Here is a 55,575-nt window from a genome sequence, read left to right on the forward strand (position 1 = left end):
CGGCATGGATCCCGCGGACAAGCCGCGGGATGACGGCGTGGGGTGATGGCGGCTGCACGCCTGACCTGTGCAAGTCCCGCCGCTCCCCCTCTCGCTCCGCGAGCTCCCCCACAGGGGGAGCACCCGCCCCCCCAAAATCCACCCCCCCTTGGGGGCGGTCCGGCGGCGCATCGCGCCGGCGGGGAGGGGGCGGCCGGCAGGGCCTTCGCCCCCCAGCCCCCTCTCGCTCCGCGAGCTCCCCCCGAGGGGAAGCATCGTCACCCCCAAGATCCTCCCCCCTTGGGGGAGGTCCGGCGGCGCAGCGCGCCGGCGGGGAGGGGGCAGCCGGCAAGGCCTTCGCCCCAAGACCCCCTCTCGCTTCGCGAGCTCCCCCAGAGGGGGAGCATCCTCCCCAAGGCCCCGCCAGGCCTACGGCCTGGACGCCCCCGTCATCGCGGTGAGCTTCTCGGCGAAGCTGATGAGGCACACCTCGGACTCCGCCAGCGGACCGGTGTCGTAGCCCGAGCTTTCCATGCCCTCCTGGACGCGGCGGATCAGGACCGTGTCCTCGGCGTTCACCTGCCGGTTGATGCGCCAGTTGAGGTAGCGGGCAGCCCGCACCTCCCGCCGCGCGTCGGGCCGGACGTAGGCGATCTCGCGGATGACCGTCTGCGTCGGCGAGACCGGGATCCACTGCATGAAGTCGATCTGGTCCGGGTAGACGTCGAAGGCCATGTTCGGCCACAGCTTGTAGTAGTTCCAGCGCCGCTGGTCCCGGCCCTCCAGGTGGCCGAAGTGCGGCAGCAGCGCCTGGTAGCCCCGCTCGACCCAGTTCGGGGACGGCGTCTCGACGATGTCGCCCCACATCTTGTCGACCCAGGGCCGGGCCTCGATGCCGTAGCTCGCTCCGAACAGCCGGGTGAGCCCCGGGTGCGCCACCGGGATGTGCAGGCTGTCGGAGTAGTTGTCGCCGACGTTCTTCCAGTTGACCGGGCGCGGCCGCAGCGTGACCCGGCCCTGGGGCAGCAGGTCGGGCGGGCAGTGCGGCGCCAGTTCGTCGGTGTAGGGCGCCATCATCTCGGCCACGCTGGGCAGCCCCGGCGCGAAGCGCACGAAGACGAAACCCAGGTAGATCTCCTGGTCCAGCGGCTTCAGGCCGTGCTCGGCCGGGTCGAGGCCGTCGAAGCCCTGCCACGCCGGCACGTTCGCGAGGCGGCCGTCCAGCCGGTAGCTCCAGGCGTGGTAGGGGCAGACGAGGCGGCGCCCGCAGTTGCCGTGGCTGCCGTCGGCCAGCCGCGAGGCCCGGTGGCGGCAGACGTTGTGGAACGAGCGCACCTGCCCGTCGTCGCCGCGCACCGTCAGCACGCGCTCGCCCAGGATGTCGAAGGCCTGGTAGTCGCCGGCCTCGGGGATGTCGTTCAGGTGGCAGACCACCTGCCAGGCGGTGCGGAACACCGTCCGGCGCTCGCGCTCGAAGAACGCGGGGTCGGTGTACATCCAGGCGGGCAGGCTCTCGATGGTCACGCGAAAGCCTCCCGCCCGGCGCCCGGATTCAGCCGACGGCCGCGGGCTGGCGGCCGGCGAACCGCGCGAGGCGGACCGCGATGATCTCCTCGGCCTCGCTCATGATGCGGTCGACCAGCTCCTTCACGGTCGGCACGTCGTGGATCAGGCCCGCGACCATGCCGCAGCTCCAGCCGCCGGCGTCCATGTTCCCGTCCTTCATGATCGCCGGATAGACGCCGGCCACCTCGGGGGCGATGTCGGCGAAGGTGATCTTGTCGCCCAGGGTCCGCTCCTTCTCGAGCAGGCGCTCCACGCCGGCGTTGTTCAGCACGCGTTCGGTGTTGCGCAGCGGGCGCATGATCAGGCGGGTGTCGAGCTCGGTGGCCTTCACCAGGGCGTCCTTCACGTTCTGGTGGATCGGCGCTTCCTTCGTGGCCATGAAGCGGGTGCCCATGTTGATGCCCTCGGCGCCCAGCGCCAGCGCGGCCACCAGCTGGCTGCCGGTCGCGCAGCCGCCCGAGGCGACGAACGGGATCTTCAGCTCCTCGGCGGCGCGGGGCAGCAGCACCCAGTTGCCGACGTCGTCCTCGCCCGGGTGGCCGCCGCACTCGAAGCCGTCGACGCTGACCGCGTCGCAGCCGATCGCCTCGGCCTTCAGCGAGTGGCGGACCGAGGTGCACTTGTGGATCACCTTGATCCCGGCCTCCTTCAGCGCCGGCATCCACTTCTGCGGGTTGTTGCCGGCGGTCTCCACGGCCTTCACGCCGCTCTTGATGATCGCCTCGACGAAGCCCGGATAGTCCGGCGGCGTCACGGCCGGCAGGAAGGTGAGGTTCACGCCGAACGGCTTGTCGGTCATCTCCCGGCAGCGGGCGATTTCCTTGGCGAGGTTCTCGGGCGTGCCCTGGGTCAGGCCGGTGATGATGCCGAGCCCGCCGGCGTTGGACACCGCCGCCGCCATCTCGGCGTAGCCCACCATGTGCATGCCGCCCTGGATGATCGGGTGCTCGATGCCGAACAGTTCGGTGATGCGGGTCTTCATGGCGACGTCCTCCGGCTCATGGCTTTACGTCGTATTGGCCTGCCCGCGCCGCCGCCGCAAGAAGCCGCTGCGTCATCCCTGCTGCTGACACGCCGCTGGCAGCAGCGGTGTCGCAGTCTGTGGCGGTCCGCCGCCGGAGCGCCTAACTTGGACCTCATGCCCAGCCCCGCAAGTCCGGGCGTCTCCGACATGTCCGGAGCGTTCGACTACGACGAGAACACCATGCCCATGCTCTGGAAGCCGCACCGCCCGGTGCGCCCGGAGAAGAGCGAGGGCGGGCGGAAGTTCAAGCTGGTGAGCGACTACGCCCCCGCGGGCGACCAGCCCCAGGCGATCGCCGAGCTGGCGGGCGGCCTCGGGAACGGCGAACGGGACCAGGTGCTGCTGGGCGTCACCGGCTCGGGCAAGACCTTCACCATGGCCAAGATCATCGAGGAGACGCAGCGCCCGGCGCTGATCCTCGCGCCGAACAAGACGCTCGCCGCGCAGCTCTACAGCGAGTTCAGGAGCTTCTTCCCCGAGAACGCGGTCGAGTTCTTCGTCAGCTACTACGACTACTACCAGCCCGAGGCCTACGTCCCGCGGACCGACACCTACATCGAGAAGGACAGCTCGATTAACGAGCAGATCGACCGGATGCGCCACTCGGCCACCCGGGCGATCCTGGAGCGCGACGACGTCATCGTCGTGGCCTCGGTCAGCTGCATCTACGGCATCGGCTCGGTCGAGACCTACTCGGCCATGACCTTCGACCTGAAGCCCGGCGACCGCATCGACGAGAAGCGGCTGATGGGCGACCTCGTGGCGCTGCAGTACAAGCGCAACGACCAGGCCTTCGAGCGCGGCAGCTTCCGCCGGCGCGGCGACACCATCGAGATCTTCCCGGCCCACTACGAGGATCGCGCCTGGCGGCTCAGCCTGTTCGGCGACGAGCTGGAGTCCATCACCGAGTTCGACCCGCTCACCGGCAAGAAGACCTCGGAACTGGCCGGCGTGCGCGTCTACGCCAACAGCCACTACGTGACGCCCCGGCCGACGCTCCGGCAGGCGATCAACCAGATCAAGGCCGAGCTGAAGGAACGCCTCGACTGGCTGGTGGCCAACGGCAAGCTGCTGGAGGCCCAGCGGCTGGAGCAGCGCACCACCTTCGACATCGAGATGATCGAGGCCACCGGCTCCTGCGCCGGCATCGAGAACTACAGCCGCTACCTCACCGGCCGCCGGCCGGGCGAGCCGCCGCCCACCTTCTTCGAGTACATCCCCGACAACGCGCTGCTGTTCGTGGACGAAAGCCACCAGACGGTGCCGCAGATCGGCGGCATGTACCGCGGCGACTACCGCCGGAAGTTCACGCTGGCCGAGTACGGCTTCCGCCTCCCCTCCTGCATCGACAACCGCCCGCTCAAGTTCGAGGAGTGGGACGCCATGCGCCCGGACTCGGTGTTCGTCTCCGCGACGCCCGGCCCCTGGGAGATGGAGCGCTCGGGCGGCGTCTTCGCCGAGCAGGTGATCCGCCCCACCGGCCTCATCGACCCGCCCGTGGAGGTGAAGCCCGTCTCGAAGGACGGCTTCAGCCAGGTGGACGACGTCATCGACCAGGTCCGGCAGGTGACGAAGCAGGGCTACCGGGCGCTGATCACGGTCCTCACCAAGAAGATGGCCGAGGACCTGACCGAGTACATGCACGAGCAGGGCCTGCGCGTGCGCTACATGCACTCCGACGTCGACACCCTGGAGCGGATCGAGATCATCCGCGACCTGCGCCTGGGCGCCTTCGACGTGCTGGTGGGCATCAACCTGCTGCGGGAAGGCCTCGACATCCCCGAGTGCGGCCTGGTGGCGATCCTCGACGCCGACAAGGAGGGCTTCCTGCGCTCGGAGACCTCGCTGATCCAGACCATCGGCCGCGCCGCCCGGAACGTGGACGGCCGCGTGATCCTCTACGCCGACACCGTCACCGGCTCGATGGAGCGGGCGATGGCCGAGACCCAGCGCCGCCGCGAGAAGCAGCAGCAGTACAACATCGAGCACGGCATCACGCCCGAGAGCGTGCGCAGCCAGATCAAGGACATCCTGGCCAGCCCCTACGAGCGGGACCACGTCACGGTGAAGGCCGGCGTGGCCGAGGGCGCGACCCCGTTCCTGGGCGACAACTTCAAGACCACGCTGAAGGACCTCGAATCCCGGATGCGCGAGGCCGCCGCCAACCTGGAGTTCGAGGAGGCCGCCCGCCTGCGCGACGAGATCAAGCGCCTGAAGCTGCTCGACCTGGAATTCGCCGCCGACGCCCTGTCCTCCGGCGGCGAGGCCGGCGACAGCCGCGAGACGGTGAAGCAGCTCCGCTCGGAAGCCCGCGCCGAAAAGGCCGAGGAATACCGCAAGATGCGCGGCCGGCGGCGGAAGGGGCCGTAGGGCCCTCCCCCACCCGCTGGACTTCCCGTAGGTCCGGGTTCCACACTCGCCTCCAGACCCTGCGTCCGGAGGATGCCGCCATGCCGTTCAGACCGATTGTCCTGATCGCGGCCGCGGCGCTGGCGCTGCCCGCCGCCGCCTCGGCGCAGGGCTATCGCGCGCCGCGCGCCGTCGGGAACCAGCCCAGTCTCGAGGGGACCTGGACGAACGCCACCCTCACGCCGCTGGAGCGGCCGCGGACCCTCGGGGAGCGCCGCGCGATGACGGCCGCCGAGGTCGACGCCGCGGAGGGCCGCCGTGCGCAGGTCATCGCCAAGAGCCTCGAGCCCACCCGGACCGACGCCGACTTCGAGAAGGAGCCCTGCTACGCCGGCAACACGCTGTCGGGCGGCGCCACCCACGACTGCGGCTACAACGCCTTCTGGACCGACCACGGCGACACCGTGATGCGGGTGAACGGGGAGCCGCGCACCTCGCTGATCACCTTCCCCGCCGACGGCCGCATGCCGAAGCGCCTGCCGCCCCGGCCCGGCGCGGGGCCGCCGGTGCGCGGGGTCTACGGCGTGGCCGGCGACAACCCGGAGAACCAGACGCTGGGCGAACGCTGCATCACTTCGTTCGGCTACCACGCGGGGCCCGTGATGCTGCCGTCGTTCTACAACTCGAACTACCAGATCGTGCAGGGCACGGACGCCGTGGTCATCGTGGTCGAGATGATCCACGACGCCCGCGTGGTCCGCCTGAACGGCCGCCACGGTCCCAACAAGGTCTGGTACGGCGACAGCATCGGCCGCTGGGAGGGCGAGACGCTGGTGGTGGAGACCACCAACTACCACCCGCACCAGAACATGTTCGGCGGCACCAGCGACATGAAGGTCACCGAGCGCTTCACGCGCGTGGGCGACCAGCGGCTGCACTACGCCTTCCGCGTCGAGGACCCCGCGGTCTGGGCCGAGCCCTGGGGCGGCGAGTACGAATTCAGCCCCGCCAAGGGCGCGGTCTACGAATACGCCTGCCACGAGGGGAACTACGCGCTTCCGGGGATCCTGCGCGGCGCGCGGGCGGCAGAGGCCGAGGCGGCGAAGGCCGCGGGCGCGGCGCCCGGCGCGCGGTGACGCCGGCGGTCAGGCCGCCGCGGGCCGGCGCCGCCGAAGCGCCGCGCCGGCGGCGCCGAAGCCCAGGATCATGAGCGCCCAGGCCCCTGGCTCGGGCACGCCGCCACCGCCGCCGCCGATCTGCTCCGTGATGCTGTAGCCGAACTCGCCGTTCATGACGGCGGTGTAGTCGAAGCCGGTCCCGAACACGTCGGCCACGGTGGAGATCGTCACGAGATAGACCTCGCCGGCCGTGATCTGGCGCTCGAACACGCCGTTCGACTGGGAGAGGAGAAGGCTCTCGCCGCCGCCGGCGCCGGTCCAGCCGATGTTGAAGCCGCCGAAGCCGGTCGGCAGTCCCGTGACGCCGAACTCGTAGGTCAGCCGCAGCACCCCGTCGCCCTGCGCCTGGAAGGTGTAGCTCCAGTCCGGGAACCCGCCGACCTCCGCCTCGGTGACGAGCGGACCGGGCGGCGCGTCGAAATCCCATCCCGCCGCGATCGACACCTGACCGGCGTTGGCCCCGAAGTCGGCGGCCACGCCATGGTAGGCGTAGACCTGGCCCCCCGGCCCGGCCGAGACGGCCCGCGATACGCCCAGCGCGGTCGGCGCGGAGAGCCACTGCGCGCCCGTCGAGTCCATGGCGTCGAAGCCGGCGTAGTTGGCGAACACGCGCGAGCTCACGAACCCCTTGATGGGCGTCGCCGCCAACGCGGCCGCGGGGACGAGCGCCATCGCCAGCGTCATCGCCGCGGTCATGGCTCGGGTGATCGTCACGGGGCTGCTCCGGTCTTGCGCCCGTCGGGGGCGACCGTCGGAGGCTACCGCCGCCCTGCGCCCTGGGGGATCGCCGATTGGGGGGTCTTCACGTCCTCGGCGGCCTGCATCGCGGGCCGCGGCAGCCTGCTCTGCATTTTCGCATCAGACCTATGCGTCGGGTTAACTACATACTGTGCCCCGGAATCCCCACTTGCAGGGTGCGGCAGAGTTAACTGGCGCCGTTCATGCGACTGACAGGGAACCTGTGCTGTCTCAGGACGTAAGTTGATACGGCCAGGGTGTTCCGGCTGAGGGCGAAATCGCTCCGCAGCCGCATCGGAACCTTGGGGATCGAATTGAGGTACTTGAAGATGTCACCGTCTCTCAGTGTGGTCGCCGACAACGACCTGAAGGTCGTCACCCCGAAGACCGAGACCGTCGCCGAGCGCGTGCGTCGCCTGCAGGCCGAAGCCAGGCAACTGGCCAAGGATCACGTCAAGGCGCTCACCACCGCCATGGTCGACCTGGAGCAGCTGGCCGCCGAGATCGCGGACGGCGGCGACGCCTACGCCCCCGGCGTGCGCGACGTGGCCCGCCGCCTGGTGGAAGACCTGGACAGCCGCGTTCAGACGCTCGAGGCCATCGTCGCCCGCACCTGACGCCGGGCGACGGACAGGCTTAACGCCCCGCGTCGGCCGTCGGCGCGTCGCGATTCCCGACGATCGGACCCGCCTCGCGGCGCGTTAACCAGTCCGGGACACACGCTCCCCCCCGGCCGGTTGAATGGTCACTCAAATCGGCGCTTGAACGTCCATTCAAGCCATGCTTGGTTGAGTTGAACGCTCGACCAAGGCCCATGGACGAACTTCCCACCCGCGACCGCCTGGTCTTCGCCGCCATGAAGCTCTTCGGCGAGAAGGGCTACCTGTCGACATCCGTGCAGGACATCCTGCGCGAGGCCGGTGCGAACGCCGGCAGCCTCTACCACTTCTTCCCCACAAAGCAGGACGTCCTCGTCGCTGTGCTCGACATGTACCGCGAGGGCATCGAGCCCATGCTGCTGGCTCCGGCCTGGGAAGGCGTCGACGACCCCATCGAGCGCATCTTCGCCCTGCTGGCCAGCTACCGGCGCGCGCTCGAGATCAGCGACTGCCTCTACGGATGCCCGATCGGCTCGATCGCCCTGGAACTGCACGAGCCGGATCCGCCGGTCCGCGAGCTGCTTTCGGTCAACTTCCACCAGTGGGTCGGCCACGTGGAGCGCTGCCTCATCGAGGCAGGCGAGCGGCTCCCGGCCGACCTGGACCGCCGCCAGACCGCGATCCTCGTGCTGAACGTCATGGAGGGCGGCGTGATGCAGTCGCGCACCCACCGCACGCTGGACGCCTTCGACGCCTCGGTGGCGGGGCTTCGGGACTACCTCGACCGGCTGGAGCAGGCCGCCTCCGCCGGACGCAACAACGCGGCTGGGGGACACGACGGATGAGACAGGTGGTGGGCGCCGCCCTCGCGGCGGCCGCGCTCGCGGCGGGGACGGCGCAGGCGCAGTCGGTGAAGGACTTTCCGGACGTGACCGACAACTCGTTCGTGCAGGCGAACGGCTCCAAGGTGCTGAAGATCGCGATCATCGTCCCAGCCCCACGCGAGAAGGTGTGGGAACGGGCGCTGACGACGGAAGGCTACAAGGCCTGGGCGACGCCGGTCGCCAGCGTGGACGCGCGGCTCGGCGGCGTCATCGAGAGCGCCTACTCGACGAAGGCCCGTCTGGGAGAGCCCGACAACATCCGCAACCAGATCGTGTTGTTCACGCCCGGGCGCGCCTTCGGCATCCAGAACATCACGGCGCCCGCCAGCCTGCCGGGCCGCAAGGAATTCGGCGACATCGTCACCGTGATGGAGTTCGAGGATGCGGGGCCGGGCGCGACGCGGGTGACCCTCACGGCCGTCGGCTACAAACCGCAGGAGCCCTACCTCACGCTCTACCGGCACTTCAGCTGGGGCAACGCCTATACGCTGGTGAAGCTGCGCGACAGCTTCACCAAGGGACCGATCGACTGGAAGAGGCAGGAAGCCGAGGCCGAGGCGAAGGCCGCCGCAGCCAAGGTCCAGGGGGGACGCTGAGATGAACCAGACCCTGATCGTCGCCACATCCGGCGGGCTCATCCTGCAACTCGCCATGGTGCTCGGCGGGCACTACAGCGCATTCGTCCGGGACAATGTCTTCGCGCTCGGCGGAATGGCGATCTCGCTGCTGGCGGGCCTCGTCTTCGCCAAACTCGCCGCCGTGGGCTGGACGCCGAGCCTGGCGGGCGGCCTCGTGGCCGGCGGCGTCTGCGCGCTGCTCGGCATCGCCGTCTCCGTGGCGCTGAAGGACACCGCGCCGATGATTCTCGTCGTGGGGACGCTGGGCTCGGCGGTCGCCGGCCTCCTCGGCGCGGCGGTGGGCAAGCTCCTGGCCTGAGGCGGCTTCTGTTGCAGGCCGCCGCCCCGGCTGGTAGCGGTTCGGACCTTGGGCCACGCGCCTTCGTTTGAGTCTCGGAATTCGGATGCGGCGACCTCTACAGCGGCCGGACGGCTCGGGCGGGCAGTTCTTCTGGGACCTCCTGACCTTCGAGCGCCTGCTGACCGGAACGGTGTTCCACCTGGTCTACTGGGCGGGCCTGGCCATCATCGGCATCATCGCCTTCGGCGTCCTGGGCGCCTCGGTCGGCGTCGCGATCCGCGAGGGCGGCTGGGGAATCCTGTTGGCGGTCGGCGTCCTGGGCGTCGGCATGATCGGCGTCTTCACCGCCGTGCTGCTCTGGCGCGCCTTCTGCGAGTTCTACGTGACGATCTTCAAGATCGCCGAGGACCTGCACGTCCTGCGGCAGGACGTCGAAGCCGAGCGGTCGCGGCAGGGCCGCTGATCGCCCCCTGACTGCGGTCGGGACTTCGATTCACCTCTCAAGCGAACGCTGTTGCGACAAGGTGCATCGCGGCGCTTTCTGATGCGCGTTGTTGCGCGCGGGCGCGGCGCGCGCGGATGGGATTGGGGAGTCTGATGAAAACTCTTGGTTTCGCGACGATCGCAGCGACCGCCGCTCTGTTCGCCTCGGCCGCACAGGCCAACGTTCTGACCTTCGACGGCAATATCTGCAACGGCGGCTCCGTCTGCGGCGACGGCGCCGAGATCGACGACACCTACGGCGACGTCGCGAACGTCATCGACGTCCAATACAACGACGACCGGAACGACGGCGGCGGCAACTCGACCCTGCAGTGGTGGGCCGCAAGCTACAGCGACCTTTCCAACGTCGCCTGGGGCGGGGACAACGACAACGTCGGCTCGCCCTCGATCTTCCTGGTGCCGCTGAGCGGCCTCGCCGTCACCCTCAACGGCTTCGACCTGGGCGCATGGCCGAACACGAGCCGCACGACCCAGGTCACCATCCGCGAGATCGGGGGCGGCACGCTCTACTCGTCCGGCACGATCCAGATCGACGGACAGGTCCACAGCCACTTCAGCTTCAACCTGACCAGCACCAGCGGGCTCGAGATCAACTGGGGCCCGAACGGCTACAACGTCGGCATCGACAATGTCGACTTCACCGTCGGTCAGTTCAACGGCGGGATTCCCGAGCCGTCCACCTGGGCGATGATGATCCTCGGGTTCGGCGCCGCCGGCTCGATCCTGCGCCGCCGCACGCTCGTCCACGCCTAGGGCGCGTTTCGAAAAGCGGGAGCCGGCAGCTACCCCGTTCAGTCTGAACGGGTGAGGCTCTAGCGCGCGGCGATCTTCCGCAGCCCGAGTTCGTCCAGGGCCGCCGCCTCGCGGCGGCCCGTTTCCTTGCGCGCCGCCACGCGGATGTTGTCGGCGATGTGCTCGTACTTCTTCTGGGCCTCGAAAGCCTCGGCGAGGGCGTCGCGGGCGCCCTGCTCTTCCAGCAGGATGGCGTCGATCTCGGCCTGCACCTTCGCCTTGCGGATCTTCAGGCCCTCGAAGAAGCCCGCGCGGTAGATCCCCGCGGCGGCCTCCTGGGCGGAGAACATCGCCTCGGCCTCCCCTTCCGCCTCCAGGAGGGTCAGCCGCATCTCCACGGCCATTCGGCGGTCCACGATCTCGGCCAGGCGCTTCTGCAGCACCTCGGCCTCGTAGCTGGACAGCTTGATGAGGGAATCGGCCCAGCTCACCTATTCGGCTCCATTCAGGATGTCGGCGAGACGGGAGAAGCTCTCGTCCAGGCTGGTCGCATCGCCGGGCTGCTGCGACAGGAACGTCTCGACCGCCGGGTTCAACTGGATCGCCCGGTCGATCAGCGGGTCGGCGCCGGCGCGGTACGCGCCGATCCGGATCAGCTCTTCCATGTTCGAATAGGCGGACAGGGCCTCGCGCGCCTGGCGGACCACCTCCCGCTCCTCCATCGACTGGCAGCCCGGCATCGTCCGGCTGATCGACTTCAGCACGTTGATCGCGGGGAACCGGCCACGCTCGGCGATGGCGCGCTCCATCACGATGTGGCCGTCGAGGATCCCCCGCACGGCGTCGGCGATGGGCTCGTTGTGGTCGTCGCCGTCCACCAGCACGGTGAAGAGCCCGGTGATCGGGCCGGCCTTGGTGCCGTCCGGGCGGATCGGGCCGGGCCCGGCGCGCTCCAGCAGTTTCGGCAGTTCGGTGAAGACCGTGGGCGTGTAGCCCTTGGTGGTCGGCGGCTCGCCCGCCGCCAGGCCGATCTCCCGCTGCGCCATGGCGAAGCGGGTCACCGAGTCCATCAGGCAGAGCACTTCCATGTCCTGGTCGCGCAGGTATTCGGCGATGGCCATGGTCATGTACGCCGCCTGGCGGCGTTTCAGCGCCGGCTCGTCCGAGGTGGCGACCACCACCACGGCGCGGCGGAGTCCCTCCTCGCCCAACGTCTCCTCGATGAACTCGCGGACCTCGCGGCCCCGCTCGCCGATCAGCCCGACGACGACCGCGTCGCAGTCGGCGTTCTTGGCCAGCATCGACAGCAGCACCGACTTGCCGACGCCCGAGCCGGCGAAGACGCCCAGGCGCTGGCCGCGGCAGCAGGTGGTGAACACGTTCATCGCCCGCACGCCCAGGTCCAGGCGCTCGCCGACCCGGGCCCGCGCGTGGGCGCTGGGCGGCGAGGCCCGCAACGGGTAGGCCGCCAGTCCCTGCGGCAGCGGTCCCTTGCCGTCGATGGGCTCGCCGAACGCGTCGACGATGCGCCCGAGCCAGGCCTTGGAGGGGCGCACGGCCGAGCCCAGCGGCTGGATGCGGATCTCCGCGCCCGGCGCGACGCCCTCGACGGGACCGAAGGGCATGAGCAGGGCGCGGTTCTCGCGGAAGCCGACGACCTCGGCGGCGATGGGCCGGTGGTTGAAGCGCGCGATCTCGGCGCGAGCGCCGACCGCCAGCCGCGAGAGACCGCCACGCGCCTCGATCAGGAGGCCGTTCACGGCCGCGACGCGTCCCGAAACCGTAAGTGGATCCAGCCGCTCGACCGCGGCCACCAGACTCTGCAAGACAACGCCCCTGGGTCTCGGACGCATGGTCGCGCCGACACGCTTAAGGGGTTGTGAAGAACAGCCTTGGCTTTAGCGGAATCTGCCCGCGTCGCGGCGTCGCAGCCTGCCGCCTCAGTTGATGTCGGTGGAGACCGTCGGGCCGTTGGCGGCGGGGGTCCTGCGCTTCGTACGGGCGGCCACCGCCTCGCCGGCGCCCTTCGCCTGCTCGATCAGCGCCTCACCCTTCGCCCGCGCATCTTCCACGAGGGCATGGCCCCTCTGGCGGGCGTCCTCGAGGAGCGGCTCGGCCCTGGCCGCGATCCGGTCCCGGTTCCGCCAGGCCGCCATGCCCGCCACGCCCACGACCGCCGCGCCGATAAGGATGAACGGGTTCCTGCGCGCGAAGGCCAGGGCGGGGCCGGCGAACGGGGCCAGGCGCCTGATGCGATCGCCGCTCAGGGGCAGGCGGAAGGACTGCCGAGGCTCGTGCGTGTAGGTCATGCGAAGTCTCCGGACGTTGTTCCGGGAACGGAAACCCCTTGCGCGACAAGCCGTTCCCACCCCCCGCTTCGGCCGGAACGTCCAATCACAAAAGATTCAACAGGGGCGCCGACGGCCCCTTCGGCAGCTCAGCTTGAGTCGGATTCTCAAATCAGATTAACGATTCGGCTGACGGGGCCACCACCATTAACCGGTCTTAAAGGACGGCGGGGCAGGTTAACGGGCGAGGCATACGCGGGTCCGCTGGGTCCGTGGGGGAATGCGGGGACGCGGCAGGAGAGGCCAATGCGCGTTTTGTTGATCGAGGACGACAGCGCGACCGCGCAGAGCATCGAGCTGATGCTCAAGTCGGAAGGGTTCAACGTCTACACCACCGACCTGGGTGAGGAAGGCGTCGATCTCGGCAAGATCTACGACTACGACCTGATCCTGCTCGACCTGAACCTGCCCGACATGAGCGGCATGGACGTGCTGCGCACGCTGCGCGTCGGCAAGATCAATACGCCGATCATGATCCTGTCGGGCACCGCCGAGATCGAGACCAAGGTGAAGACCTTCTCGGGCGGCGCCGACGACTACATGACCAAGCCGTTCCACAAGGACGAGCTGGTCGCCCGGATCCACGCCGTGGTCCGCCGCTCGAAGGGCCACGCGCAGTCGGTCATCCGCACCGGCGACATCGTGGTGAACCTCGACGCCAAGACCGTCGAAGTGAACGGCATCCGCGTGCATCTGACCGGCAAGGAATACCAGATGCTGGAGCTGCTCTCGCTCCGGAAGGGCACGACCCTCACCAAGGAAATGTTCCTCAACCACCTCTACGGCGGCATGGACGAGCCCGAGCTGAAGATCATCGACGTCTTCATCTGCAAGCTGCGCAAGAAGCTGGCGGCCGCCGCCGACGGAAAGCATCACATCGAGACCGTCTGGGGTCGCGGCTACGTGCTGCGCGACCCGCAGGAAGGCGCCGTCGCCGCCTGACCGGGCCGCCCCGTGAACGACGAGACGCCCGGCCGCTGCGCCGGGCGTTTTCGTTTGCATCGGCTCAGTCTAGCCTCGCGGTAACCGGTTCGGGAGGACGCGCGCACGATGGGCAGACTGCTTGCGCTTCTTTTCGCGCTGATCGCCGGGTCGTACCTGGCCTACCTCGACCAGCAGCTGCCGGAGTCGCAGCCGGTCTCGATCTCTCCGCTCGAGTTCTCGGGCGAACGCGCGTTCCAGGACGTCAACTTCATGGCCGCCGTCCCGCATCCGACGGGCTCGGTCGCCAACGCCAACGTGCGCGACGCCATCGTCGGCAAGATGCTGAAGTACGGGCTGTCGCCGGAAGTCCGGCCGGGCGTCGGCGTCCAGGTCTCGAAGTGGACCCGGAATCTCGTCGTCGCGGGCCACGTGGAGAACATCGTCGGGATCATCCCGGGCCGCGACCGGAACGCGCCGGCGCTGGCGCTCATGGCGCACTACGACAGCGTGCCGGGCTCCCCCGGGGCCGCCGACGACCTGATGGGCGTGGCCGTGGCGCTGGAGACCGCCCGAGCCATCCAGGCGCGCGGCGTGCCGGCGCGCGACGTCGTGCTGCTGATGACCGACGGGGAGGAGGCCGGCCTCCTCGGCGCGAACCACTTCTTCCAGCGCGATCCGCTCGCCCGCCGCATCGGCTTCGTCATCAACCTGGAGGCGCGCGGCTCGGCGGGCCGCGTGCAGATGTTCCAGACCAGCGCGCGCAACGGCGAGCTGATCCGGGTCTTCCAGGAGACCGCGCGCCGCCCGTCCTCCGGCTCGCTGTCGGTGATGCTCTACGAGCTGATGCCGAACGACACCGACCTGACCGAGACCCTCAAGGCGGGCATCGCCGGGATGAACTACGCCATCATCGGTCGGCAGTTCGACTACCACAGCCCAACGTCCACCGCCCGCAACCTGGCGCGCGGCTCGCTCCAGGACATGGGCGACCAGGCGCTCGCGATGTCCCGCGAACTTGCGTTTGCGAGCCGGCTGCCGGAGCCTGCCCCGTCCCCCGTCTACTCGAACCTCTTCGGTGACACCGTCATCGCCTATCCGGCCTGGTTCGGCTGGGTGATCCTGCTCGTGGTCGCGGTGCTGCTGGCCTTCGCGATCCGATGGGCGCGTCATTCCGGCGAGTTTCCGGCGACGGACCTGGCCCGCGGCGCAGGCGCGTTCGCCTTCGCGGGCGTGGGCACGGCCGCCATCCTCGAGTTCGCCCGGCGCCTCACGGGCGCGGACTTCGGCTACCTCGAGCAGCGGTTCCTGCTGGCCCAGGTCGACCGCTGGGAGTGGGCCATCATGCTCACCTCCCTGGGCTTCATGATGCTGACGGCGGCCGAGCTGTCGCGCACCCGCCGCTGGGTGGCGTTCCTGCCGCTCGCCGCCGGTCTCGGCGCCTGCGCCCTGGCCGGCGAGATCGACTGGATCGGCGTCGTGGCCGGCGTCGTGGCGACGGCGATCGGCTGGTTCACGTTCGGCCGGCCTGTCAGCCGGAAGGGCGCCTGGGGCGGCGGCCTCCTCTTCAGCTTCGGCCTGACCGTCGTGCTGCAGGCGTTCGCGCCGCAGGCCGCCTTCGTGCTCGCCTGGCCGCTGCTGGTCGCCGCCGTCGCCGCTGCGGCGACCTCGCTCAGCGCCAAGCGCGGCGTCCTTTCGCTCGTGCTTCTGGCCGTCATCGCCGCCGCCGCGCTCGGCTGGCAGGGCGGTCTCTCGCATTCCGCCTTCGAGAGCATGGACCTGATGCCGATCTTCGCGGTGCAGATGATCACCGCCGCGATGGTGCTGTGGCCCCTCGCCCAGCCCGACTGGGGCCGTTCGCCCGCCCGGATCATCGGCGCCACGGTGCTCCTGGGGGGGCTTGCCCTGACGCTCATCGTCCGCTCGGCCGACCCGTGGACCCCGCGCTACCCCGCGATCACCTATGTGGGCTACCAGATGGACCAGGACACGGGGCGGGCGTGGCGCTTCGCCCTGCCCGGCGTCGGCCGCTACTGGACGGACCAGGTCCTGAAGGCCGACGGGGGAACCGCTCAGCGGGTGAAGCAGTGGTGGTGGGGCCGGCCGCACGACATGGCCCCCGCAAAGCCGATCGCCGAGCCGTCGCCCGTCATCGGCCTGTTCCGAGAGGACGGGCGCGACACGCTGCAGCTGTCCGTCGCCCTCCCGGCCGAGGCCCGCACGCTGGAACTGCGGGTGCGCTCGACGACCCAGGCGCAGCTGACCGGCCTCAACGGCGCGCCCCTGGCGCAGGTCCTGCCCGCCGGGCAGTGGGTGCGCGTGGCGTGGGTCACCGGCGGCCCGCCGCTCCAGCTTGCGCTGAAGCCCCTGGGGCCAGGACGTCTCGACGTGAACTACGTCGCAGGCTTCGACCGGTGGCCGCGCGCCGCGATCCCCCTGCCCGCACGGCCGGCGGATCTCATGCCCTGGGATGATTCCGACTCCACCTTCGTCACGGGCGCCCGCGCCTTCACTTGGTGAGCCGGCCGCGCTATCCCGCGCGGATGAACGACGTCACGATCTACCACAACCCGAATTGCGGAACGTCCCGCAACACGCTCGCCCTGCTCCGCGAGAAGGGGGTCGAGCCCACGGTCGTCGAGTACCTCAAGGCCGGTTGGACCCGCGAGCAGCTGAAGGACATCCTGGATCGCATGGGCGCCGGGGCGCACGACATCCTGCGCGTCCGCGGGACGAACGCGGAGGAGCTGGGCCTCACCGCGCCGGGGGTTTCGGACGACGCGATCATCGCGGCCATGATCATCGAGCCGGTGCTGGTGAATCGCCCTATCGTGGTGACCGACAAGGGCGCGGCGCTGTGCCGGCCCGCCGAGCTCGTGCTCGGCCTCATCCAGGACCCGTGAGGGGCGCCGGCTTCGGCCGGTCGGAACTGCAACGACTGCTGGGGCGCGGGGGCGCCTTGCGGGCCGCCTTCGGAGCCCGCGAACCGAGTTGAGTCAGCGGACGCGCCCATGCTGCAATCCGATTTCAAGAGCGTTCGAGCGAGACCCCGCACCATCGCCGCGGCCGGCGCCGTCGCCCTGTGCGCGGGGATCGTGGGATGGCAGGCCGCCGCCCGCCTGGACCCTGCGCCCGCCCCCACGCTCGCGCCCGAGGCGGCGGCCGCCCTGCAGCATGCCGCCTTCACCCAGGCCGAGGCCCAGCCGGGCTACGGACGGCCACGGAACGTCGAGGTCAGCGTGCGCCCGGGCGAGACCCTCGAGCGCGCCGTGCTGCGCGCCGGCGTGACGCCGGACGAGGCGCGGCAGGTGGTCGAAACCCTCGGGCGCGCCATGGACACCGTCCGCATCAAGGCGGGCCTCACCTTCGACGCCGCCATCGCCACGCCCAGGTCAGAGGACCAGTCGGCGCGCCTGATCGGGCTGTCGCTGCGCACGGGCCCCGCCACCGCGGTGACCGTTTCGCGCACCTTCGACGGCGCCCTCAGGCTGCGCGCGCTGGAGGAGAAGGTCAGCCAAGAGACCACGGTGGCCGACGGCGAAATCTCCGGGTCGCTCTACGAGAGCGCGGCCCGCCTGGGCGCGACGCCGGCCATCATCCACCAGACGGCGAAGCTGTTCGCGCACAAGCTGGACTTCCAGCGCGACATCAAGCCGGGCGACGACTTCCGCCTCGTGTTCGATCGCAGGGTGACCGAGAGCGGCCGCACCATCGAAACGGGCGACCTGGCGTACGCCGAGCTGCGCGGGGTCAGGTTCTTCCGCTTCGAACGCGACGGCGGCGACGTGGAGTACGTGGACGAGCACGGCAAGAACGTCCGCGGCTTCCTCCTGCGCACGCCGGTCGACGGCGCCCGCATGACCTCGAGCTTCGGCCGCCGGCGGCACCCCATCCTCGGCTATGCGCGGGCCCACCAGGGCGTGGACTTCGGCGCGGGGCACGGCACGCCGATCCTGGCGGCCGGCGACGGAACGGTGGTGAAGGCCGGACGCTGGGGCGGGTACGGCAACTGGCTCCAGATCCGCCATGCCGGCGGCTGGGACACCGGCTACGCCCACATCTCGCGCTACGCCAAGGGCGTCCGCGCGGGCGCCCGCGTGCGGCAGGGACAGGTGGTGGCCTATGTGGGCTCCACCGGGATGTCGACGGGGCCCCATCTGCACTACGAGGTCTGGCAGCGGGGCAAGCGGGTCAATCCGGTCGGCGCCAAGGTTCCGCAGGGGACCGTCCTCGCGGGCCGAGAACTCGCCCGCTTCCGGACCGAGAAAGCCCGGATCGAGCGCCTGCTGGCCCAGGGACCTTCCCCGGCCGTCACGCTGGCCGACACGCGGGGGGCGACCCCCTGACCTTGCGATGTCGCCCCGCGCGGCCTAACCCGGATGGCCGCAGCATCCGAGAGTTGGCATGAGCGTCACGGCCGTCGTCGTCAATCTGGTGCGCGAGAGGGTCGCCAAGTGGCCGGCGGACCCCGGCCAGGGCGTCGTCTTCGACCTGCTCCGGCTGCTCTCGCGCTGGCGCTCGCAGATGCTGGCGAACACCTACATCCACCTTCAGGGGCGCCGGATCTGGAGCGGCCCCTTCGTCGGCATGGAATACGTGGACAGCGCCACCGAGGGGGCCCTGATGCCGCGCCTGCTCGGGACGTACGAGTCCGAACTCCATCCCCACCTTGCGAGTCTCGCCGCCGAGGGGCTGGACGGGGTGATCGATGTGGGATGCGCCGAGGGCTACTACGCCGTCGGCCTGGCGCGGATGATGCCCGACGTCACCGTCTACGCCTACGACATCGACGAGAAGGCGCGGGCCTCCTGCGCCGAGCTGGCCCAGCGCAACGGAGTCGCCGACCGCGTCGTGGTGGGGGGCGAGTTCAAGCCCGATGGGTTCGAGGCGTTCGCCGGGCGGCGCATGCTGGTGCTGGTCGACACCGAGGGCGCGGAGCTCGACATCCTGCGGCCCGATCTCTCGCCCGCCCTCGCCGGGATGAGCATCATCGTCGAGACGCACGACGTGTTCCGGGCCGGCGCGCTCGAGACGCTGCAGGCCCGGTTCGCGGCCACCCACGACATCGTGCGCGTGGATCAGCAGCCGAAGACGTTCGAGATGCCGCCCTTCCTTAGGCCCATGACCCACCTCGACCAGCTGCTGGCGGTGTGGGAATGGCGGCTGCAGCCGACGCCGTGGCTGGTCATGCGGCCCAAGCGGACCTGACCACCACGGCGCGGCGGGACGCCGTCAGGCGTCGAACACGATCACCGAGCGCGCGACCGCGCCGGTCTTCATCTCCTCGAAGGCCTCGTTGACCTGGTCGAGCTTGATCCGGCGGCTGACCATGTCGTCCAGGTGCAGCTTGCCGGCCATGTAGGCGTCCACCAGGCGGGGCATGTCCACCGGGAAGCGGTTGGAGCCCATCAGCGAGCCCTGGATGCGCTTCTCGCCCAGGAAGGCCGCGCCCATCAGGCTGATGGTCTGGCCGACGGGGATCATGCCGATGACATTGGCCGTGCCGCCGCGGGCCAGCATGTTGAACGCCTGCTCCGCCGTGGCGGCGAGGCCGATCGCCTCGAAGCTGTGCTGCACGCCGCCGCGGGTCATCTCCAGCACGGTCTTCACCGCGTCGGGACCGCCGAGGACGAAGTCGGTCGCGCCCATGGACTTGGCCAGGTTCTCCTTACCCGGGGCCATGTCGATGGCGATGATGCGGCCCGCGCCCGCGAGCGCCGCGCCGTTCACCGCCGCCAGGCCCACGCCGCCGCAGCCGATGACGGCCACCGTGTCGCCCGGACGGACGTTCGAGGTGTGGATGACGGCGCCCACGCCGGTCATGACGCCGCAGCCGATGAGGGCGGCGCGGTCGAGCGGCATGTCCTTGCGGATCGCCACGCAGGCGTTCTCGTGGATCAGCATCTGCTCGGCGAACGACGACAGGTTCAGGTACTGCAGCATCGGGCCGTTCGGCGCCGACAGGCGCGGCTCGTCGTCCTCGCGGCGCTTGGTCTCGGGGCTGACGCAACGGGCCATGTGGCCGGTCACGCAGTGATCGCAGTGGCCGCAGAAGGCCGAAAGGCAGGTGATCACGTGGTCGCCCGGCTTCACCGTGCGGACCTCGGAGCCGACCGCCTCGACGATGCCGGCGCTCTCGTGGCCCAGCACGGCCGGGAGCGGGTGCGGATACTTGCCTTCCACGAAGTGGAGGTCGGAGTGGCAGACGCCGGCGGCGGCGGTGCGGATCAGCACCTCGCGCGGGCCGGGCTTGGAGATCTGAACATCTTCGATCTGAAGCGGCTTGCCCACTTCGCGCAGCACGGCGGCCTTCATGGCGTCCCTCCTCGAACAGTTGTTGGAGGAAGCCTTATCGCCGTTCAGATGCGGCTGGGAAGCCCCTATCGACAAGCCGGCGCGCGCCTTCCATCTAGAGCGCATCCCACCGGGGATGAGTCAGCCGCAGGCGACCAGGATGCGCTCCAGACGAAGGACGACGAGCCCGTTCCGCCAGACGGGCTTGATTCAACCCGGTCGGCACGGGCTCTAGGGGCATGGACGCCGCGCCCCCGATGAAGGCCGTGACTGCGCTCGACGTGTTCCTGGCGTTCCTCCGCCAGGGCCTGATCTCGTTCGGCGGGCCGGTCGCCCACATCGGCTACTTCCGTCGCGAATTCGTCGAGCGGCGAGGCTGGGTGTCGGAGGGCGCCTTCGCCGACCTGATCGCGCTCTGCCACTTCCTCCCCGGGCCCGCCTCCAGCCAGATGGGCATGGCGATCGGCCTGCGGCAGGCCGGACTCCCCGGCGCGCTCGCCGCCTTCGCGGGTTTCACCCTCCCCGCCGCGGCGGCCATGATGCTGTTCGCCGCCTACTCGCCCGTGATCTCGATGCGGTTCGGGACGGAGTGGATCCACGGCCTGAAGGTGGCCGCCGCGGCCGTGGTGCTGCAGGCGGTCGTGCAGATGGCCCGCAACCTCGCCACAGGCCCGATCCGCGCCGGACTGGCCATCGGCGCCGGGCTGGGCCTCTTCTTCGTCCAGGGACCGGCCGCGCAGATCGCGACCCTGGTCGCGGGCGGCGCCTTCGGCGCGCTGCTGCTTCGGAACGCGCCCGCCGGAGAGCTTCCACCGGACGAGGCCTCCAGCGCCGTCGACGCCCAGAGCGCGGTGATCGCGCTCGCCATCTTCGCGCTGCTCCTGGTGGGCCTGCCGCTGCTGGCGAGCGCGCTGCAGAACACGGGCCTGGGCCTCGCCAGCGTCTTCTACCGCACGGGGTCCCTGGTCTTCGGCGGCGGGCATGTCGTCCTGCCGCTCCTCGAGCGCGAGGTCGTCGGCCGCGGCTGGCTGGACGAGCAGAGTTTCCTGGCCGGCTACGGCGTCATGCAGGCGCTGCCCGGACCGCTGTTCAGCTTCGCGGCGTTCGTCGGCTACCGGCAGGACTACGGCCCCGGCGGGATCGTGGGCGGCCTGATCGCGCTCTTCGGGATCTTCCTGCCCAGCCTTCTGCTGGTGACGGGGGTTCTGCCCTTCTGGGACCGCCTCAAGCGCGAGGGCTGGGCGCGCGGGCTGATGGCCGGCGTCGGCGCCACGGTCGTGGGCATCCTCGCCGCCGCGCTCTGGGACCCCGTCATCATCACCACGGTGGAACAGCCGGCGGACTGGGCGCTCATCGCCGCGGCGTTCATCTTCCTGCAGATCGCGAAACTGCCGCCCTGGCTGGTCGTGATCGGCTTCGCCGTCGCGACGGGGATCTTCCTCTAGCTCAGGCCGCGCGCGCCTTCGGGAGCCTGGACGGCAGCAGGGCCGGCAGCTTCGGCCACCGGAACGTCCACAGGGTCGAGCGCTGCGGAATGCAGGACTCGATCGCCGCGAGCAGGACCTCGGCCGGCCCGTCGTTCAGGAAGTGGTTTGCGCCCTCGGTCCGCACGACCCGGATGGGCCGCCGCGTGACCGTCTCCGCCGCCAGCTTCTCGGCCACCTCGACCGGGGCGAAGTCGTCCTGGTCTCCGTGGACGATGTGGATCGGCAGGTTCACGCGCGACAGCGCGCGCTTGGCGTGGCGAAGCTGCGGCTTCTGGCCGGTGACCTCGATCACCGCGTTGCGCAGGTCGCGCGGGATCATCCTAAGCGCCTTGCCCCCCAGGTCGAGCAGCCAGCGCGCCGTCGGTCCCGCCTCGCCGAAGAAGCCGGACAGCAGAACCAGCCCCGCCACCTTGCCGGGGTTCTGGTCAGCCATGATCGAGGCGATGGCCGCCCCGTAGCTCTGGCCGACGAGAAGCACCTTCTGGCCCCGGGGCGCATACAGCACGGGGGCGAGTGCTTCGGCCTGCACGCGGATGTCCGTGACCGGATGCAGGGGCTCGGAGTTGGCGTAGCCCGGCCGGTCGACGACGATCATCTCGCGGTCCTGCGGCAGCTCGGCGAGCGTCTCGGCCCAGTACTCCGCCCAGGACGGCGCGCCGGTGATGACGACGATCTTCCAGGGCGGCGGCGCCTCGCGGGGCGTCTCGATGGCCGAGATGCGCCAGCCGTGGCCGCCCCCCGCCATGAAGCTGGTGCGGCGGACCACGCTCTCGGGATAGTCGGCCGACGTCGGGGCGTGTTCGGTCCGCCCTCGGGCCGCGGCCTCGATCGCCGCCCACCCCATCGCCAGCACGCCCTTGGGCCGCTTCCGAGCCACCGAACTCACCTCCTGGCCTCCATTCTCAGCTGTGAAGGCTGAACGCACGGTTCAAGAGGTGGTTCGTTCCTGTTCAGGTCATCAAGTCGATGCGTCCGCCGGGGCCGCGAGTCGGTCGCGTAGTTCCCGCTTCAGCACCTTGCCCGTGGGCCCGATCGGGAGCTCGTCGACGATCCGAACCTCGTCCGGCGTCCACCACTTCGCGACGCGGGCGCCGACGTGCGCCCTCACCGCCTCGGGATCCGCCGTCTGTCCCGGCCGCAGCGTCACCAGCAACAGCGGGCGTTCGTCCCACTTCGGGTGGGGCATGCCCACGGCGGCGGCCATGGCGACGGCGGGATGCGAGCAGGCCGCCTCCTCGAGGTCGAGGGTCGAAATCCACTCGCCGCCGGACTTGATCACGTCCTTCGCCCGGTCGGTGAGACGCAGGTAGCCTTCTGGATCGAGGGTGGCGATGTCGCCGGTGTCGAACCAGCCGTCGTCGGTGAACGCCTGGGCGCCGTCCTGCTTGAAGTAGGCGGAGGACACCCAGGGCCCGCGCACCTGCAGGGCGCCGCTGGACTTCCCGTCGCGCGGCAGCTCGCGGCCGTCCTCGCCTACGATCCGCAGCTCAACGCCCCACAGCCCGCGGCCCTGCTTCAGCTTGCGTTGCAGGGTCGCCTCGGCGCTCTCGCCGGCGTGGGTCGGCAGGGGCGTATTGATGACGCCGAGCGGCGAGGTCTCGGTCATGCCCCAGATCTGGCGGACCTTGCCGCCCAGCCGGGCCTCGATCCGGGAGATGAGCGCCGCGGTCGGCGCCGAGCCGCCGATGGCGATGGTGCGGACGGACGTCAGCCGGCCGCCCGTCTGGTCGAGATGGTCGGCCACGCCCACCCAGATGGTAGGCACGCCCAGGAGGAAGGTGACGTCCTCGGCGGCGATGAGCTCCGAGATGCTGGCGCCGTCGAGCGCGCGGCCCGGCAGCACCAGCTTCGCCCCCACCAGGGGCGCGGCGTAGGGCGTGCACCAGGCGTTGGCGTGGTACATCTGGGCGCACGGCATCACCACGTCGCGGGCCGAGAGGTCGAAGGCGTCGGGCAGCGCCAGCGCCAGGGCGTGGAGCACCGTCGAACGGTGGCCGTAGAGCACGCCCTTGGGATTGCCCGTGGTGCCCGAGGTGTAGCAGAGGCCGGAGGCCTGCTTCTCGTCGAGGTCGGGCCAGGCGAAGTCGGCGGTCTGGGCCGCCAGCAGGTCCTCGTAGACCATCACCCCGGCCTCGTCCCGCCACGACGGCGCGTGCTCGGCGTCGGTCATCGCGACGAGCGTGCGGACGGTCTTCATCCGCGGCGCAAGCTCGCGCACCTGGTCCGAGAAGGTGATGTCGAAGAGCAGGACCGAGTCTTCCGCGTGGTCGGCCACCCAGACGATCTGGTCGTCGTGCAGGCGCGGATTGATCGTGTGCAGGATCGCGCCGATCCCGGTGACGGCGAAGTAGAGCTCGAAGTGGCGGTGGGTGCTCCAGGCCAGGGTCGCCACGCGGTCGCCCGGCTTCACCCCAAGCGCCAGCAGCGCCTTCGCCATCCGCTTCGCCCGCGCCAGTGCATCGCGGTAGCCATAGCGGTGGATCGGTCCCTCCACCGTCCGCGTCACCACCTCCCGGTCGCCGTGGTAGAGCGCTGCGTGCTCCAGGATCGACGGAAGCGTGAGCGGCCGGTCCATCATCAGGGCGAGCATCGTGGGCGGTTCCTCCAGCGGGCCGCTGCATTGAACCACGACCGCCGCGCAGATCGCTAGCGCTCCCCGCGCGCCTCCAGGGTGGCGGCGTTCAGCTTGCGGATCCGCTGCTCGTACAGCTGGGCCAGGCGCGCCGGGTCCGAGACCTCGCTGCGGGCGTCCCGCCACGCGAGCTGCCGCTGCCGCAGCGTCGCGCGGTCCTCGTGCGCGTCGAGCGCCCGCGCGTAGGCGCGGCGCAGGTCCACCTGCAGCCGCTGCAACCGGGGCGTCTCGCAGATGACCTGATCGGCGGGCGTGCCTTCGGCGCAGGACCGGGTCGGGGCCGCGTCAGCCTCGGCCGTGTGGACCGGCGCGCCCTCCGGCTCGGGTTCCGGGGCCGTAGCGGGGGGCGAGACGGTCTCGGAGGGGGCTTCCAAGGCGGGAGGAGGTTCAGCCGGATGCTCGGCCGGCGCGTCCACGGCCGGCGGCGCCTCGAGGGGCGCTGCGGCGATTTCCAGGCGCGTCGGCGCGGCGGGGATGTTGGTCGGCACCGGAGGTTCGGCGCGCGGCGGCTCGCCGCTCACGATCTCGGCGACTCCGACCCCGACCATCGCGCCCACGGCCAGGCCGGCCGCGAACCCGGCCGCGACCCAGGGCGACCGGCGCGGACGGGTCCGGGCCGGCGGCGTGCGGCTGCGCGCCGGCGCAGACGGAGGTTCCGCCGTCTCGAGGGTCAAGGGCGGCTCGTCCGGCGGCAGGTCGGCCGGCTCGATCAGCCCCGGATCCGACCGCGGCTCGAGGGGGTCCCCAAGATCGAGGGTGATCGGCCGGGGCTCGACGTCCCGGCGGGTGCGGAGCAGCCGGCCGCGCCCGTCCCGCGCGTGGCGCTCGCGGCGGTCGGCCATCTCCTGAAGGATCCGGTAGCTGAGGTCAGCCTGTCCGCGGCTGCGCGTGGAGTCGAGCAATTGCCGGAGCTCCGGCCCGCTCAGGGAGGAGAGGTCGACCTGCAGCATGCGAAGCAATCCCGGGCGCGTCACAACATTCGTCGCCGGCGCCCGTCACCTCACCAGCTGGAGGCAGTGTGCGCTTGCTCCACGCGTTTGTGAACCGGTCTCCGCGCCGCAGCCGCTAGCCGCCCGGCGCCAGCCCCTGGAGCAGGCGCGGCAGGTTGGGCTGTCCGGTGTGCGCCGTGACGCCGCCGTCCACCGGAATGACGGCTCCCGTGATGTACGAGGCGTCGTCGGACGCGAGGAAGGCCACGACGGCGGCGATCTCCTCGGGTCGCGCGAAGCGGCCCAGCGGCACCACCTCGTTCCAGGCGTCGCGCACGCCCGGCCACTGGTCGATGCCTGCGATGATGGGCGTGTCCACCGGGCCGGGGCAGACGGCGTTGATCCGCACACCCTCGCGCGCATGGTCGATGGCGGCGGCGCGGGTGTAGTTCACGACGGCGCCCTTGGCGGCGTTGTAGGCCGCGAAGCTGTAGTCCCCGCCCAGTCCCGAGATGGACGCCGTGTTGACGATGGCGCCGCCGCCCCGGGCCCGCATCCGCGGAATGGCGGCCCGGCAGCCGTAGAAGACGCCGTTCAGGTCGATCTCGATCACCCGCCGCCAGTCGTCGGGCGCGAGGTCAGGCGTCGCGGCGAAGCTGCCGACGCCTGCATTGTTGAACATCACGTCCAGGCCGCCGAACGCGTCTTCGGCGCGCGCCGCCAGCGCCTCGACCTGGGCCCAGTCCGCGACGTCCGCGTGCTGGTAGATCGCCCGGTCCTGGCCCAGCTCCGCGGCGACGGCCCGGCCCGCGTCGTCGTTGACGTCCGAGACCACGACAGCCGCGCCCTCGGCGTGGAACCGGCGCGCCGCAGCCAGGCCGATGCCCGACGCGCCGCCCGTGACGACCGCCACCTTGCCCTCGAACCGCATGCCGATTCCTCCCTGCGCGGGCCCGCCTAGTCGTCGAAGCCCACGAACACGGTGGCTTCCTTGACGGACTTCCGTTCCGAAACCACCGCGTTGGCCGGGAAGGTATCGTCGGGCCAGCCCAGGGCGATGCTCTTCATGATCACCTGGTCGTCGGCCACGCCCGCATGCTCGCGCACCACCGGCGACTGCATGATGCCCTGGCTGTTGATCACCGCGCCCAGCCCGCGCGACCAGGCGGCGTTGACGAGCGCCGTGGCCACCGCGCCGCAGTCGAAGGGCGCGTCGTCCATGCCCTCCAGCTCCTTGTCGAAGGTCACGATGATGCACACGGGCGCGTCGAACTGGCGGAAGCCGCGCAGCACCCAGTCCTGGCGGCCCTCCTTGTCGTCGCGGGCGATCCCCATGGCGCCGAAGAGCTGCTTGGCCACGCCCACCTGCCGCTCGCGGTGCTTGCCCTCGAAGCCCTTGGTCCCGATGCGGAATTCGCGCGACTGCGGCACGCCCGCCAGGTTGCGCTCGGTGTTGCCCGCGCGGATCCGGTCCAGGGGCTCGCCGGTGATGACGTAGAAGTTCCACGGCTGCACGTTCATCGAGGACGGCGAACGCATCGCCAGGGTGATGATCTCCTCGATCAGCTCCCGGGGCACCGGGTCGGGCTTGTAGCCACGGATCGAGCGGCGGCCGAGGACGACTTCGTCGTAGGTCGGGATCTGAGTCATGCGCCGCTTGCTAGCACGACCATCGCGTGACGCAGGGTCCGGCGGAAGCGCTTGAATGACGCTACGTCCGCGCCGCTTGCTGGAGCGCGTTATAGAAAGCTCGGCGAGGAGCCCGACGATGGACGACGCCACCGCGGCCAAGGACCCGATCCACGACTTCGATCCTGACGCCCTGCGGGCCAGGTACCAGGCCGAGCGGGACAAGCGCATCCGGCCGGACGGCGAGGCGCAGTACATCGAGCTTTCGGGGAAGTTCGCCCGCTACGCGGAGGAGGATCCCTACGCCGATCCGACCTTCACGCGCGCGCCCCTGAACGACGAGATCGAGGTCGCCATCATCGGCGGCGGGTTCTCGGGCATGCTGGCGGCGGCGCGTTTGCGCGAGCAGGGCGTGGACGACTTCCGCATCGTGGAGGCGGGCGGCGACTTCGGGGGGACCTGGTACTGGAACCGCTATCCCGGCGCCCAGTGCGACATCGAGAGCTACTGCTACCTGCCGCTCCTGGAGGAGCTCGGCTACATCCCGAAGGAGAAGTACAGCTACGTCGGCGAGATCTTCGAGCACTCGCAGCGGATCGGGAAGGCGTACGGCCTCTACGAGCGCGCCTGCTTCCAGACCCGCGTGAACGAGCTCAGCTGGGACGAGGGCCTGAAGCGCTGGCATATCCGCACCAACCGCGGCGACGACATGAAGGCGCGGTTCGTGATCATGGCGCTGGGCACCGCCAGCCGCGCCAAGCTGCCCGGAATCCCGGGCATCGAGGACTTCGAGGGGCACACCTTCCACACCAGCCGCTGGGACTACGACTACACCGGCGGCGACACGACGGGCGGCCTGACCAAGCTCGGCGACAAGCGCGTCGCCGTCATCGGCACCGGCGCCACCGCCATCCAGTGCGTGCCCTATGTGGGCCAGTACGCCCAGCATCTCTACGTCTTCCAGCGGACGCCCAGCTCGGTGGACCTGCGCGGCAACAAGCCCACGGACGAGGATTGGGCCAAGACCCTGCAGCCCGGCTGGCAGCGGGCGCGGCGGCACAACTTCGCCGACATCGTCGAGGGCCGGCCCTTCAAGGAGGACCTGGTCAACGACGGCTGGACCGACATCTTCCGCAGCCTGGCCGCGGGCTTCCCGCTGGCCCAGTCGCGAACCGCGGAGGTGACGCCGGCCGACATCGCGCGCCAGGTCGAGTTGGCCGACTTCGTGAAGATGAACAAGATCCGCGCCCGTGTGGACGAGCACGTGACGGATCCGGCCACGGCCGAGGCGCTGAAGCCCTGGTACCGGCAGTTCTGCAAGCGGCCGACCTTCAACGACGAGTACCTGCCCACCTTCAACCGGCCCAATGTGACGCTCGTCGATGTGAGCGAGTCCAAGGGGGTCGAGCGGATCACCAGGACCGGGGTGGTGGCGAACGGCGTCGAGTATCCCGTGGACTGCATCATCTTCGCGTCGGGCTTCGAGATCTCGACGGCGTTCCGGCGGCGGATCGGCTTCGACATCACCGGCCGCGACGGGCTGTCGCTGTACGACTACTACAAGGACGGCTTCCGCACCCTGCACGGCCATTCCAGCCGCGGCTTCCCCAATTGGTTCTACATCGGCATCGGCCAGAACGGCCTCTCGGTGAACATGACCGCCATGTTCGACGACCAGGCCCAGCACATCGCCTACATCATCAAGGAGGTGAAGGCGCGCGGAGCGACGACGGTCGAGCCGACGGCGGAGGCGGAAGACGCCTGGGTGGACGTGATCCGCTCGGTGGCGGTGCTGAACCGCGATTTCCAGAACGCCTGCACCCCCGGCTACTACAACAACGAGGGCGGCGAGCGCTCCGGCGGCCTGACCGGCGGCGTCTACACGCCGGGGATCAACAAGTTCAACGCGCTGCTGGCGGAATGGCGCGCCAAGGGCGACCTCGAGGGTCTGGAGCTGAAGCCGTGACCGTCCTGGCGATGACCAAGCTGATCGTCGCCGACGTCGAGAAGGCCAAGGCCTTCTACGAGCCGGTGTGCGGCGTGCGCGAAGTGCGCCGGATCAACGCCGGATCGGGCGCCTCGGCCATCACCGAGCTGATCATGGCCGCCGACAAGCCGGGCGGCGCGACGCTGGTCCTCTTCCAGTCGCACGGCGGCCCGCCGCCCGCGCCGGGCTCGTGCGTGCTGGTGTTCGAGACCGACGACGTGGACGCCTTCGTGGAGCGGGCGGTGGCGGCCGGCGGCGCGGTGCAGACGCCCGTCACCCGGCTGCCGGAACTGGGCCTCAGCTACGCCTACGTCCGCGACCCGGAGGGGCACATCCTGGAGCCGCTCTGCCGCAAGGCGTGAGGGTCTCCGCGGGGTCTTGAAAGCCGGCGCGTCCGTTCCAAATCCTTCGCCGACCGCTGCCGACAGCGGCCGATCGGATGAAAGGAACGGATGGAGTCACGGCCATGCGCCTCGCGACGACGGAAAGCTCGGTATACGCCCAGGGCCTCGCGGCCGCGCTCGCCCGCGGCGTTCGCCCCGCGGTGGGTTTCACGATCCCCGACGACGTGCTGAAGGATCCCGACCTCACGCTGCGCGACAAGCGCGAGATCCTGTCCTCCTGGGCGTCCGACGCCTCCGCGGTCCAGGACGAGCCGACGCTGCGGTGGCTGCTCGGCACGCCCGAGCCCGTCCCCTTTATCGAGGTGCGCGACGCCCTGGCGCGCCTCGATCGGCTCGAGCGGATGTAGCCGGCGCCCCGGACGACGCCGCCGGGAACGATCGCCCTGCCCGAACGGTTGGCGGGACAAGCTTCCTTCGAGAAGCGCCCCCACAAACCAGGAAGGTGAGCCATGAGCGAGTGGAACAGGCGGGATCGCGACGAGGACCAGCGCCGCTACGGGAACGACGAGCGGAGCCGGTCGTCCGGCGGTGGGCAGGATCGCGGCCGTTGGGGCGAGCAGCGGAGCTTCGGGCGGGGCGGCGGATCGCAGGACGACGAGTATCGCGGCGGGGACGACTACCGCGGCGGCTATGACGACGACCAGGGCATGGGCCGACAGGCCGGCCGCGGGTCCACTTACGGCGGCATGGGCCGCTACGGGCAGGACGACGGCGGGCGCTCCGGCGGCGGGTGGTCGGGCGGCGGCCGCTCCGGCTACGGCGGCGAGTCCTACGGCGGCGGACGGTCGTACGGCGGGCAGCCTTACGGCGGACAGTCGTACGGCGGACAGTCCGGCTACGGGGGCGGCCGCGCCTACGGGTCGTACGGCCAGGGCGGCGGCGGCCAGGACTACGGCGAGTCGTCCTACCGCGGCGGCCAGGGGTATGGCTCCGGCGGGCAGTCCTATGGTGGGCAGTCCTACGGCGGGCAATCCTACGGGGGCCAGTCCTATGGCGGCCAACAGGGCGGCCGGCAGGGCGTCTTCGGCGAGAACGAGCGCCTGCAGCGGGTCAGCGACGGCGAGAGCGAACACGGCCACTTCTTCGGCGGCGGCATGACGGGCGGCCAGCATCGCGGTCGCGGCCCGAAGAACTACACCCGTTCGGACGAGCGCATCCGCGACGACATCAACGACCGGCTGGGCGACGACAGCTGGCTGGACGCCTCGGAAATCGACGTGCAGGTCTCGTCCTGCGAGGTCACGCTGACCGGAACGGTCAACTCTCGCGAGGACAAGCGCCGCGCGGAAGACCTGGCCGAACAGGTGTCGGGCGTGAAGCACGTGCAGAACAACCTGCGGGTCCAGCCCCAGGGCGGGGCCTCGCAGGGCTCGACCGGCACGAGCGCGGGCTCCGGGTCCACCTCGATGAGCGGCGCGGCGTCAGGGATGGGCGGCGCTAGCCCGTCGTCCACGACCGGCGGCGCGAGCGGCAAGACTCAGTAGGCGTTGCGGGGCGCGCGTCCGACCGGGCGCGCGCCTCGGCGCCTAGGCCGCCATCCGGGCCTTGAACACGCCGTCGGGAAGTCGTCCCGCCTTCGTCGGATGGATGAAGAAGTAGTCCTTCCAGGGCAGGCCCTCGACCAGGGTCGTGCGTTCCTCGAGGCGGTCGCCGTCCAGCGCGAACATGCGGTAGCCCCGGTCGCGGAACACATCCAGCACCGCATCCCCCGAGGCGTCGAACCGCTCGGCCAGCATCGCCGGATGGATCTCGAGCAGGACGTGCGGGCGGTCGCGATCGAGGATCCCGGTGGCGCCCATGAGCGCCTTCAGCTCGGCGCCTTCGATGTCCATCCGGATGAAGTCGACCTTGGCGATCCCATGCTCCTGGCAGAAGGCGTCCAGGGTGACCACGGGCGTCGGCTGCACCTCCACGCCCCGGTCGTCCAGGTCGGGCCTCGCCGGCCCCTGCGGGCGGACCTCGGCGACATAGGCATAGGCGCGACCCATCCGGCCCGAGCTCTTCTTGGGCGTCACGAGCAGCAGTTCGCCCGGCTTGTCGGCCACCGCGGCGTGAATCGGCGTCACCTGCCGGCCGATGCGGTGCCACGCGACGCAGGTCCGGAGAACCTCATAGGCGAAGGCCGAGGGTTCGAAGGCGTAGATCCGCGCCTTCGGGGCCACCTGGGTCATCACGTACGAATGGCGGCCGTCGCTGGCGCCCACGTGCAGGCATGTGGGCGACCCGGACAGCAGGTCCGCGAGGTAGGGGGTCTCGGGCTCGTGCTTGGCCCAGGTCCGGTTGCGGCGCCAGGCCCGGAAGGCGTGGCCCAGCACGCGAAGCGACGGCATCGGCTCTCCTCGTCCGCCCCCAAAGCGGCGCGCGAGCGTCAGGCCGCGTCGCGCGTGACTGTCATCATGTAGTTCACGTCGCAGTCGGTGGATTCCGTCCACCGGCCGGTGAGCGGGTTGAATACGACGCCGAACGGGCCGTCCACAACCACGGGCGCGTCGGCCAGGAAATCTCGGATCTCGGCAGGCCTGAGGAACTTGCGCCAGTCGTGGGCGCCCACGGGGAGCCAACGCAGGACGTACTCGGCCCCGATCTTGGCCAGGGCCAGCGCCTTCAGCGTGCGGTTCAGCGTGGCGACGATCATCAGGCCGCCCGGCTTCAGCAGCCCCGCACAATCCTGAAGGTAGGCGGCGGGGTCGGCCACGTGCTCGATCACCTCCATGTTGAGGATCACGTCGAACGGCGGCTCGCCGGCGGCCAGCAGGTCCTCCGCGGTGGAGGCGCGGTAGTCGATCGCAAGCCCCTGTTCGGCGGCGTGGGTCGCCGCGGTCGCGATGTTCTTGGCCGAAGCGTCGACGCCGGTGACCTGGAACCCCAGTCGCGCCATCGGCTCGGACAGCAGGCCGCCGCCGCAGCCGATGTCGAGCAGGCGCAGGCCCTCGAACGGCCGCCGGGCCGCAGGGTCGCGGCTGAAGCGGTAGAGGGCCTGGTCGCGGATGAAGGCGAGGCGCACCGGGTTGAACCGGTGCAGCGGCGCGAACTTGCCCTTCGGGTCCCACCACTCGGCGGCGATCCGCGAGAACGTCTCGACTTCGGCGGGATCGATGCTGGAACGGGCGGCGGCCATGCGGGCCATTTAGGGCGGATCGGCGGCGAACTGAAGGGCGGGCCGCGCCGCCCGGGGCCCGCGGGGCATCCTTTGCCCTTCGCCGGGCCCCGCGGCCGTCCGCCGCGCAATATTCTGGGCGTTGCGAGGCCGCGCGCACGCCGCTATGAGGCGCAGCCCTTCGGCAGCGCAGCAACGGCGGTCCACGCGTACGTCCATGTCCCGGCTGGTGATGAAATTCGGCGGCACCTCGGTGGCCGACCTGGAGCGGATCCGGCGCGTGGCGCGGCTGGTGGCCGCCGAGAAGGCGGCGGGCCACGACGTGGCCGTGGTGGTCTCGGCCATGGCGGGCAAGACCAACGAGCTGGTGGCCTGGACCGACGGCGCCGGCGCGGCCGCGCAGGGCCTGGCGCCCTCGGACGACGAGTACGACGTGGTGGTCGCCTCCGGCGAGCAGGTGACCGCGGGCCTGCTTGCGATGACGCTCCGCAACATGGGCCTGCGCGCGCGCTCGTGGATGGGCTGGCAGATCCCGATCATCGCGGACGACGCGCACGGCAAGGCCCGCATCGACGACATCCCGCCTGAGAAGCTGGCCGCGGCGCTGGACGCCGGCGAGATCGCGGTGATCGCGGGCTTCCAGGGCGTGACCCGCGACGGCCGCATCGCCACCCTGGGTCGCGGCGGCTCGGACACTTCGGCGGTGGCGGTGGCGGCGGCCATCGGCGGCGCCTGCGACATCTACACCGACGTGGACGGGGTCTACACCACCGACCCGCGGATCGAGTCCAAGGCCCGCAAGCTGTCGAAGATCTCCTACGAGGAGATGCTGGAGATGGCGTCGCTGGGCGCCAAGGTGCTGCAGACCCGCTCGGTCGAGCTGGCCATGGCCTACCACGTGCCGGTGCGCGTGCTGTCGAGTTTTGTGGAGCCGGGCGAGGCGCCGGGCCAGGGCACCATCGTGTGCGACGAGGAGGAGATCGTGGAGAAGCGGATCGTGAGCGGCGTGGCCTACAGCCGCGACGAGGCGAAGATCAGCCTCTTCGGCCTGCCCGACCATCCCGGCGTGTCCTCGACCATCTTCGGCGCGCTGGCGGACGCCAACGTGAACGTGGACATGATCGTGCAGAGCCACGCGCGTACGGCCGACACCGCCAACATGGAATTCACCGTCGGCAAGCGCGACGCGCAGCGGGCGGTCGACATCGTGCGCGGCCTTCAGGGCCAGGTCGGCTTCGAGGACGTGCGCCTCAACGACGACGTCGCCAAGGTGTCGGTGATCGGCGTGGGCATGCGCAGCCACACGGGCGTCGCCAAGGCGATGTTCGAGGCGCTGGCCGCCAAGGGCGTGAACATCCAGGTGATCTCCACGTCCGAGATCAAGATCAGCGTGCTGATCGACGCCGCCTACACCGAACTGGCCGTCCGCGCCCTGCACGCCGCCTACGGCCTCGAGCAGCTGTAGGCCGGCCGGGACGCTCTCTTATCCCCAAGGCTGTCATCCCGGTTTCCGCCTAGCGGAAGACCGGGACCCATAAACTCCGTGGGTCCGGATAAAGCTCGGCGGCGGACGCCTGCGGGCCGCCACGGCCATCGGGCGCGTATGGGTCCCGGTCTTCGCCTGCGGCGAAACCGGGATGACAGCTTTGAGGGAGGCTTGTCTTTACCCGCGAGGTAGTTGCCGCGGGCCGCGCCACCAGGGGAGGCTGGCGGCGAGGAGGCGCATCCATGTCGCGCAAGCAACACAAGGCCTGGCTGAAGGTGACGGCGGTGGTGGTCGCCATCGGGGGGCCGATCTTCTCCCTCGGCGCCGTGCCCGGGATGACCGAGCCGGCGCGGCTGACGCTCGACATCCTGAGCTGGCCGCTGGACGGCGCGACGACCTATGCGTCGGCCGACACGCGCTTCCTGTCCGCGCTGACGGGCGGGTTCCTGCTGGGTTGGGGCGTCATGATCTGGCGGCTCGTCGACCTGGCCTACGACGCGGCGCCCGAGGCCGTGCGGCGCGCGGTGGTCAGCGGGCTGGTGGCGTGGTTCCTGGCCGACAGCGCCGGGTCGATCGCCTCGGGCGCCGCCTCCAACGCGCTGTTCAACGTCGCGGTCCTGCTGATCGCCGTGGGCCCGCTGTGGCGCCCGGCCAGGGACCCCGCCTGAGCGGAGCCGTCAGGCGGCGCCCCGGTCCGCGGACCGGGCGGGAACCTCCCAGGAGAGGATGACGCCGCGCTCGGCCAGCCCGTTGAGCAGCCGCTGCACGTTCACCGCATTGTCGGCGAACAGGTTCGTGAACCCCGGCCTCTCGAGCATGTCCGGCGGGATGCCCGCCCCGACGGACGTGCGCGCGCAGAGCTCATCCTCCGACATCTGCACCAGATGACGGCGAATGGTCTCCGGCGGCAGGCGGAGGCGGCGCGAGATCTGGCTCACCGAAAGCCGGGCGCCGGTATCCCGGAGCGCCGCCGCCAGGATCGCCGTGAGGATCAGCGCTGAGACCACGTTGCCCGCCTCGCGCATCAGCCCTTCGCAGCTCCGCAGCACGTAGTCCGACAGCAGACGCGCCGCGGCCCGCACCGGCACGGCGTCCTCCAGGCCGTACGCGGAGGGCGGCAGTTCCTCCACGAGGCCGGCGGCCTGCAGATCCTGGTAGAAGGCCCTCAGGCGCGCGTGCCCGACCCGCACGGACTGGACGTAGTCGGGCGAGGCCAGGAAGCTCGCGGGCACGACCACGCCCTCGGCCGAGACCGTGCAGACGCCGGCCGCAGCCAGCCTGCGGATGCGCCGGCGGACCGTCTCGAACGGCAGGCCCAGGGAGGCGGCGACCGCGTTGATGCTGACCGGGCGGCGCTCGGCGTCGGGCGCCGGCGCCTCGATCTGGCCGTAGCGCGCGCGGGCGGCGGGGTCCCGGGTGAGCGGCGCGATGTTGGCCTGGTTGACCGCCAGCACGAGCAGCGCCTCCAGCGGCTCGAGACCGCCCACGCCGTTGACCATCTCGTCGAGCAGGAATGCGAAGGACAGCCGCGCGACCCTGCGCTCACGGTGTTTGACCTCGGGCTCGACGACGCCACTCATGCGCACGAGGAAACGCCCTCGCGGCGCAGGACGCAACGGGCTGATAAGGTCGCAGGCCGGACCCTCTAGTCCGGCCCCGCGACCTCGTGGGCGCGGCGGGTCATGGCGAACAGGGCCCAGACCCCGACCAGCGCCAGCGGAATGGCGGCGAGGAACACCCAGGCCGAGGCGGCGCGCGCGCTGGCGTCGGTGAGGCCTTGGTGGAAGCCCGCCAGGTTCGCCGCCACGCCCGATATGGCCGCGCCGGCCGCGGCCCCCGTCAGCCGGACCGCGGTCACCGCGGACGAACCGATCGCACGGTCCTCGTCGGACAGGGCGCCGAGAAGCCGCGTCGCCATGAAGGCCCAGGAGAAGCCGAAGGCGGCGCCCATGAACGAGCCGCCGACGAGGACCCAGGCGAAGGCGCCGTCGGCCATGGTGAGCGCCAGGATCACGAGGCTGGCCAGGAGCAGGAGCCCTCCCAACCGCATCCAGCGCACCACCCAGGCGCCGGTGACGCCGGCCACGGCCATGGCCGAGACCGTCCAGGCCATCGACTCCGCGCCGATCGCGTAGCCCGCCGCCAGCGGCGAGAAGCCGCGCAGCTGCTGCAGGATCGGCGGGCCGTAGATCGAGAAGCCCATGGACGCCGCGGTCAGGGCGAACATGGCGAGGTAGCCCGAGCCGCAGACGGTCGCGAGGTCGCCGGCCCGCCGGGGCAGGAGACGCACCCGCAGCCGGCCGTCGACCCAGACCATGAACGCCAGGATAGCCAGTCCCGCCGCCACCATCGCCGCGGAGAGCCAGGGCGTGGCCATCAGGTCCGCGACCGCGATGGCTCCGACCCCCACGGTGAGGATTCCGAGCTGCGTCCAGGGGATGCCGCCCTCCCCCCGGGCGCCCTTCTCGGACCCCACGAGCAGGAACGGCGCGGCGGCGCTGAACACCGCCGTCTGCAGCGCGAACAGCCAGAAGACGTCGCGCCAGTGCCCGAGCTCGACGACCACGCCGCCGAACAGCGGACCCAGCACGGTCGCAATCCCCCAGACGAAGGTGACGGCCGCGAACACGCGCGCGAGATGGCGTTCCGGGAACAGCAGCGCGATGGCGACCATGGCGAACCCGGAGATCCAGCCGGAGCCCAGCCCCTGCACGAGACGGCCGGCGAGGAAGGTCCCCACGTCGGGCGCCGCGGCGCTCATCACGCAGCCGGCCGCCATCACCAGCCCGGCGACCGCGGTGGCCGACCGCAGGCCGAAGAGCTCGGAAAGCCGCCCGGCGCTGGCGCCGGCGAGGATCGCGCCCACGAAGAAGCCCGCGGTCGCCCACGAGAAGTAAGCATAGCCGCCGAGGTCGGCGCCGACGCTGGGCAGGATGGTGGCGGTGACCAGGCTGTCCGCCGCGTTCAGCCAGACGCCGAGCATGATGATGGCGAACCGCGGCAGCCGGCCCTCGGCCAGCAGGTCGGCCCAGGTGTTCTGGCCCTCCCCCGGCGTGGGCGCATTCGTTTTGACAAGCTCAGACATGTCAAATTCCACTAGACCTGCGCCGTAGATTTAGCAATGATGTAATTGTCAAATGCGCACGCCCACCGACCGTATCCTGTTCCACCTGAAGACGCGCGGCCCGTCGGAGACGCTGGCGCTGGCCGCGGCCCTGGGCGTGAGCCGGCAGGCGGCGCTGCAGCACCTCGAGCGCCTGGCCGCCGAGGGGCTCCTGACCTACGCCGACGCGCGGCGCGGCGTGGGCCGCCCCCGCCGGACCTGGTCGCTGACCGCCGCGGCCGAGGGCCGGTTCCCCGACACCCATGCGCAGCTCACGCTGGAGATGCTGGAGGCCCTGCGGGCGGAGTTCGGCGAGGCGGGGGTCGAACGGCTGATCGCGCGGCGCGAGGGCCAGACGGCGGCCGCCTATGCGGGCGCGTTGCGGCCGCTCGACCGGCTGGAGGCGCGGGTGGCGCGCCTGGCCGAGATTCGGACGTCGGAAGGCTACATGGCCGACTGGTCGTCCGACCCTGCAGGCGGCTTCCTCCTCGTGGAGAACCACTGCCCGATCTGCGCGGCGGCGGCCGCCTGTCAGGGATTCTGCCGCGCGGAGCTGGAGGCGTTCCGCGCCGCGCTGGGGCCGGGGGCGCTCGTGGAGCGGACGGACCACATCCTCGCCGGCGCACGCCGCTGCGCCTACCGGATCCGGCCTGCGGGCTGACGGCGCTCGTCGAGGGCCGCCCGCCGCGCGGCGGATTCCGGCGCGTCAGGGCTTGCGCGCGGCCGCCGGCTTGTCCCGGCCGGGGGTCGCGAGGATCTCCAGCTCGCCCTTGTAGCCAAGCTCGCGGACCCGCGCCGTGAGGGCCTCGACCTGGTCCAGGGGCGGCGCGACCTCGCGGGTGAAGACATAGACCTTCTCGAAGCCCGGTTCGGACGAGATGAACCAGCTTCGGTCCGGATCGGTCGCGATGATGCGGTAGGTGCGGGACAGGCGCAGCGGGCCGAGGCGGTAGCGCACCTCCAGCGCGGCGTTGGTCCCGGGGTCGCGGATCGTCCCGACGCCGCTGATCGAGCGCTCGGGCGCGTCCTGCCGCTTGTCGTGGCAGGCGTCCTTGACCGCGATCCGGCCGCGATCGTCGCGGCTGTACTTGGTCGTGGCCCATTCGCAGCCGCGGGTCAGGCTGGTGGGCGTGCGCGCCTGCTCGTACCAGGTCCCCGCATAGAAGGTGTCGGGCGCGATGGGCCCCGCGCTGGGCGGCTCCGCGGCGGCCGCCGCGGCGGCGAGGAATAGGCCGGCGGTCAGGGACAGGGGCACGGGCGGGTCTCCGAGGTTGGCTCCGCACGCATATAGGCGGAGCTACGCCGTTCCGCTCGCGCTTCCGGGAACGAAGCGTCGCGTAGCGCTGGATGGAGCGGATCACCCCTGCGGAGGAGGACAGATCGCCGTCCCGGTCCTCCCCTGCAAGGGGGGGCCCTGCGCAGCAGGGTGGAGGGGTCACAAGCGCCTGGTCGGCCCCCCCCGTCCTTGGCGATCGCCCGCCGCCGGCGAAGCGCATGCGCAGGCCCTGTCCGGGTCGCTAGCGTCGCGCGGCCGCGCCGGGGAGCTGCGGCTCGAAGCCGGGCTGCCAGTGGTTCGCGGTTCCCGAGGTCACGTACCAGCTGATCAACAGGGCGCAGATCAGGGCGCCCGGCACGTAGGAGTTGGTGCGGCGGTAGGTCCAGGCGGCGATGACGCCGATGACGCCCAGCAGCGGGACGAACTGGATCGCGACGATGATGTTCAGCGGCTCGGTGGGGGTGGCCAGCAGGCCCGTGGCGAACAGGCTGGCGTACTGCCACACGACCAGCACCCCGAACCCGGCGGCCATGGCGACCTTGGACCAGCCGAGCGCCGCGAAGAGCCCCTCCCCGCGCACGGGGATGCTCGCCGCCAGGCTTCGCAGGGTGACGAGGAAGAAGAGCGTCCAGAGGATCAGATAGCCGGGCAGCTGCAGCGACCGGGTGGCGTCCAGCGGCTTCAACCCCAGCACCCAGAAGCGGTAGTCCACCTTGAAGAGGCCGTCGATGACGAGGATCGAGGCGTAGGCGACCGCCATGGTCGCCAGGGCGACCAGGATCGAAAGGCCCCAGCGGTTCGTGAAGGCCGGCTTGCTGCGGAAGATCCGGCCGATCACCACCGAGATCGCCGCCGTGCCGAGCGCCCAGACCAGGAGCTGGTTGTGCACCCACTGCGGGAACGGCGGCATCGGGAAGAACGCCTGGCCGATCTTCATCAGCGGCAGGTAGGTGATCGCCGGCAGGGCGGCGGTGATGGCGACCGAGAGCCACCAGCGCCAGTCGCGCCGCTCGGCCACCGGCTGGGCGGGCTGGTTGAGGGCCGCGAAGGCGCGCGCGCCGAGCAGCAGGTCGAAGGTCGCCAGGATCAGGACCACGAGCCCGACGAAGGCGATCAGCGTGCCGATCTCCTTCCAGAGCCAGACCTGCTCGGTCGGCGGCAGGGCCCCGGGCGGCGGGATCGTGCGCTGGAACCAGTCGACGGCGTCGCCGACGCCGGCCCGCGAGAAGTGCTCCCAGGGATGTGTGATCGGCGGGTTGGTGAGGAGCCGCGCCGTGCCGTCGGCGATGGCCCCGTAGACGCGGCCGGACTCGACGGGGCCGGCGACGCCGAAGACCTTGGCAAGCTTGGGCGACCTGGCCACCTCCGAGCCCTTGGGGACGCCCCACATCAGGCCGGCGAACTCGTCGTACTGGCCGAACACCACCGCGAGGTTGCGCGGATTGGCAGGCGCCGGCGCGCCGAGCAGCCCGGGCGTCGAGCCTTCCAGCACAATGGCCCGGTAGCCGTCCGGGTCGGAGAGGGCGGCGGCCATGACCGGACCGCTGCCCATGGAGTGTCCCTCGAGGCCGATGGCGGCCTTGTCCACGAACGGCAGGCTCTTGAGGTGGGCGAGCGCGGCCGGGCCGCCGAACCCGGCCGTGCCCACGATGCCGCCGGAGTAGCCGTGGCCGGTCATGTCCATGGCCAGCACGACATAGCCCCGCCGCGACAGCTCGATCGCGAACGGGCTCTGCATCTCGCGGGTGTTGATGTAGCCGTGGCTGGCCAGGACGGCCGGCGCCGGCGTGGCCGCCGTGGCGCTGCGCGGGACGTAGAGCAGGCCCGAGACCGTGACGCCTTCGCGCGTCGGGATCCGGACCTCCGTCACGGTCACGGCGCCGCCGTCGGTCTGCACCCGGTGCGCCACGAACCCGCCGCCCAGGATCAGCGCCCAGGCAAGCGCAAAGGCCAGCCACGTCCGCATCACGTCTCCCCCGCCCTCTTGTCGTTGCCCGCGACGATGCGCCCGGCCGCCCCGAACCTCAAGGCGAGGTTCCACGCATGTGACTCGGCCGCGCGCCGGGCGCATAGTCGGGAAAAAGGGGGAGGATCCGATGCCGTACGCGCCAGCCGACCGCGCCTACTATGACGCCGACAGCCACATCATGGAGCTGCCGGACTTCCTGAAGGCCTACGCCGATCCCGATCTGCGCGACGAGATCCCCGAGGTCAGCTACTCGGCGTCGATCGTCACCGACGAGGAGGTGGCGGTGATCGTGGGCCAGGGGAACCGCCACAGCCCGGCGCACGTGGCCGAGCAGATCGCGCTGGGCGACCGGCTGATCGAAAAGTCCAAGGAGATCCAGGCGCTGGGCGCGTTCAACGCCGCCGACCGCTCGGTGGCGATGGACCTGCTGGGGTTCCGCAAGCAGCTGGTGTTCGCGACCCACAGCGTGGCGATGCCGTTCTCGCCCTCGTCGAAGCTGGAGCCCCGGCTGCGCTATGGCGCCGCGCGCGCCCACAACCGGCATATGGCGGCGTTCTGCCAGGCGGACCCTCGCCTGCTGGGCGTGGCGGTCGTCCCGCTGGACGACCCGGCTCTGGCGCTGGAGGAGCTGGAGTTCGCGCTGAAGGCCGGCCTCAAGGCCGCGTGGGTGCCGCACCGGCCCTGCGGCGACCGGTCGCCCGGGCACGTCGACCTCGATCCCTTCTGGGCCCGCCTGGCCGAGACCGGCACGCCGTTCCTGCTGCACGTGGGCGGCGCGCCGCTGCAGCTGGCCAAGGCCTGGATGAACAACGGCCGGCCGCCGACCAAGGACTGGCTGGGCGGTGGGGAGAACCTGCGCACCAAGGACATCGCCCTGCTGCACGAGGGCCCCGAGCAGTTCCTGACGATGATGGTCCTGGACGGCGTCCTGGAGCGCCATCCGACGCTCCGCGGCGCCTCGGTGGAGCTGGGGGCCGGATGGGTCCCGGAGCTCCTGCGCCGCCTGGACTGGGTGGTGAAGCACTGGAGCCGCAACGACGAGAACCTGCAGCGCCTCCGCCGCACGCCCAGCGAGCAGATCACCCAGCAGCTCGCGTTCACGCCGTTCGTCTTCGAGGAAGTCGGCGCGTTCATCGACCAGTCGAACCCGGACCTCTACCTCTTCTCGTCGGACTATCCGCACATCGAGGGCGGCCGGAACCCGATCGGGCGGTTCGAGACGGCGCTGGGCGACCGTCCGGCCGCGGTGCGCGACAAGTTCTACGCCGAGAACTTCCTGCGGATCTTCCCCGAGGCGGCCTGAACGCTGGACATCATATAAGGACATCTTTATATAACCAAGACCGGAGCCGTTTTATGTCCGCCGCTTCCCACCCGCCAGAGGCCGTGGGCGCATCGTTCTCGCTGCCCGCCATGCTGAAGGCCCGCGACCTGACGTTCGAGGCGGTCCGCCGCATCGCCGCCCGGATCGGCCCAGGGGTCACGGAGGGACGCGGCGGCGAGATCGCCCAGGAGGTGCTCGAGGCCATGGGCATGGAGCGCCTGTGGCACCGGAACGTGGTGCGCTTCGGCCCCGGGACCCTGGAGACCTTCTTCGGCCCGTTCCAGCCGGACTATGTGCTGCAGCCCGACGACATCTTCTACGTCGACCTGGGCGTGGTGTGGGACGGCCACGAGGGGGATGCGGGCGACACCTTCACCGTGGGCGAGGACCCCGAGATGAGGGCCTGCGCCGAGGCGGCGCGCACGCTCTGGGCCGACGTCGCCCGGCGCTGGCGCGACGACGGCTTGTCGGGCGCGGGCCTCTACGCCTACGCCCGGGACCGAGCGGCGGCGATGGGCTGGCGGCTGAACTGGGAGGTCAAGGGCCACCGCGTCTCGGACTTCCCGCACGCCGTCTACAAGGCCGGCGCCCTGGGCGACTTCGACGCGCCGCCGACCACCGGCCTGTGGATTCTGGAGATCCAGATCGCCCATCCGACCCGACCGATCGGCGCGTTCTACGAGGACCTGCTCATCCGCGAACCCGTCAGCGCGGGCGCCTGACGCCGCTCAGCGCCGGACGACGGTCATCGGCAACCCGCCTTCCGGGCGGACCACCGAGTTCTCGGCGACCGGCCAGACCCGGTGGCCGGGGTCCGGCGTGAAGTCCGCGCCGCGCACGAAGGTCGCCAGCAGCACGGTGAGCTCCGTCATGGCGAAGGCGGCTCCGAGGCAGATGCGCGGACCGGCGCCGAAGGGCATGTAGACGTGGCGGTCCGGCGGCTCGGCGTCCGGCGCGAAGCGGTCGGGATCGAAGCGGTCGGGCTCGCGCCACCAGAGCCGGTGGCGGTGCAGCGCGTAGACGGGCGCCAGGATCCGCTCGCCGGCCTTCACGCGCATGCCGCCCACCTCTGTGGTCTCCACGCAGACCCGGGTGAGCAGGTGATTGACCGGGTAGAGCCGCAAGGACTCCGAGACCACCTGCCGCGCGAAGACCAGCCGCTCGACGTGCTCGGGGCGGATGGCGCCGTCGCCGGCCACCGCCTCCACTTCGGCTCTCAGGCGACGGCGGGTCGGCTCGTGGATGGAGGCGAGCCAGACCGGCCAGCAGAGCGCCGTCGCCGTGGTCTCGTGCCCCGCCACGATGAAGCCCAGGAGGTTGTCGCGCAGGATGTCGTCGCCCATCTCGCGCCCGGTTTCGGGATCGCGCGCGCCGAGCAGCAGGTCGACGAGGTCTCCGCGGGGCGGTTCGGCCCGGCGGCGGCGGATCATGGCATCGACGCCGGCCCGCAGACGTGCCCCTTCCGGCGCCTCGGGCGACATGCGCCCTTCGTGGAAGGCGTCGGGCGCGAAGAAGTAGCTGAGCCGCGTCTTCAGCACCTGGGCGACGAACCGCTCGGCGAGCCCGCGAAGCTCCTCGCGGTCGAAATCCTCGCCGCCCGAAAGCACCGCGTCGAGCAGGACGTCGAGAGTGATGCGGCCGCATTCCTGGGCCAGGTCGATCCTGCCCTGGCGGGTCCATCGCTCTAGCGCCGCCTCGCCGGCGCGAACCATCACCGGCGCAAGGGCGTGCATGTGGGCGGGACGGAACGCCGGCGCGGTGGCGCGGCGCTGCCAGCGCCAGGCGGCGCCCTCGGAGGTCACCAGGCCGTCGCCCCACACCGGCCGCATCATGCGCCGCCAGAGCGCGCCCTGCGGGAACGCCGCCGCCTTCTCGCCGAAGATCGCGCCCAGGGCGTCCGGATCCATGATGAAGACCGGCAGACCGGGGACGGGCGGCCGCCACACCCGCTGCTCGTAGATCGCGCGCGGCCAGCCCTCCAGCGGCCGCGAGATCGAGGTGAGGAGCGCGCGGAGCGGCGGCAGGTCCCGCTCGCCCGGCGACGGCGCCGGCGGGATGAAGCCGCGGTCCTGGATCTCGGCGTCGGGCACGGCGGCGCTCTAGCACTGCGCGCGGCGGCGGACCATGCCCGGCGCCTGGGCGCCTCTCCCGGCGGCGGCGCCGCTACGTCATTGAGTCTCGGTTCTGAAAGACAATCCTGCTAGTCAAAGGGTGAGGAAACGGGAGGACGGACCGCCGGAATGGCCCCCCAGGTCGCCATACGCGGACAGCGGAGCCTGCTGCGGCAGATCCGCGAGGCGCTCGCCGGGGGCGGCCCCGCGCAGCAGCGCCTGGACATGGTGGTGCGCATCATCGCGCTCTCCATGGTGGCCGAGGTGTGCTCGATCTACCTGCGCCGCGCGAGCGGCGAGATGGAGCTGTTCGCCACCGAGGGCCTGGACGTGAAGGCCGTCCACGTCACGCGGATGAAGCCCGGCGAAGGCCTGGTCGGCGAGATCATGCGCCTGGGGCGGCCGCTGAACCTTGCCGACGCCCCAGAGCATCCGGCCTTCTCGTACCGCCCGGAAACGGGCGAAGACCCCTACCATGCGTTCCTGGGCGTGCCGCTGCTGCGCGGGGGACGCGCCATCGGGGTCCTGGTCGTCCAGAACCGGACCGAGCGGACCTACTCCGAGGACGAGGTCGAGGATCTGCAGATCATCGCCATGGTCCTGGCCGAGATGGTGGCCTCGGGCGAGCTGGTCAGCATCGGCGACCTGGAGGGCGTCGAACTTGCCCCCCGCCGCCCGGAGCGAATCAAGGGTTCGAAGTTCGCGGACGGCCTGGCCTACGGCGTGGCGGTCCTGCACGAGCCGCCCGTCGCCTCCTCGCAGCTCCTTTCCGAGGATGTCGTGGCCGAGCAGCAGCGGCTGGTCTCGGCGCTCACGGCCCTCAAGGACCAGATCGACCAGATGCTGGAGGGCCAGCACGGCCTCGTGGACGCCAGCTACGAGGTGCTCGAGACCTACCGCATGTTCGCCCACGACCGGGGCTGGAACCGCAGCCTCGAGGACGCGGTGAAGAACGGCCTCACCGCCGAGGCCGCGGTCGAGCGGGTCCGCTCCGAACATCGGGCCCGCCTGGGCCAGGCGCGCGACCCCTACCTGCGCGAGCGCCTGCACGACCTGGAGGACCTGAACGACCGGCTGCTGCGCCACCTGTCCGGCGACGGCAGCATGGCGCGCGACCTGCCGGACAACGCCATCCTGATCGCCCGCAACCTGGGGCCCGCCGATCTGCTGGAGTACGACCGCCACAAGCTGCGCGGTCTGTTGCTGGAGGAAGGGTCCTCGGCGTCGCACGCCGCCATCGTGGCGCGCGCCCTGGACATCCCCTGCGTCGGCCGCCTGGCGGGCCTGCGCGACAAGGTTTCCGAGGGCGACCCGGTCATCGTCGACGCCGAGACGGGCGAAGCCTACCTGCGTCCGCGGCCGGACGTCACCTCGGCCATCAAGGCGCGGATCGAGGTTCGCCGCCAGCGCAAGGCCGAGTTCGCCAAGCTGCGCGACACGCCCGCCTTCACGCGCGACGGGGTGAAGATCACGCTCCTGATGAACGCCGGCCTCGACGTCGACCTGGAGAGCCTGGCGGACACGGGGGCGGAAGGCATCGGCCTGTTCCGCACCGAGTTCCAGTTCATGGTATCCGAGGAGATGCCGCGCGCCGGAGCCCAGACCGCGCTTTACGCCCGGGTTATGGACGCGGCCGGCGACCGTCCGGTGACCTTCCGGACCCTGGACCTCGGCGGCGACAAGGTGCTGCCGTACATGGAGGCGGAGCGCGAGGAGAACCCGGCGCTGGGCTGGCGGGCGGTGCGCATGGGCCTGGACCGGCCGGCCCTGCTGCGCATCCAGATCCGCGCGCTGATCAACGCGGCCCGCGGGCGGCCCTTGCGGATCATGTTCCCGCTGGTGGCGAGCTGCGACGAGTTCCGGACCGCGCGGTCGCTGGTGGACACCGAGATCGCCTGGGCCCAGCGGCGCGGAAAGCCCACGCCCTCGCGGCTCGACGTCGGCGCCATGATCGAGGCGCCGTCCCTGATCTGGCACCTGGACGCCCTTCTGCCGATGACCGACTTCGTCAGCGTCGGGACCAACGACCTGATGCAGTACATCTTTGCCGCCGACCGGGGGAATCCGCGGGTGGCCGACCGCTACGACTTCCTGTCGCCGCCGATGCTGCGGGCGATGGAGGCGATCCAGCGCGCCTGCGCCGAGACCGGCACGCCGGTTTCGGTCTGCGGCGAGATGGCCGGCCGGCCCCTCGAGGCCTTCACCCTGGTCGCGCTCGGCTTCGAGCGACTGTCGATGCCGCCGACCGGCGTGGGCCCGGTGAAGCAGATGGTGCTGTCCTGCGACCGCGAGGCGGCGCGGCGCGGGGTCTCGGCGCTGCTCAAGTCGTCGGCCGGCTCGGTCCGGAACGAGATTGAAACGCTGGCGCGCAAACTCTACCTCGCCGTCTGATCCTTGCCCGAATCCGGCGAGACTATCGGGGACGGCAGGAGCCCCTGGACCCGCGTGCTGCGCAAACGACCCGCAAAGAAGCTGAGCGACCGGCAGCGGGCGCGCGCCGCCCTGGCCGTCGCAGAGCGCGAGCGGTCGGCGCCCGAGGGGCCGGAGGCGGACGCCCCCGCGCCGGTCCCGCTGGACCCGCTTCTCGCGCATGAAACCATCGGCGAGGCCCTGAGGGCGGCGCGCCTGGACCGCGGCCTCGCGCTCGCCGACCTGGCCGAGACGACGCGGGTGCGGAAGGCCTACCTGGAGGCGATCGAGGAGATGCGGCTGGACGCCCTGCCCTCGCGTCCCTTCACCATCGGCTACATCCGCGCCTACGCCACGGCCCTGGGGCTCGATCCGGACCTCGCCACCGAGCGCTTCAAGTCGGACGAGCCCGTGCTCGACGAGCCGCTGCGCGCGCCCGTGGGCGTGCTGGACGACAAGGACCCCCGCGTCGCCGCCTTCCTCGTGGGCGCGGTCATCATCATCGCCGCGATCGTGCTCTGGAACGTGGCGCAGCGCGCCATGATGGCCGCCGCCCCGCCGCCGGCGCTGGCCTCCGAGGCCGAGACCGAGAAGGCCCTCGCGCAGGTGAAGGCGGGCCCGATGGCGCTGGGCGCGCCGCTGCCGGCGCCGGTGGAATCCACCACGCCGACGCCCTACGAGACGCCGGGCCTGCGCAAGTCGCTCGGACTGGAGCCGGCCGCCGACGCAGCCCAGGCCAGCGCCGAGGAAACCCCGACGGTGGACCTGAGCCTGCTGCCCAAGGTGTTCACGCCCCAGGGCCGCATCTACGACATGGGCAATCCGGCGATCCCGTCGGTCGTCACGCTGCAGGCGCTGAAGGGCGGCTCGCTGATCATCCGCGGGGCCGACGGCTCGGTCTATTTCGCCCGCCAGTTGGCCAAGGGCGAGGCGTTCCGGGTGCCGCAGCTGTCCGGGATCACGCTCGACGTCTCCAACCCGCAGGACGTCCAGGTGTTCGTCTACGGCCGCTCCACCGGCGTCCTGCCCTCGGCCCAGGTGCTGGCGTCGAAGCTGGTGGTCGCGCCGCCCGCGACAGCAGGCGCGGCCGCGCCGGCCGTGGCCGCTCCGCCCGCAATTGCCGCTCCGCCGCCCAGGGCCCCCGCCCCCGCCACCCCCGCCGCGAAGACCCCGCCCGCGAAGGCGCCGGCGCCGAAGACCCCCTGAGGCGGACTGGCGAGCTTGGTCACCCGGCGCACTCGGTGCTTGGGTTCGGCGCCCCCCGGCCCTATTTTCCCCCCGCCATGACGACCGAAGCCCATACCGCCGTGCGCCCCTGGCGCGCGATCGACCGCCGCAGGAGCCGCAAGATCCGCGTGGGCTCGGTGGAGGTCGGCGGCGACGCGCCGATCACCGTCCAGTCCATGACCAACACCGTCACGGCGGACGCGGCGGCGACCATCGACCAGATCCGGCAGCTGGAGGAGGCGGGCGCCGACATCGTCCGGGTCTCGTGCCCCGACGAGGACTCCACGGCGGCGTTCCGGACGATCGCCAAGGCGGCCAAGGTCCCGCTCGTCGCCGACATCCACTTCCACTACCGCCGCGGCATCGAGGCGGCGGAGGCGGGCGCGGCGTGCCTGCGGATCAATCCCGGCAACATCGGCTCGGCCGCCCGCGTGCGCGAGGTGATCCAGGCCGCCCGCGACCACGGCTGTTCGATGCGGATCGGGGTCAACGCCGGATCGCTGGAGCGCGACCTCCTGGAGCAGTACGGCGAGCCCTGCCCCGAGGCCATGGTCGAGAGCGCGCTGCGTCACGCCCGCATCCTGCAGGACCACGACTTCCACGAGTTCAAGATCAGCGTGAAGGCGTCCGACCCGTTCCTGACGGTGGCCGCCTACCAGCAGCTGGCCGAGGCCATCGACTGCCCGCTGCACCTGGGGGTCACCGAGGCCGGCGCCACGCGGACGGGCACGGTGAAGAGCGCCATCGGCATCGGGGGCCTGCTCTGGGCCGGGATCGGCGACACCATCCGCGTCAGCCTGGCCGCCGACCCGGTCGAGGAGGTGAAGGTCGGCTTCGACATCCTGAAGAGCCTGGGCCTCCGCCACCGGGGCGTGAACATCATCGCCTGCCCCTCCTGCGCGCGGCAGGGCTTCAACGTCATCCAGACCGTCGAGGCGCTGGAGCAGCGGCTGGCGCACATCGCCACGCCCATGAGCCTTTCCATCATCGGCTGCGTGGTGAACGGCCCCGGCGAGGCGCTGATGACTGACCTCGGCTTCACCGGCGGCGGCAAGGGCTCGGGCATGGTCTACGTGGCCGGCAAGCCGGACCACAAGATGGACAACGAGCGGATGGTCGACCACATCGTCGAACTGGTCGAGGCCCGCGCGGCGGAGCTGGCGGCCGCGTCGACGCCGCACCGGCAGGACGAGGGTGGCGAGGCCCCGGTCGTGCCAGCCCTCTGAAGGCTTGCGCCGCGGACCCGGGACAAGCGGGAGCCGCGAGGATAGGAAAATGACGCCCGCGTCACCCTTGCGCCGGCGCCCCTTCCGCGCTTAGGTGGCGCTCCAATTTCAGGAGGGACAGGATGTCCGCGGACGGCAACTGGAAAGTCACCATCAACACGCCGATGGGCGCGCGCACCATGAACGTGAACATCGCCACCTCCGGCGACAGCTTCACCGGCAAGGTCGACAGCGAAATGGGCGCCCAGGAAGTGACCGGAAAGGTCGACGGCGACACGCTGACCTGGAGCACGGACATCACCAACCCGATGCCGATGAAGCTCGAGTTCACCGCCAAGGTGGACGGCGACAAGATGAGCGGCAACTGCAAGCTCGGCATGTTCGGCAACGCCTCGCTCACGGGCGAGCGGGTCTAGACCTTTCGCCAGACATGAGGAGGCCCGCTCCGGCGACGGAGCGGGCCTTTTGCGTTTCTGCGGCGTGTCTTGGCGGACGTCAGTTGGGCGTCACCGCGTCGGCCGCGCGGTCCGCGGCGCCTGCCACGCCCTCGGCGGCGTTCGAGGCGGAGTCCGCCACGCTGGACGCGGCGCTGGTGACCGCTTCGGTGCGGAGCGCGTCGTTGCGGTTCGACTGCAGCAGGAAGAAGGCGATGATCGCCACCATCGCCAGCACGGCGATGCCGATGATCACTCCGCCCATGCCCGAGCCCCGGCCCGTGTCGACGTAGGTCGTGCCGCCCGCATCGCGCTCGACGACGCGTTCGCTGGTCAGTCCGTCGGTCCGCTCGGTGACCCTTTCGATGGCCATGTTCATCTCTCCATGTGTCCCGCGGGGCGAAAACACACGGATCGGCGGGGCGTTCCCCGCCCGCCGGGCGCAACCTCGACCTTGTGAGCGGTTCAGGCCCGGCGCGGCGGGACCACGTCGGCGAAGTCCGGGAAGCTCTTCCACTTGGGCTCCACCGGGACCTGCCCGGCCTGCGGCGCGTCGCTGGAGGCCGCCTGGAGGGCCATCTGGGGGATGTAGCGCGGGCAGTTCGGGAAGATGTCGACGGGCGTCACCTTCACCAGCAGCTGGGCCCCCGGGATCGCGGCCATCAGCGGATCTTCGGCCACCACCTCGGCCGCGCCGTTGACCCGCAGGCGGCCGGCCTTCTCGCCCATGGCGATGAACAGCAGGCCCACGTGCGGATTGGACCGGATGTTCCCCAGGCTCTTGAACATGCCGTTGCCGTCGTAGTCCGGGAACACCAGCAGGTCCGGGGCCACGATGCGCGCGAAGCCGGGCGCGCCGCCCTTGAACGAGCAGTCGGGCCGCCCCTGGGCGTCGGCCGTCGCCAGGAAGAAGAAGGGCTGGCCCTGGATGAAGGCCGCGTCTGCGTCGGTGAAGCGGTCGTGGCGCAGCCGCTCGTCCAGACGGTCGGCCAGAGCGCGGCTGCCGAAGGCGTCCTGGAGCTCGCGGTTGCCCTCGTGGAACATCGACATGAGCGGTCCTCCCTGCCCGCGAGCATAGCGCGGAATTGGCGCCGTGGCCGGGCTCGGCTAGACACCGCTCCCCATGCGACTTCCCCAGGCCAGGCTCGACCAGGTGCTCGACCGCTTCCGCGAGATCGAGGCGCGCATGGGCGCGGCCACCGACGGGGCCGAGATCGTGCGCCTGTCCAAGGAGCACTCCGAGCTGAAGCCGGTGGCCGACGCGGTCACCGCGCTGGAGCGCGTCCGCGGCGAGGAGCCCGAGCTGCGCGAGATGGCCGAGAGCGGCGACGCCGAGATGGCCGAGCTGGCCCGGGCCGAGCTGGAGGCGCTGAAGGAAAAGTTGCCCCTGCTGGAGCGCGACGTGGCGCTGCTGCTCGCGCCGAAGGACAAGGACGAGAACGCCTCGGCCATCCTGGAAGTGCGCGCCGGCACCGGCGGCGACGAGGCGGCGCTGTTCGCCGGCGACCTGTTCCGCATGTACCAGCGCTATGCCCAGTCGCGCGGCTGGCGGGTGGAGATCGACTCCATCTCCGAGGGCGACGCGGGCGGCTACAAGGAAGTCATCGCCTCGATCACCGGCGACGGGGTGTTCGGGCGGCTGAAGTTCGAGAGCGGCGTGCATCGGGTGCAGCGCGTGCCGGCGACCGAGGCGCAGGGCCGCATCCACACCTCGGCCGCGACGGTCGCCGTCCTGCCCGAGGTGGAGGACGTCGAGATCGAGATCCGCGACCAGGACCTGCGCATCGACACCTACCGCTCGTCGGGCGCCGGCGGGCAGCACGTGAACAAGACCGACTCGGCCGTCCGCATCACTCACCTGCCGACCGGGATCGTCGTCACCAGCTCGGAGAAGAGCCAGCACCAGAACCGCGCGCGGGCCATGAAGGTCCTGAAGGCGCGGCTCTACGAGCAGCAGCGCGAGGCGCTGGATTCCGCCCGCGCCGAGAGCCGCAAGAGCCAGGTGGGCTCGGGCGACCGGTCCGAGCGCATCCGCACCTACAACTTCCCGCAGGGGCGGGTGACCGACCATCGCATCAACCTGACCCTCTACAACCTGCCCAAGGTGATGGAGGGCGAGGCGCTCGACGACGTGATCGATCCCCTGATCGCCGAGGACCAGGCGGCGCGGCTGGCCGCGCTGGAGGACGAGTTCGGCTGACGCCGCCGGCTAGCGCCGCTTCACGCGGCCGAGCAGACCGCCCAGCAGTCCCCGCAGACCGCCGAACCGCACGCCGACCGTGTCGGCCATCGTGGCGCCGCGTTCCCCGATCGGCTCGGCCGGCCCGGTCGTCGAGTCCAGCGCCGTCTGATGCTCGATCTCGGCGTTCAACTCCGCGCCGACCAGCACCACGATGACGGAAAACCAGATCCAGATCATGAAGGCGATGACGGCGCCGAGCGGGCCGTAGGTCCGGTCCAGCCCCGCGATGTTGTTGACGTACCAGGAGAAGCCCGCGGAGCCGACCATCCAGAGCGCGGCCGCGACGGCGGCGCCCAGGGTCAGCCAGCGCCAGCGGGCGCGCTCGCGGCTCGGGCCATAGCGGTAGGCCACGCTGAAGGCCGCGCTGGCGAGCAGGTAGACCAGCGGCCAGCGGATCGCGATGAGCCAGTCCTCGGCGAGGCCGACCGCCGCGAGCGCGAGCGGCGCGGCGACCAGGATGCCGCTGATCACGATCAGGAAGAGCACCAGGGCCAGCGTGAAGCCATAGGTCACGGCGGCGCGGGCCAGGAAGCTCCGCCGCTCGACCTCGTCGTAGGCGATGTTCAGGCCGTCGAAGAGCGAGCGCATCCCGGCGCTGGCGCTCCAGAGCGAGAGGAGGAGGCTGACCAGGAAGGCCAGCGACAGACCGCCCGCATCCCCGGTGGCGAGGCGCACCATCTGTTCGCCGATCAGGCCCACGACCGCGGGCGGGAAGACGGCGGAAAGCTGGGCCAGCTGCTTCTGGACCTCGCCCACGTCCGCGAAGAGGCCGTAGAGCGAGACGAAGACGCCGATCGCGGGGAAGATGGCGAGGAGCGTGTAGTAGGTGACGCTGCCGGCCACCACGGTGAGCCGGTCGGCGTTGGTCTCCTGCCAGGTGCGCCACAGGATGTCGCTCCAACCCCGGAGCGGGATCCGGCGCGGCGACGTGGCGAGACGCCCCCGGCCGGGCTCCCGCGCCTCGAAGCTCTCGGGCGTCGGCAAGGTGCGCCCCGGCCGGCCCGCTGTCCGGGACGGGCTGCGTGGCCGCGACGTGCGGCCTCCTCCTTCGGATGTGATGCTCACCCCATGCCTCCCTGCCGACCTTTCAACTCGGCGCGGAGGTCCCTGTTCCGCCGGACCGCTTGAGCCGCGGGCCGCCTTGGGCCAGAAGCCCGGCCATGAGCGGGCACATCGCGGCGATCTTCCGGCATCCGGTGAAGGGCTTCACGCCCGAGAGCCTCGCCCACGTCGACCTGGCGCCCGGCCAGGGGTTTCCGGCCGACCGCGTCTGGGCGGTCGAGAACGGGCCCTCGGGGTTCGACCCGGACGCGCCGGCGTGGATGTCCAAGCAGAAGTTCACCGTCCTTGCCGCGATCCCGAAGGTGGCCGCGGCGCGGACGCGCCACGACGACGCCACCGGGGTGTTCACTGCGGAAGCCGCCGGGAGGCCGACCTTCGCGGGCCGCCTGTCCGAGCCCGCGGGCCGTGAAGCGTTCGCCGCCTGGCTCACGGCGTTCCTGGAGCCGGACGACCTGCGCGGCCCGCTCCGGGTGGTTGAGGCGCGCGGGGACTTCCGCTTCACCGACCACCCCCTCGGCCAGGTCTCGATCGTGAACCTGGCGAGCGTGCGCGATCTCTCGCAGAAGATGGGCGTGGAGCTCGACCCGCTCCGCTTCCGCGCCAACCTCTACGTCGAGGGCTGGCCGGCGTGGGCCGAGAACGATTGGGAGGGCCGCGAGTTGATGGCCGGCTGGGCGCGGACCCGGGTGTACAAGCCCATCGTCCGCTGCGCGGCGACCGAGGTGGACCCGGCGACGGGCGTAAAGGACCTGGATGTGGTGAAGGCGCTGTTCGACAACTACGGCCACATGAACTGCGGAATCTACGTGCACGCGACGGCGGCCGGCCGGGTCGGGCTGGGCGATGCGATCACCGCGCCCATGCAGGCGGCCCCGTGACCCTTACCCTGGTGCAGGCCTGGAGCCGGGCCAAGGCGCGGCTGGAGGCCGCCGGCCTGCCGGGCCCCGTGATAGACGCGCGCCTGCTGGTCGAGGCCGCGGCTGAGGCGACCCGCACGGACATCGTGACCGATCCCTACCGGGCGCTGACCGAGGCCCAGGAGACCCGGCTCGACGACTACCTCGCCCGCCGCGAGCGGCGCGAGCCGGTGAGCCACATCCTGGGACGCAAGGGCTTCTGGAAGATCATGCTGTCGGTGACCCCCGACGTGCTGACGCCGCGGCCCGACACCGAGACCGTGGTGGAGTACGTCCTGCGGGACTTCCCGGAGCATGCGGCCTGGCGGATCCTGGACCTGGGCGTCGGCTCGGGCGCGATCCTGCTCGCGATCCTGGCCGAGCGGCCCGCGGCGAAGGGGCTGGGCGTGGACATCTCGGAGGAGGCCCTGGCGGTGGCCCGGGACAACGCCGCCGCGCTCGGTCTTGCGAACCGGGTCGCCCTCCTGCGCAGCGACTGGAGCGCAGGGCTGGAGGCGAACGCGTTCGACGTCGTGGTCTCGAACCCGCCCTACATCGCGTCCGAGGTGATCGAGACCCTCGAGCCGGAGGTCCGCGATCACGAGCCCCGGGTGGCCCTGGAAGGCGGCGCCGACGGTCTGGCCCACTACCGGATCCTGGCGCCGGAGATCCTGCGGGTGCTGAAGCCGGGCGGCCGGTTCGCGGTCGAGATCGGCTACGACCAGAAGGACGCGGTCGAGGCGCTGTTCCGCGAGGCCGGCGCGGTGTTCGTGAGAACGATCCGTGACCTCGGCGACCGCGACCGCGTCGTGACGGGCGAGAAAAAGACCTTGGAAACGGCGGCCTGACTCGCTACATCAGGAGCCGTCTCCACCCAAATTCGTCGGTGTTGCAGGTAGATGCGTCCCCATGAAGGACGCCCGCCCGACCCGACAGGCGCGAGCTTCTCGACATCGGGCAGGCCTCTCGCTGATGAGCTTCCGGGCGGAAGACGGGGAACACTTACGCCTTCACATCGCGACTGGGCCGAGGTCGGATCGAGCTGGAGGCGAGACGCCGCAGAGGCGCTCAGGAAAGACCGAACGGTTTCTGGATTATGAGAGATTTCAAGGGCATGAAGCGCCAGCGCGGGCGCAACCGGGGCGGTGGCGGCGGCGGCGGCAAGCCACAGCAGAACGCCAACCGGGCGTTCGATTCCAACGGCCCCGACGGCGTGAAGGTGCGCGGCAACGCCCAGCACGTCTTCGAGAAGTACCAACAGCTGGCCCGCGACGCGAACGCGGCGGGCGACCGCGTCCTGGCTGAGAACTACCTGCAGCACGCCGAGCACTACTTCCGCCTGATCCGCGCCATCCAGCCGAACCGTCCGGCCAGCGAGATCATCGGCCGGGACCAGTTCGCCAGCGGCTACGACATCGACTTCGAGGACGAGAGCGGCCAGGCCGCGGCCCAGGCGGCCGACGAGGCCGCGGAGGCCGGCGTCGAGGCGCGCAGCGACGACCCCGAGGCGAACCGGGAACGCAACCGCGATCGCGACCGCGGCGACTGGCAGGGCCGCGACCGGGATCGGGACGGCGGCGGCCGCGACCGCTGGCGCGAGCGGGACGGCCGCGACGGCCGGGATCGGAACCGCGATCGGGATCGCGACCGCCGCGACGACCGCCCGCGCGGCGACGACGACCGCTTCCGGGACGACCGGCCCCGTGACGACAGGCCCCGTGACGAGCGTCCGCGGGACGAGAGGCCGCGCGATGATCGGCCTCGCGATGATCGGCCGCGTGATCGGGACGAGCGCCCGCGCGAGGACCGGCCCCGCTTCGAGCGCGATCGCCGCGACCGCGAGGACCGGCCCGAGCGCGATCCCATGCCGGTGGTCGAGCCCCAGGGCGACAGCCGGCCGGAACCCGCGCCGACCCTGCGCGACGCCGATGGCGAGCATTCGAACGTCCCGGCGTTCCTGCGTCCCACGCGACCCGTCGCGCCTCCGCCGGAGGCGGCCGCCGACGACGAGAAGCCCGCGCGCCCCCGCCGCCGCCGCGCTCCGCGCAGCTTCGAAGCCGGCGAGACGTCTTCGGAGGGCGAGGGCTAGGGACACGGTCTCGCTCTCGAGCGCGACCCTCAGCCCCCTCCGCCGCGCAGAGCCGCCTCCCCTCGCGGGCAGGGCTATCGCCTATGGCCGAAGGCCTTCCGTGAGCGCGCCGCAGGCGTTCGAATGACCCGCGGAAGACGCAGGGCGCGCAGAGATCTCCGCCTCCTCCGCGATCTCTGCGGTTAGATCGGGCGGCTACACCGCCCCGCCCGACCTTCATAAGCGATCGCCCTCCCCTCGCGAGGAGGATCAGGGATCAGGCTGCCCACTCACAGCCAACGGCCGAGACGCCGGCCGGCCTCAGAACCGGTAGCCGAGGCCCACGCGGACGTTGCGGCCCGGCAGCGGGGCGATGTCCTTGAGGAACGAGGCGTGCTCGCGGGCCTCGACGTCGCCGAGGTTCCGGCCCTCCACGAACAGGCGCAGGTCCTTGTCTTCGAACGGGCGGACGGTGAGCTGGGCGTTGACGAGGGTGTAGCCGTCGGTCGGCAGCTCGAAGTCGGCCACCCGATCCTGCCCGCC

General features: G+C 71.1%; 53 protein-coding genes and 1 pseudogene (1 of these 54 only partly in view). 31 read left to right on the forward strand and 23 right to left on the reverse strand.

All coding sequences use genetic code 11. The annotated features are described in order from the left end of the window. Positions 1 to 408: 408 nt before the first annotated feature. Positions 409 to 1,503, reverse strand: coding sequence for an aromatic ring-hydroxylating dioxygenase subunit alpha (locus JNK30_RS17760; RefSeq protein WP_367118763.1), 1,095 nt, complete (start codon positions 1,501 to 1,503; stop codon positions 409 to 411). Between the two features lie 28 nt (positions 1,504 to 1,531). Further along, a pseudogene (locus tag JNK30_RS17765) lies at positions 1,532 to 2,533 on the reverse strand (NAD(P)H-dependent flavin oxidoreductase); the annotation flags it as partial. A 150-nt stretch (positions 2,534 to 2,683) separates the two neighbouring features. Here JNK30_RS17765 and uvrB point away from each other — a divergent pair. Both uvrB and JNK30_RS17775 read left to right on the forward strand, forming a co-directional pair. Beyond that, positions 2,684 to 4,939, forward strand: coding sequence for an excinuclease ABC subunit UvrB (gene uvrB, locus JNK30_RS17770; protein ID WP_293484230.1), 2,256 nt, complete (start codon positions 2,684 to 2,686; stop codon positions 4,937 to 4,939). Between the two features lie 80 nt (positions 4,940 to 5,019). Beyond that, on the forward strand, positions 5,020 to 6,054 hold the full coding sequence (locus JNK30_RS17775; protein ID WP_293484232.1) for a hypothetical protein: 1,035 nt from the start codon (positions 5,020 to 5,022) through the stop codon (positions 6,052 to 6,054). A gap of 9 nt (positions 6,055 to 6,063) precedes the next feature. Here JNK30_RS17775 and JNK30_RS17780 read toward each other — a convergent pair whose 3' ends face one another. Next, positions 6,064 to 6,810 (reverse strand): PEPxxWA-CTERM sorting domain-containing protein, encoded by a 747-nt coding sequence (locus JNK30_RS17780; RefSeq protein ID WP_293484234.1) that lies wholly within the window; start codon positions 6,808 to 6,810, stop codon positions 6,064 to 6,066. Between the two features lie 353 nt (positions 6,811 to 7,163). Between JNK30_RS17780 and JNK30_RS17785 the strand changes: the two genes are divergently transcribed. The 6 genes from JNK30_RS17785 to JNK30_RS17810 all read left to right on the forward strand — a co-directional run bounded on the left by JNK30_RS17785 (position 7,164) and on the right by JNK30_RS17810 (position 10,492). Then, positions 7,164 to 7,451 (forward strand): hypothetical protein, encoded by a 288-nt coding sequence (locus JNK30_RS17785; protein ID WP_293484236.1) that lies wholly within the window; start codon positions 7,164 to 7,166, stop codon positions 7,449 to 7,451. Positions 7,452 to 7,648: 197 nt separating this feature from the next. Continuing rightward, a complete protein-coding gene (locus tag JNK30_RS17790) occupies positions 7,649 to 8,278 on the forward strand; it encodes a TetR/AcrR family transcriptional regulator (protein ID WP_293484238.1) in 630 nt (209 codons plus the stop codon). Further along, entirely contained in the window at positions 8,275 to 8,913 is a 639-nt protein-coding gene (locus JNK30_RS17795) for an SRPBCC domain-containing protein (RefSeq protein WP_293484240.1), read from the forward strand. Before JNK30_RS17790 ends, JNK30_RS17795 begins: the two co-directional genes overlap by 4 nt. A 1-nt stretch (position 8,914) precedes the next feature. After that, entirely contained in the window at positions 8,915 to 9,253 is a 339-nt protein-coding gene (locus JNK30_RS17800; RefSeq protein ID WP_293484242.1) for a hypothetical protein, read from the forward strand. A gap of 85 nt (positions 9,254 to 9,338) precedes the next feature. Next, positions 9,339 to 9,698, forward strand: coding sequence for a DUF4282 domain-containing protein (locus tag JNK30_RS17805; protein WP_293484244.1), 360 nt, complete (start codon positions 9,339 to 9,341; stop codon positions 9,696 to 9,698). Positions 9,699 to 9,832: 134 nt separating this feature from the next. Then, positions 9,833 to 10,492, forward strand: coding sequence for a PEPxxWA-CTERM sorting domain-containing protein (locus JNK30_RS17810; protein ID WP_293484246.1), 660 nt, complete (start codon positions 9,833 to 9,835; stop codon positions 10,490 to 10,492). A gap of 59 nt (positions 10,493 to 10,551) precedes the next feature. Here the strand turns inward: JNK30_RS17810 and JNK30_RS17815 are convergent, their stop codons facing one another. The 3 genes from JNK30_RS17815 to JNK30_RS17825 all read right to left on the reverse strand — a co-directional run bounded on the left by JNK30_RS17815 (position 10,552) and on the right by JNK30_RS17825 (position 12,780). After that, positions 10,552 to 10,962: a flagellar export protein FliJ gene (locus tag JNK30_RS17815; protein ID WP_293484248.1), complete on the reverse strand. Its 411-nt coding sequence runs from the start codon at positions 10,960 to 10,962 to the stop codon at positions 10,552 to 10,554. Next, positions 10,963 to 12,297: a flagellar protein export ATPase FliI gene (gene fliI / locus JNK30_RS17820; RefSeq protein WP_293484250.1), complete on the reverse strand. Its 1,335-nt coding sequence runs from the start codon at positions 12,295 to 12,297 to the stop codon at positions 10,963 to 10,965. 114 nt (positions 12,298 to 12,411) lie between these two features. Continuing rightward, the gene (locus JNK30_RS17825; protein WP_293484251.1) at positions 12,412 to 12,780 is read right to left on the reverse strand and encodes a hypothetical protein; all 369 of its coding nucleotides are present in this window, start codon (positions 12,778 to 12,780) and stop codon (positions 12,412 to 12,414) included. 285 nt (positions 12,781 to 13,065) lie between these two features. On the opposite strand from JNK30_RS17825, the gene ctrA reads away from it, so the two are divergent. From ctrA to JNK30_RS17850, 5 genes are all read left to right on the forward strand, one after another. Further along, entirely contained in the window at positions 13,066 to 13,761 is a 696-nt protein-coding gene (gene ctrA / locus JNK30_RS17830; protein WP_293484252.1) for a response regulator transcription factor CtrA, read from the forward strand. Positions 13,762 to 13,869: 108 nt separating this feature from the next. Next, entirely contained in the window at positions 13,870 to 16,260 is a 2,391-nt protein-coding gene (locus JNK30_RS17835) for a M20/M25/M40 family metallo-hydrolase (RefSeq protein WP_293484254.1), read from the forward strand. A 23-nt stretch (positions 16,261 to 16,283) separates the two neighbouring features. Next, entirely contained in the window at positions 16,284 to 16,643 is a 360-nt protein-coding gene (arsC, locus tag JNK30_RS17840) for an arsenate reductase (glutaredoxin) (protein ID WP_293484256.1), read from the forward strand. A gap of 108 nt (positions 16,644 to 16,751) precedes the next feature. Next, a complete protein-coding gene (locus JNK30_RS17845; protein WP_293484258.1) occupies positions 16,752 to 18,086 on the forward strand; it encodes a M23 family metallopeptidase in 1,335 nt (444 codons plus the stop codon). Positions 18,087 to 18,144: 58 nt separating this feature from the next. Continuing rightward, positions 18,145 to 18,948 carry a methyltransferase gene (locus JNK30_RS17850; RefSeq protein ID WP_293484260.1) on the forward strand — a complete coding sequence of 268 codons (804 nt, stop codon included), beginning with the start codon at positions 18,145 to 18,147 and terminating at the stop codon, positions 18,946 to 18,948. Between the two features lie 24 nt (positions 18,949 to 18,972). On the opposite strand, the gene JNK30_RS17855 is transcribed toward JNK30_RS17850, so the two are convergent. Continuing rightward, positions 18,973 to 20,055, reverse strand: coding sequence for a Zn-dependent alcohol dehydrogenase (locus tag JNK30_RS17855; protein WP_293484261.1), 1,083 nt, complete (start codon positions 20,053 to 20,055; stop codon positions 18,973 to 18,975). 218 nt (positions 20,056 to 20,273) lie between these two features. On the opposite strand from JNK30_RS17855, the gene chrA reads away from it, so the two are divergent. Continuing rightward, complete coding sequence (gene chrA, locus JNK30_RS17860) at positions 20,274 to 21,479, forward strand: chromate efflux transporter (RefSeq protein ID WP_293484263.1); 1,206 nt, start codon at positions 20,274 to 20,276, stop codon at positions 21,477 to 21,479. A gap of 1 nt (position 21,480) precedes the next feature. Here the strand turns inward: chrA and JNK30_RS17865 are convergent, their stop codons facing one another. The 5 genes from JNK30_RS17865 to JNK30_RS17885 form a co-directional block, all read right to left on the reverse strand. Beyond that, positions 21,481 to 22,407, reverse strand: coding sequence for an alpha/beta hydrolase (locus JNK30_RS17865; protein ID WP_293484265.1), 927 nt, complete (start codon positions 22,405 to 22,407; stop codon positions 21,481 to 21,483). Positions 22,408 to 22,479: 72 nt separating this feature from the next. Then, positions 22,480 to 24,111 carry a long-chain fatty acid--CoA ligase gene (locus JNK30_RS17870; protein ID WP_293484267.1) on the reverse strand — a complete coding sequence of 544 codons (1,632 nt, stop codon included), beginning with the start codon at positions 24,109 to 24,111 and terminating at the stop codon, positions 22,480 to 22,482. A gap of 56 nt (positions 24,112 to 24,167) precedes the next feature. After that, positions 24,168 to 25,103 carry a hypothetical protein gene (locus tag JNK30_RS17875; RefSeq protein WP_293484269.1) on the reverse strand — a complete coding sequence of 312 codons (936 nt, stop codon included), beginning with the start codon at positions 25,101 to 25,103 and terminating at the stop codon, positions 24,168 to 24,170. A gap of 115 nt (positions 25,104 to 25,218) precedes the next feature. Beyond that, complete coding sequence (locus JNK30_RS17880) at positions 25,219 to 26,013, reverse strand: SDR family NAD(P)-dependent oxidoreductase (RefSeq protein WP_293484271.1); 795 nt, start codon at positions 26,011 to 26,013, stop codon at positions 25,219 to 25,221. A gap of 26 nt (positions 26,014 to 26,039) precedes the next feature. After that, positions 26,040 to 26,732: a nitroreductase gene (locus tag JNK30_RS17885; protein ID WP_293484273.1), complete on the reverse strand. Its 693-nt coding sequence runs from the start codon at positions 26,730 to 26,732 to the stop codon at positions 26,040 to 26,042. A 118-nt stretch (positions 26,733 to 26,850) separates the two neighbouring features. Here JNK30_RS17885 and JNK30_RS17890 point away from each other — a divergent pair, with 118 nt between their 5' ends. The 4 genes from JNK30_RS17890 (at position 26,851) to JNK30_RS17905 (ending at position 30,586) form a co-directional block, all read left to right on the forward strand. After that, the gene (locus tag JNK30_RS17890) at positions 26,851 to 28,677 is read left to right on the forward strand and encodes an NAD(P)/FAD-dependent oxidoreductase (RefSeq protein ID WP_293484274.1); all 1,827 of its coding nucleotides are present in this window, start codon (positions 26,851 to 26,853) and stop codon (positions 28,675 to 28,677) included. Next, positions 28,674 to 29,060, forward strand: coding sequence for a VOC family protein (locus tag JNK30_RS17895; protein ID WP_293484276.1), 387 nt, complete (start codon positions 28,674 to 28,676; stop codon positions 29,058 to 29,060). The genes JNK30_RS17890 and JNK30_RS17895 overlap by 4 nt, the downstream gene beginning before the upstream one ends. A gap of 104 nt (positions 29,061 to 29,164) precedes the next feature. Beyond that, positions 29,165 to 29,449, forward strand: coding sequence for a hypothetical protein (locus tag JNK30_RS17900; RefSeq protein ID WP_293484278.1), 285 nt, complete (start codon positions 29,165 to 29,167; stop codon positions 29,447 to 29,449). 102 nt (positions 29,450 to 29,551) lie between these two features. Further along, positions 29,552 to 30,586: a BON domain-containing protein gene (locus JNK30_RS17905; RefSeq protein ID WP_293484280.1), complete on the forward strand. Its 1,035-nt coding sequence runs from the start codon at positions 29,552 to 29,554 to the stop codon at positions 30,584 to 30,586. A 42-nt stretch (positions 30,587 to 30,628) separates the two neighbouring features. Here JNK30_RS17905 and JNK30_RS17910 read toward each other — a convergent pair whose 3' ends face one another. Further along, a complete protein-coding gene (locus tag JNK30_RS17910) occupies positions 30,629 to 31,432 on the reverse strand; it encodes an FkbM family methyltransferase (protein ID WP_293484281.1) in 804 nt (267 codons plus the stop codon). 38 nt (positions 31,433 to 31,470) lie between these two features. Then, a complete protein-coding gene (ubiG, locus tag JNK30_RS17915; RefSeq protein WP_293484283.1) occupies positions 31,471 to 32,229 on the reverse strand; it encodes a bifunctional 2-polyprenyl-6-hydroxyphenol methylase/3-demethylubiquinol 3-O-methyltransferase UbiG in 759 nt (252 codons plus the stop codon). 187 nt (positions 32,230 to 32,416) lie between these two features. On the opposite strand from ubiG, the gene JNK30_RS17920 reads away from it, so the two are divergent. Continuing rightward, positions 32,417 to 33,664 (forward strand): aspartate kinase, encoded by a 1,248-nt coding sequence (locus JNK30_RS17920; RefSeq protein WP_293484285.1) that lies wholly within the window; start codon positions 32,417 to 32,419, stop codon positions 33,662 to 33,664. A 263-nt stretch (positions 33,665 to 33,927) separates the two neighbouring features. Further along, on the forward strand, positions 33,928 to 34,353 hold the full coding sequence (locus tag JNK30_RS17925; RefSeq protein ID WP_293484287.1) for a hypothetical protein: 426 nt from the start codon (positions 33,928 to 33,930) through the stop codon (positions 34,351 to 34,353). A gap of 9 nt (positions 34,354 to 34,362) precedes the next feature. Here JNK30_RS17925 and JNK30_RS17930 read toward each other — a convergent pair whose 3' ends face one another. Further along, positions 34,363 to 35,265: a hypothetical protein gene (locus tag JNK30_RS17930; RefSeq protein ID WP_293484289.1), complete on the reverse strand. Its 903-nt coding sequence runs from the start codon at positions 35,263 to 35,265 to the stop codon at positions 34,363 to 34,365. Positions 35,266 to 35,330: 65 nt separating this feature from the next. Then, on the reverse strand, positions 35,331 to 36,770 hold the full coding sequence (locus tag JNK30_RS17935; RefSeq protein ID WP_293484291.1) for an MFS transporter: 1,440 nt from the start codon (positions 36,768 to 36,770) through the stop codon (positions 35,331 to 35,333). Between the two features lie 52 nt (positions 36,771 to 36,822). Here JNK30_RS17935 and JNK30_RS17940 point away from each other — a divergent pair, with 52 nt between their 5' ends. Beyond that, positions 36,823 to 37,449, forward strand: a complete 627-nt coding sequence (locus tag JNK30_RS17940; RefSeq protein WP_293484293.1) for a FaeA/PapI family transcriptional regulator — start codon at positions 36,823 to 36,825, stop codon at positions 37,447 to 37,449. Positions 37,450 to 37,494: 45 nt separating this feature from the next. Here JNK30_RS17940 and JNK30_RS17945 read toward each other — a convergent pair whose 3' ends face one another. Together JNK30_RS17945 and JNK30_RS17950 are read right to left on the reverse strand one after the other, a co-directional pair. Then, entirely contained in the window at positions 37,495 to 38,043 is a 549-nt protein-coding gene (locus tag JNK30_RS17945; protein WP_293484294.1) for a lipocalin family protein, read from the reverse strand. A 262-nt stretch (positions 38,044 to 38,305) separates the two neighbouring features. Beyond that, entirely contained in the window at positions 38,306 to 40,030 is a 1,725-nt protein-coding gene (locus JNK30_RS17950; RefSeq protein WP_293484296.1) for an alpha/beta fold hydrolase, read from the reverse strand. Positions 40,031 to 40,160: 130 nt separating this feature from the next. Here JNK30_RS17950 and JNK30_RS17955 point away from each other — a divergent pair, with 130 nt between their 5' ends. Further along, positions 40,161 to 41,336, forward strand: a complete 1,176-nt coding sequence (locus JNK30_RS17955) for an amidohydrolase family protein (RefSeq protein WP_293484298.1) — start codon at positions 40,161 to 40,163, stop codon at positions 41,334 to 41,336. A gap of 53 nt (positions 41,337 to 41,389) precedes the next feature. Further along, a complete protein-coding gene (locus JNK30_RS17960) occupies positions 41,390 to 42,079 on the forward strand; it encodes a M24 family metallopeptidase (RefSeq protein ID WP_293484300.1) in 690 nt (229 codons plus the stop codon). A gap of 6 nt (positions 42,080 to 42,085) precedes the next feature. Here JNK30_RS17960 and JNK30_RS17965 read toward each other — a convergent pair whose 3' ends face one another. Beyond that, entirely contained in the window at positions 42,086 to 43,447 is a 1,362-nt protein-coding gene (locus JNK30_RS17965) for a cytochrome P450 (protein WP_293484302.1), read from the reverse strand. A 150-nt stretch (positions 43,448 to 43,597) separates the two neighbouring features. On the opposite strand from JNK30_RS17965, the gene ptsP reads away from it, so the two are divergent. From ptsP to JNK30_RS17985, 4 genes are all read left to right on the forward strand, one after another. After that, positions 43,598 to 45,859 (forward strand): phosphoenolpyruvate--protein phosphotransferase, encoded by a 2,262-nt coding sequence (ptsP, locus tag JNK30_RS17970; RefSeq protein WP_293484304.1) that lies wholly within the window; start codon positions 43,598 to 43,600, stop codon positions 45,857 to 45,859. A 54-nt stretch (positions 45,860 to 45,913) separates the two neighbouring features. Further along, on the forward strand, positions 45,914 to 47,083 hold the full coding sequence (locus tag JNK30_RS17975) for a helix-turn-helix domain-containing protein (protein WP_293484306.1): 1,170 nt from the start codon (positions 45,914 to 45,916) through the stop codon (positions 47,081 to 47,083). Between the two features lie 77 nt (positions 47,084 to 47,160). Next, complete coding sequence (ispG, locus tag JNK30_RS17980) at positions 47,161 to 48,330, forward strand: flavodoxin-dependent (E)-4-hydroxy-3-methylbut-2-enyl-diphosphate synthase (RefSeq protein ID WP_293484308.1); 1,170 nt, start codon at positions 47,161 to 47,163, stop codon at positions 48,328 to 48,330. A 122-nt stretch (positions 48,331 to 48,452) separates the two neighbouring features. After that, a complete protein-coding gene (locus JNK30_RS17985) occupies positions 48,453 to 48,746 on the forward strand; it encodes a hypothetical protein (RefSeq protein ID WP_293484310.1) in 294 nt (97 codons plus the stop codon). Positions 48,747 to 48,825: 79 nt separating this feature from the next. On the opposite strand, the gene JNK30_RS17990 is transcribed toward JNK30_RS17985, so the two are convergent. Both JNK30_RS17990 and JNK30_RS17995 read right to left on the reverse strand, forming a co-directional pair. Next, complete coding sequence (locus JNK30_RS17990; RefSeq protein WP_293484312.1) at positions 48,826 to 49,137, reverse strand: hypothetical protein; 312 nt, start codon at positions 49,135 to 49,137, stop codon at positions 48,826 to 48,828. A gap of 92 nt (positions 49,138 to 49,229) precedes the next feature. Then, positions 49,230 to 49,814: a pyridoxamine 5'-phosphate oxidase family protein gene (locus tag JNK30_RS17995; protein ID WP_293484314.1), complete on the reverse strand. Its 585-nt coding sequence runs from the start codon at positions 49,812 to 49,814 to the stop codon at positions 49,230 to 49,232. Positions 49,815 to 49,887: 73 nt separating this feature from the next. Here JNK30_RS17995 and prfA point away from each other — a divergent pair, with 73 nt between their 5' ends. Continuing rightward, a complete protein-coding gene (prfA, locus tag JNK30_RS18000; protein WP_293484316.1) occupies positions 49,888 to 50,964 on the forward strand; it encodes a peptide chain release factor 1 in 1,077 nt (358 codons plus the stop codon). A gap of 9 nt (positions 50,965 to 50,973) precedes the next feature. On the opposite strand, the gene JNK30_RS18005 is transcribed toward prfA, so the two are convergent. Continuing rightward, a complete protein-coding gene (locus JNK30_RS18005) occupies positions 50,974 to 51,990 on the reverse strand; it encodes a YihY/virulence factor BrkB family protein (protein ID WP_293484318.1) in 1,017 nt (338 codons plus the stop codon). Positions 51,991 to 52,166: 176 nt separating this feature from the next. Between JNK30_RS18005 and JNK30_RS18010 the strand changes: the two genes are divergently transcribed. The 3 genes from JNK30_RS18010 to JNK30_RS18020 all read left to right on the forward strand — a co-directional run bounded on the left by JNK30_RS18010 (position 52,167) and on the right by JNK30_RS18020 (position 55,053). Next, positions 52,167 to 52,946 (forward strand): MOSC N-terminal beta barrel domain-containing protein, encoded by a 780-nt coding sequence (locus JNK30_RS18010; protein ID WP_293484320.1) that lies wholly within the window; start codon positions 52,167 to 52,169, stop codon positions 52,944 to 52,946. Continuing rightward, a complete protein-coding gene (gene prmC, locus JNK30_RS18015) occupies positions 52,943 to 53,812 on the forward strand; it encodes a peptide chain release factor N(5)-glutamine methyltransferase (RefSeq protein ID WP_293484322.1) in 870 nt (289 codons plus the stop codon). The genes JNK30_RS18010 and prmC overlap by 4 nt, the downstream gene beginning before the upstream one ends. A gap of 248 nt (positions 53,813 to 54,060) precedes the next feature. After that, positions 54,061 to 55,053 (forward strand): DUF4167 domain-containing protein, encoded by a 993-nt coding sequence (locus JNK30_RS18020; RefSeq protein ID WP_293484324.1) that lies wholly within the window; start codon positions 54,061 to 54,063, stop codon positions 55,051 to 55,053. Between the two features lie 300 nt (positions 55,054 to 55,353). Here the strand turns inward: JNK30_RS18020 and JNK30_RS18025 are convergent, their stop codons facing one another. Then, positions 55,354 to 55,575: the 3' end of a TonB-dependent receptor gene (locus JNK30_RS18025; RefSeq protein WP_293484326.1), read on the reverse strand. 1,806 nt of this gene lie beyond the right edge of the window; 222 of the gene's 2,028 nt are visible here — the last part of the coding sequence; its start codon lies beyond the right edge, outside the window; the stop codon is at positions 55,354 to 55,356.

Origin of the sequence: Phenylobacterium sp. (assembly GCF_016793225.1) — a bacterium.
In the GTDB taxonomy this organism is placed as follows: domain Bacteria; phylum Pseudomonadota; class Alphaproteobacteria; order Caulobacterales; family Caulobacteraceae; genus Phenylobacterium.

Excerpts from the sequence above, each read along its gene's own strand:
- uvrB (WP_293484230.1), top strand. The coding sequence starts at position 2,684 with ATGCCCAGCCCCGCAAGTCCGGGCGTCTCCGACATGTCCGGAGCGTTC.
- JNK30_RS17775 (WP_293484232.1), top strand. The coding sequence starts at position 5,020 with ATGCCGTTCAGACCGATTGTCCTGATCGCGGCCGCGGCGCTGGCGCTG.
- JNK30_RS17785 (WP_293484236.1), top strand. The coding sequence starts at position 7,164 with ATGTCACCGTCTCTCAGTGTGGTCGCCGACAACGACCTGAAGGTCGTC.
- JNK30_RS17790 (WP_293484238.1), top strand. The coding sequence starts at position 7,649 with ATGGACGAACTTCCCACCCGCGACCGCCTGGTCTTCGCCGCCATGAAG.
- JNK30_RS17795 (WP_293484240.1), top strand. The coding sequence starts at position 8,275 with ATGAGACAGGTGGTGGGCGCCGCCCTCGCGGCGGCCGCGCTCGCGGCG.
- JNK30_RS17800 (WP_293484242.1), top strand. The coding sequence starts at position 8,915 with ATGAACCAGACCCTGATCGTCGCCACATCCGGCGGGCTCATCCTGCAA.
- JNK30_RS17805 (WP_293484244.1), top strand. The coding sequence starts at position 9,339 with ATGCGGCGACCTCTACAGCGGCCGGACGGCTCGGGCGGGCAGTTCTTC.
- JNK30_RS17810 (WP_293484246.1), top strand. The coding sequence starts at position 9,833 with ATGAAAACTCTTGGTTTCGCGACGATCGCAGCGACCGCCGCTCTGTTC.
- JNK30_RS17825 (WP_293484251.1), bottom strand. The coding sequence starts at position 12,780 with ATGACCTACACGCACGAGCCTCGGCAGTCCTTCCGCCTGCCCCTGAGC.
- ctrA (WP_293484252.1), top strand. The coding sequence starts at position 13,066 with ATGCGCGTTTTGTTGATCGAGGACGACAGCGCGACCGCGCAGAGCATC.
- JNK30_RS17835 (WP_293484254.1), top strand. The coding sequence starts at position 13,870 with ATGGGCAGACTGCTTGCGCTTCTTTTCGCGCTGATCGCCGGGTCGTAC.
- arsC (WP_293484256.1), top strand. The coding sequence starts at position 16,284 with ATGAACGACGTCACGATCTACCACAACCCGAATTGCGGAACGTCCCGC.
- JNK30_RS17845 (WP_293484258.1), top strand. The coding sequence starts at position 16,752 with ATGCTGCAATCCGATTTCAAGAGCGTTCGAGCGAGACCCCGCACCATC.
- JNK30_RS17850 (WP_293484260.1), top strand. The coding sequence starts at position 18,145 with ATGAGCGTCACGGCCGTCGTCGTCAATCTGGTGCGCGAGAGGGTCGCC.
- JNK30_RS17855 (WP_293484261.1), bottom strand. The coding sequence starts at position 20,055 with ATGAAGGCCGCCGTGCTGCGCGAAGTGGGCAAGCCGCTTCAGATCGAA.
- chrA (WP_293484263.1), top strand. The coding sequence starts at position 20,274 with ATGGACGCCGCGCCCCCGATGAAGGCCGTGACTGCGCTCGACGTGTTC.
- JNK30_RS17870 (WP_293484267.1), bottom strand. The coding sequence starts at position 24,111 with ATGCTCGCCCTGATGATGGACCGGCCGCTCACGCTTCCGTCGATCCTG.
- JNK30_RS17875 (WP_293484269.1), bottom strand. The coding sequence starts at position 25,103 with ATGCTGCAGGTCGACCTCTCCTCCCTGAGCGGGCCGGAGCTCCGGCAA.
- JNK30_RS17880 (WP_293484271.1), bottom strand. The coding sequence starts at position 26,013 with ATGCGGTTCGAGGGCAAGGTGGCGGTCGTCACGGGCGGCGCGTCGGGC.
- JNK30_RS17885 (WP_293484273.1), bottom strand. The coding sequence starts at position 26,732 with ATGACTCAGATCCCGACCTACGACGAAGTCGTCCTCGGCCGCCGCTCG.
- JNK30_RS17890 (WP_293484274.1), top strand. The coding sequence starts at position 26,851 with ATGGACGACGCCACCGCGGCCAAGGACCCGATCCACGACTTCGATCCT.
- JNK30_RS17900 (WP_293484278.1), top strand. The coding sequence starts at position 29,165 with ATGCGCCTCGCGACGACGGAAAGCTCGGTATACGCCCAGGGCCTCGCG.
- JNK30_RS17905 (WP_293484280.1), top strand. The coding sequence starts at position 29,552 with ATGAGCGAGTGGAACAGGCGGGATCGCGACGAGGACCAGCGCCGCTAC.
- JNK30_RS17910 (WP_293484281.1), bottom strand. The coding sequence starts at position 31,432 with ATGCCGTCGCTTCGCGTGCTGGGCCACGCCTTCCGGGCCTGGCGCCGC.
- ubiG (WP_293484283.1), bottom strand. The coding sequence starts at position 32,229 with ATGGCCCGCATGGCCGCCGCCCGTTCCAGCATCGATCCCGCCGAAGTC.
- JNK30_RS17920 (WP_293484285.1), top strand. The coding sequence starts at position 32,417 with ATGTCCCGGCTGGTGATGAAATTCGGCGGCACCTCGGTGGCCGACCTG.
- JNK30_RS17925 (WP_293484287.1), top strand. The coding sequence starts at position 33,928 with ATGTCGCGCAAGCAACACAAGGCCTGGCTGAAGGTGACGGCGGTGGTG.
- JNK30_RS17930 (WP_293484289.1), bottom strand. The coding sequence starts at position 35,265 with ATGAGTGGCGTCGTCGAGCCCGAGGTCAAACACCGTGAGCGCAGGGTC.
- JNK30_RS17935 (WP_293484291.1), bottom strand. The coding sequence starts at position 36,770 with ATGTCTGAGCTTGTCAAAACGAATGCGCCCACGCCGGGGGAGGGCCAG.
- JNK30_RS17940 (WP_293484293.1), top strand. The coding sequence starts at position 36,823 with ATGCGCACGCCCACCGACCGTATCCTGTTCCACCTGAAGACGCGCGGC.
- JNK30_RS17950 (WP_293484296.1), bottom strand. The coding sequence starts at position 40,030 with ATGCGGACGTGGCTGGCCTTTGCGCTTGCCTGGGCGCTGATCCTGGGC.
- JNK30_RS17955 (WP_293484298.1), top strand. The coding sequence starts at position 40,161 with ATGCCGTACGCGCCAGCCGACCGCGCCTACTATGACGCCGACAGCCAC.
- JNK30_RS17960 (WP_293484300.1), top strand. The coding sequence starts at position 41,390 with ATGTCCGCCGCTTCCCACCCGCCAGAGGCCGTGGGCGCATCGTTCTCG.
- ptsP (WP_293484304.1), top strand. The coding sequence starts at position 43,598 with ATGGCCCCCCAGGTCGCCATACGCGGACAGCGGAGCCTGCTGCGGCAG.
- ispG (WP_293484308.1), top strand. The coding sequence starts at position 47,161 with ATGACGACCGAAGCCCATACCGCCGTGCGCCCCTGGCGCGCGATCGAC.
- JNK30_RS17985 (WP_293484310.1), top strand. The coding sequence starts at position 48,453 with ATGTCCGCGGACGGCAACTGGAAAGTCACCATCAACACGCCGATGGGC.
- JNK30_RS17990 (WP_293484312.1), bottom strand. The coding sequence starts at position 49,137 with ATGGCCATCGAAAGGGTCACCGAGCGGACCGACGGACTGACCAGCGAA.
- JNK30_RS17995 (WP_293484314.1), bottom strand. The coding sequence starts at position 49,814 with ATGTCGATGTTCCACGAGGGCAACCGCGAGCTCCAGGACGCCTTCGGC.
- prfA (WP_293484316.1), top strand. The coding sequence starts at position 49,888 with ATGCGACTTCCCCAGGCCAGGCTCGACCAGGTGCTCGACCGCTTCCGC.
- JNK30_RS18010 (WP_293484320.1), top strand. The coding sequence starts at position 52,167 with ATGAGCGGGCACATCGCGGCGATCTTCCGGCATCCGGTGAAGGGCTTC.
- JNK30_RS18020 (WP_293484324.1), top strand. The coding sequence starts at position 54,061 with ATGAGAGATTTCAAGGGCATGAAGCGCCAGCGCGGGCGCAACCGGGGC.